Source organism: Kitasatospora sp. NPDC052896, from assembly GCF_044547075.1.
Classification (GTDB): domain Bacteria; phylum Actinomycetota; class Actinomycetes; order Streptomycetales; family Streptomycetaceae; genus Kitasatospora.
The window spans coordinates 172,684-226,410 of the sequence record NZ_JBITZU010000001.1 but is presented as its reverse complement, the minus strand read 5'-3'; the positions used below and the strand labels follow the sequence as shown (position 1 = coordinate 226,410).

Genomic DNA, 53,727 nt, shown 5'->3' with positions numbered 1-53,727 from the left:
AGCGCCGCTGCGCGCGGAGTTCATCGCCTGGTACCGCTCGCCGGAGAACAACCGGGCGCCCGGGATGACCTGCCTGACCGCCTGTGAGCGGTTGACGGCGCCCGGGCGGCGCTGGCAGCAGGCGAGCCAGTTGGGCTCCAAGGGCTGCGGTGCCAACATGCGGGTCGCTCCGCTGGGCCTGGTCGAGGAGTTGACCGACGACCAGCTGGGTGGCGCCGCGCAGTTCCAGTCGGCGCTCACCCACGGCCACCCGACCGCGCTGGCCGCGAGTGAACTGACGGCGCTGGCCGTCCGGTTGCTGGTGCGCGGCGCGGCACCGGCCGAACTCACCGCGCTGCTGCGGGACCACGCGCACGCCCAGCGGACCCGCTACCGGGCCGACTGGCTGGGCGACCTGGCGGCGTCGGCCCAGGACCCCGGCCCGGCGGAGTTCATCGCGCGCGGCTGGGACGAGTGCCTGGCGGCCCTCGACCGGCTGGACGGTGCGCTGGCGGAGGGCGACCGGGAGTCCGACCCCTGCCTGGCCACCGGGGAGGGCTGGATCGCCGAGGAGGCGCTGGCCACCGGGCTGCTCTGCTTCCTGCTCCTGCCGGACGATCCGGTGGCGGCCGTGCGCCGGGGCGCGTACTCGTCCGGGGACTCCGACTCGATCGCCTGCCTGGCCGGCGCCTTCGCGGGCGCGCACGCCGGCGCTGCGGCCTGGCCGGGGGAGTGGGTGGCGCGGATCGAGCACCGGGACGAGCTGCTGGCCTTCGGCGCGCTCTGGGACTGAGCGGACGGACGAGTGCCCGACGCCGGATCCCCCTTGATCGTCGTTCGGCTGCCGACCTTGTCCGGGGCGGGCGCGAGGCGGGCTCAGCGCTTGCGGCCGCGGGTGACCCGGCCCCGCCCGTGCAGGGCGGCCCGGTCGGCGGCGGCGCGGCCGGCGGCCCACCCCTCGCCGTCGCTGACCCGGACCCGCTGGGCGGTGAGCTTGGGGAACATCCGGTCGGTGGCGGAGTCCACCGCCTCCTCGCGGGCGGCCAGTGCGGGCAGCAGCCGCTCGTCCGGCACCAGCTGCTCGGCGCTGCCGTCCGGACGCAGGTGCCGGCCGGCCGCGGCGTCGCTGGTGGCCTGCTCGGTGGCGGCGGTCAGCCGTTCGCGGATCCGGGCCGCGTAGGAGACCAGGAAGGACTGCCGGAACGCCCTGGTCCGGGAGGCGCCGTCCAGGTGCTGCCGGCTGCCCGCCCGCTGCATCGCACTGGTCGCCTGGACCAGTAGCGAGGTGTAGAGCAGCTCCACCGCGTCCAGGTCCGGGTCGAAGCCGACCACCGTGCAGAAGGCGAACTCCTTCGCCCAGACCACCCGGCAGCGGTTCGCCGCCGCGACCGCGTCCAGCAGCATCGCCTTCGGGCCCTCGTACGGGTTCTCCACCCCGATCCGCAGCGCCGCCGGGCCGTCGGTGCCGGTGTGCCCGGCGGCCAGCAGCGCCTCGTCGATGCTGTGCTGCGCCATCAGCTGCTGGGCCTTGGCGGTCAGCGCCTCGGCCTCCTCCGGGAACTCGGTGGACTCCGCCTTCGCCAGCAGGGCCCGGATCCGGCCCAGCATCCGCGGCTCTCCGGGCACCGATCGCAACGCCCGGTGCTCCACCGGACGGGCGCCCGGCGCCGGGCCGACCGGCGCGATCGCCGGCAGCCGTCCGAGCAGCCGCAGCAGCTCCAGCACGGCACCGGCCAACGCGAAGCGGTCCAGCCGGTGCCGCTCGCCGAAGCCGGGCAGGAAGGCGTCGTCGGCCGGCCACCAGGCCTCGGCCGCCAGCTCGCGCAGCTGCTCCTGCCAGCGGCGGTCCAGCGCGGCGGGGGAGTAGCCGCGGGCCTCGGCGGCGACCAGGTCGACCAGCAGCGCCAGGTGGACCGGGGCCAGGTCGCGCCGGGTCAGCCGGGCGAGGTCGGCCGGGCGCCAGCCGCGCTCCCAGAGCAGCCGCAGCGAACGGCCGGTCCGCACCAGCACGGCCCGGCTCAGCTCCGGCCACCGTTCGGCCGAGGCGGCGAGCAGCGAGGCCGCGTCGTCCACCGCCTCCTCCAGCCGCCGGTCGGGCGCGCCCAGCACCGCGTCGACCGCGCGTTCCAGCAACTCGGTGGTCTCGGCGCCGTTCGGCCGCCGCTGTTCCCTGCTCACCCCGCCATGATGCCGGAGCCGCCGACCGGGGATGATGGCTCAACGGGCCGGAACCCTGTGCCGACCCCGGTTCGTCCTGCACAGTGGAAGCGCCAGTCGACGGCGGACGGGACCCCAGGGGTCGCTGCCGCACGGGAGGGAGACCGGATGGGTGACGTGCAGCCGTGGCCGGGAGCGCAGCCGCAGCCACAACCGTACGCCGCGGGGTGGCAGCCGGCCGCGGGCCCGCAGTCGGCGATGCGCGCCGCGCACACCGACCGGGACCGCACGGTGGACGTCCTGAAGGCGGCGTACGCCGAGGGTCGGCTCTCCGCCGAGGAGTACTCGCAGCGCTTCGAGGTCGCCAACCGCGCCCAGACGTACGGCCAGCTGGCCCAACTGGTGGCCGACCTGCCGAGCGGCCCGCTGGTGGCCCCGCAGGGGGCGGTCGTCCCGCCGACCTTCCTCTCCCCGACCGCCTTCGCACCGCCGCGCAACAACAGCATGGCGATCGCCTCGCTGGTGCTCGGCGTGCTCAGCGTGCCGACCCTCGGGGCGCTCGCGCTGCCGGCCGTGGCCACCGGACACCTGGCCCGTCGGCAGATGAAGCAGACCGCGGAGCGCGGCGAGGGGATGGCCACCGCGGGCCTGGTGATCGGCTACACCTGGGTGGCCGGCTGGTCACTGCTGATCCTCCTCGGCATGCTGCTCTTCGTTTCGGGGCACTGAGTCCGCGGGCTGTCGGGGCACTGAGTCGGCGGGCCGCCGAATCGCCGCGCGGGGCCTCCTGTGCTATAAGCGGCCGGGCGTCGGGCCCCGGCGGTGCTCCGCCCCCGGGCCGACCGCCAGCAGCGCCACGACCTGCGGCGGTGCATTTGTTTTGACCGCGCTCGATGCGCTAGGTACGCTCTGACCTTGTGCCTGGGGTGTCCCCGGGTCCTTGTGCGTGCATGCACACCGGCCGCCGCGCCAAACCGGAGCGCCCTCGTTCCCACGAGAGCGCGCCGCTCGCGCGAGCGCCGTCGCGGCACATCAGCACCATGGATTCCGCGCGTTCTCCTGTTCCGCTCCCGGGCGGTAGGAGCCCAACACACCCGACCTCGTGGGTCGGCGTGAGCTGGGAACACCGCAGGTTAGTTCCACCAAGCCTTGGCACACAGAAAACGGAGAAACGGTGCCTACGATCCAGCAGCTGGTCCGAAAGGGCCGGCAGGACAAGGTCGAGAAGAACAAGACTCCCGCGCTGAAGGGCTCGCCCCAGCGTCGCGGGGTCTGCACGCGTGTGTACACGACCACCCCGAAGAAGCCGAACTCGGCGCTTCGTAAGGTCGCCCGTGTGCGCCTCACCAGCGGGATCGAGGTCACCGCTTACATCCCGGGCGAGGGCCACAACCTGCAGGAGCACTCCATCGTGCTGGTGCGCGGTGGTCGTGTGAAGGACCTTCCTGGTGTCCGCTACAAGATCATCCGCGGTTCGCTCGACACCCAGGGTGTCAAGAACCGCAAGCAGGCCCGCAGCCGCTACGGCGCCAAGAAGGAGAAGTAAGAATGCCTCGTAAGGGCCCCGCCCCGAAGCGCCCGGTCATCATCGACCCGGTTTACGGCTCCCCGCTGGTGACGTCGCTGGTCAACAAGATCCTGCTGCACGGCAAGCGCTCCACCGCCGAGCGGATCGTCTACGGCGCCCTCGAGGGCGTCCGTGAGAAGACCGGTTCCGACCCCGTCGTGACCCTCAAGCGCGCGCTCGAGAACGTCAAGCCGGCCCTCGAGGTCAAGTCCCGCCGTGTCGGTGGCGCGACCTACCAGGTTCCGGTCGAGGTCCGTCCGGGCCGCGCCAGCACCCTGGCGCTGCGCTGGATGGTCGGTTACTCCCGCGCCCGTCGCGAGAAGACCATGACCGAGCGTCTGATGAACGAGATCCTCGACGCCTCCAACGGCCTCGGCGCTTCCGTGAAGCGTCGCGAGGACACCCACAAGATGGCCGAGTCCAACAAGGCCTTCGCGCACTACCGCTGGTAGTCCGTACCCCGTCACTAGACAGAGAGAGAACGAGCCACCATGGCTGCAACCTCCCTTGACCTCGCCAAGGTCCGCAACATCGGGATCATGGCGCACATCGACGCGGGCAAGACCACCACCACCGAGCGGATCCTGTTCTACACCGGTGTCTCGTACAAGATCGGTGAGGTCCACGATGGCGCTGCCACCATGGACTGGATGGAGCAGGAGCAGGAGCGCGGCATCACGATCACGTCGGCCGCGACGACCTGCCACTGGACGCTTGACGGCGTCGACAACACGATCAACATCATCGACACCCCGGGTCACGTCGACTTCACCGTCGAGGTGGAGCGTTCGCTCCGCGTGCTCGACGGCGCCGTGACGGTGTTCGACGGTGTTGCCGGTGTCGAGCCCCAGTCCGAGACCGTGTGGCGGCAGGCTGACCGCTACGGCGTCCCGCGGATCTGCTTCATCAACAAGCTGGACCGCACGGGCGCGGACTTCTTCTTCTGCGTGCAGACCATCGTGGACCGCCTCGGCGCGACCCCGCTGGTGATGCAGCTCCCGATCGGTGCCGAGTCCGACTTCGTCGGCGTTGTCGACCTGGTCCGGATGAAGGCCCTGGTCTGGTCGCCCGAGGCGACCAAGGGCGAGATGTACGACGTCGTCGACATCCCGGCCGAGCTGGAGGAGAAGGCTGCCGAGTACCGCGAGCAGCTGATCGACATCGTGTCGAACGTCAGCGACGAGGTGATGGAGGCCGCCCTGGAGGGCACCGACATCCCCGAGGAGCTGCTGATCGCCGCGATCCGCAAGGGCACGCTGAACTCGGACTTCACGCCGATCTTCTGTGGCACCGCGTTCAAGAACAAGGGCGTTCAGCCCCTGCTCGACGCGGTCATCAACTACCTGCCGTCGCCGCTGGACATCGAGTCCATCAAGGGTCACAAGCCCGGCGACGAGTCGGTGGAGATCGCCCGCAAGGCCTCGGACGACGAGCCGCTGTCGGCGCTGGCGTTCAAGATCATGTCCGACCCGCACCTGGGCAAGCTCACCTTCGTCCGGGTGTACTCCGGTCGCCTGGAGTCCGGCACCTCGGTGCTGAACTCCGTCAAGGGCAAGAAGGAGCGCATCGGCAAGATCTACCGGATGCACGCCAACAAGCGTGAGGAGATCGAGTCGGTCGGCGCCGGCGACATCATCGCCGTCATGGGTCTGAAGCAGACCACCACCGGCGAGACCCTCAGCGACGAGAAGAACCCGGTCATCCTGGAGTCCATGGACTTCCCGGCCCCGGTCATCCGCGTCGCGATCGAGCCCAAGTCCAAGGGCGACCAGGAGAAGCTGGGTGTCGCCATCCAGCGTCTCGCCGAGGAGGACCCGTCCTTCCAGGTCAACACGGACGAGGAGACCGGCCAGACCATCATCGCGGGTATGGGCGAGCTGCACCTCGAGGTGCTGGTCGACCGTATGAAGCGTGAGTTCAAGGTCGAGGCCAACGTCGGCAAGCCGCAGGTCGCGTACCGCGAGACGATCCGCAAGGCCGTCGAGCGGATCGACTACACGCACAAGAAGCAGACCGGTGGCTCCGGCCAGTTCGCCAAGATCCAGATCGCGATCGAGCCTCTGGAGAGCGGCGAGGGCTACGAGTTCGTCAACAAGGTCACCGGTGGCCGCGTGCCGAAGGAGTACATCCCCTCGGTCGACGCCGGTTGCCAGGAGGCCATGGAGTTCGGTGTGCTCGCCGGCTACCCGCTCCAGGGTGTCCGCGTGACGCTGCTCGACGGTGCCTCGCACGACGTCGACTCCTCCGAGCTCGCGTTCAAGATCGCCGGTTCGATGGCCTTCAAGGAAGGCGCCAGGAAGGCCGGTCCGGCCCTGCTGGAGCCGATGATGGCCGTCGAGGTCACCACGCCCGAGGACTACATGGGCGACGTGATCGGCGACATCAACTCCCGCCGTGGCCAGATCCAGGCCATGGAGGAGCGTCACGGCGCCCGCGTCGTGAAGGCGCTGGTGCCGCTCTCCGAGATGTTCGGCTACGTCGGTGACCTGCGCAGCAAGACCTCTGGTCGCGCGAGCTACTCGATGCAGTTCGACTCGTACGCCGAGGTTCCGCGGAACGTGGCGGACGACATCATCGCCAAGGCCAAGGGCGAGTAAGTCCCGCATATCGGGACGATTCACAACCCTTAGGCTGTATGGAGGCAAACCCGGCGGGGTCACACCCGACCCCGCCGGTGCCTCCGGCCCCCACCCGCGGGACGGCATGGGCGCGAACCAGCGCCCGTACCCAAACCCGATCAAAGACCAACTGACGTCGTACGGCGTACAGAACTGTCCTCAGGAGGACTGCAGTGGCGAAGGCGAAGTTCGAGCGGACGAAGCCCCACGTCAACATCGGCACCATCGGTCACATCGACCACGGTAAGACGACCCTTACCGCGGCGATCACCCGTGTGCTGCACGACGCTTACCCGGACCTGAACCCCTTCACGCCGTTCGACCAGATCGACAAGGCGCCGGAGGAGCGGCAGCGCGGTATCACCATCTCCATCGCGCACGTCGAGTACCAGACCGAGGCGCGTCACTACGCCCACGTTGACTGCCCGGGTCACGCGGACTACATCAAGAACATGATCACCGGTGCGGCCCAGATGGACGGTGCGATCCTCGTCGTCGCCGCCACCGACGGCCCGATGCCGCAGACCAAGGAGCACGTCCTCCTGGCCCGCCAGGTCGGCGTTCCCTACATCGTCGTCGCCCTGAACAAGGCCGACATGGTGGACGACGAGGAGATCCTGGAGCTCGTCGAGCTCGAGGTCCGTGAGCTCCTCTCCGAGTACGAGTTCCCGGGCGACGACCTGCCGGTCGTCCGCGTCTCCGCGCTGAAGGCGCTGGAGGGCGACAAGGAGTGGGGCGAGAAGCTCCTCGGCCTGATGGCCGCGGTCGACGAGGCCATCCCGACCCCGGCTCGCGCCGTGGACCAGCCGTTCCTGATGCCGATCGAGGACGTCTTCACGATCACCGGTCGTGGCACCGTCGTCACCGGTCGTATCGAGCGTGGCATCCTCAAGGTCAACGAGACTGTCGACATCATCGGCATCAAGGAGACCAAGACCACCACCACGGTCACCGGCATCGAGATGTTCCGCAAGCTGCTCGACGAGGGCCAGGCCGGTGAGAACGTCGGTCTGCTGCTCCGTGGCATCAAGCGCGAGGACGTCGAGCGCGGCCAGGTCATCATCAAGCCGGGTTCGGTCACCCCGCACACCGACTTCGAGGCCCAGGCCTACATCCTGTCGAAGGACGAGGGTGGCCGCCACACCCCGTTCTTCAACAACTACCGCCCGCAGTTCTACTTCCGTACCACGGACGTGACCGGCGTCGTGACCCTCCCCGAGGGCACCGAGATGGTCATGCCGGGCGACAACACCGGTATGACGGTCGCGCTGATCCAGCCGATCGCCATGGAGGAGGGCCTGAAGTTCGCCATCCGTGAGGGTGGCCGTACCGTCGGCGCCGGCCAGGTCACCAAGATCATCAAGTAATTGTTGATCTGACCTGCCTGTACCGCAGGCTGTCAGCGCGAAGGGCCCCGGCCCCCGTCCGCACGGACGGGAGTCGGGGCCCTTCGCCGTGCCCGGGGCCGGGCGTGAGACCGGTCACGGTGGGGCGCCGGCGGCGGCCGTGCGGGGCGCTGCCGGTGGAACGTCCGCCGGTGCCACCGCGGGCGCGGGGCGGCGGAGTTGAGCGCCTGTCGGGCCCGCGCCGGCCGGGCGCCCGGCCGCTGGTGCGCGCCGGGGCGGCCGGTGCCGATTGGCGTCCTGGCCTCGTGGTATGGCAAGATAGTCAAGTTGCTCGGTTGAGTGCCGATGCTGCGCGCCTCCCGCCGGGAGGACCGGAAGCGAGTCCCATGTACTCGTCGTTCCCGTGATGGCCGTTCATGTGTTCACGTGCTGTGTGTGAATGCAGTGGTGTGTAAGCGACACCGCGGCAGCTGCGGGGCGGACGTACGGGAATCTTCTGGGAAGCGTGGGCGGGGCCTCGATCCGGCACCCGTGGGTGCAAGACCGACCCGGATCCCAGGAGAGGGTTCTTTCCCTTTTCTTAGGCGCGAGCGCGACACGCCCGAGCGCGGGGACCGGCGGGAAACCACCCAGGGTTGCCGCCGGACCAGTCCACCCGGACGAATCCGGCCGCAGAGGCAACAAGACGACTAAGGACTACGAGTAGCCATGGCGGGACAGAAGATCCGCATCCGGCTCAAGGCCTACGACCACGAGGTCATCGACTCCTCGGCGAAGAAGATCGTCGAGACGGTGATCCGTACTGGTGCGCAGGTCGCGGGCCCGGTGCCGCTGCCCACTGAGAAGAACGTTTACTGCGTCATCCGCTCGCCGCACAAGTACAAGGACTCGCGCGAGCACTTCGAGATGCGCACTCACAAGCGTCTGATCGACATCCTCGACCCGACCCCGAAGACCGTTGACTCGCTGATGCGCCTCGACCTTCCGGCCGGCGTCGACATCGAGATCAAGCTCTGAGAGGCGCGACGAAGATGGCAAAGCAGATTAAGGGCATCCTGGGCGAGAAGCTCGGCATGACCCAGGTCTGGGACGAGAACAACCGGATCGTTCCGGTGACCGTCGTCAAGGCCGGGCCGAATGTCGTGACCCAGGTCCACACCGCTGACAGCGCTGCCGGCTACGACGCCGTGCAGATCGGCTTCGGCGAGATCGACCCCCGCAAGGTGAACAAGCCCCTCGCGGGCCACTTCGCCAAGGCCGGTGTCACCCCGCGCCGCCACCTGGTGGAGCTGCGTACCTCGGACGCGTCCGAGTACACGCTGGGCCAGGAGCTCACCGCCGAGCTGTTCGAGGCGGGTGTCAAGGTCGACGTGACCGGCACCTCCAAGGGCAAGGGCTTCGCCGGTGTCATGAAGCGTCACAACTTCAAGGGCCTCGGCGCCGGTCACGGCACCCAGCGCAAGCACCGTTCGCCCGGTTCGATCGGTGGCTGCGCCACCCCGGGCCGCGTGTTCAAGGGCCTGCGCATGGCCGGTCGGATGGGTCACGAGCGTGTGACCACCCAGAACCTGACCGTGCACGCGGTCGACGCGGAGAAGGGCCTGCTCCTGATCAAGGGCGCTGTCCCGGGTCCGAACGGCGGCCTCGTCCTCGTCCGCACCGCGGCGAAGGGGCTGTGAGGAAATGAGCACCATTGACATCCTGTCGCCGGCTGGCGACAAGACCGGCAGCATCGAGCTGCCGGCCGAGATCTTCGACGCGAAGGTCAGCGTTCCGCTGATGCACCAGGTCGTCGTGGCGCAGCTCGCTGCGGCCCGTCAGGGCACCCACAAGACCAAGACTCGCGGCGAGGTTCGCGGTGGCGGCAAGAAGCCGTACCGTCAGAAGGGCACCGGCCGCGCCCGTCAGGGCTCGACCCGTGCGCCGCAGTTCGCCGGCGGTGGCGTCGTGCACGGTCCCGTGCCGCGCGACTACTCGCAGCGGACCCCGAAGAAGATGATCGCCGCCGCGCTCCGCGGTGCGCTCACCGACCGGGCCCGCCACAACCGCATCCACGTCATCACCGACGTGACCGCGACCGAGGCGCCGTCGACCAAGGCCGCCAAGGGCCTGTTCGGCAAGATCACCGACCGCAAGAACGTCCTCCTGGTCGTCGAGCGTGCGGACGAGCTGGGCTACAAGTCCGCTCGCAACCTGCCGAACGTGCACATCCTGGACGCCGGTCAGCTGAACACCTACGACGTGCTCGTCTCCGACGATGTGGTCTTCACCCAGGCCGCCTTCGAGCGTTTCGTGGCCGGTCCGGCCGCGTCCGCCAAGGCCGTTGCCGCTGAGGGCGAGCTCGAAGGGAGCGCCGCCTGATGAGCGACGTTACGAGCAAGACGTTCACGGACCCCCGTGACGTCCTGGTGAAGCCGGTTATCTCCGAGAAGAGCTACGCGCTCCTCGACGAGAACAAGTACACGTTCATCGTGTCGCCGGGCGCCAACAAGACCCAGATCAAGCAGGCCGTCGAGGCGGTCTTCTCGGTCAAGGTCGAGGCTGTCAACACGATCAACCGCCAGGGCAAGCGCAAGCGCTCCCGCACCGGTTTCGGCAAGCGCAAGGACACCAAGCGCGCCATCGTGACGCTGGCCGAGGGCAACCGCATCGACATCTTCGGTGGTCCGGTCTCCTGAACCAGGAGATCGTGATCGTCGATTAGGACGAGGACGAGAGAGCCAAATGGGCATCCGCAAGTACAAGCCGACTACGCCGGGCCGTCGTGGCTCCAGCGTGGCCGACTTCGTAGAAATCACGCGGTCCACGCCGGAGAAGTCGCTGGTTCGCCCCCTGCACAGCAAGGGCGGCCGTAACAACGCCGGTCGTATCACCGCTCGCCACCAGGGTGGCGGTCACAAGCGCGCCTACCGCGTGATCGACTTCCGTCGTCACGACAAGGACGGCGTGCCGGCCAAGGTCGCGCACATCGAGTACGACCCCAACCGCACCGCGCGCATCGCGCTCCTGCACTACGCGGACGGCGAGAAGCGCTACATCATCGCCCCCCGCGGCGTTGCGCAGGGTGACCGGATCGAGAACGGCCCCGCGGCCGACATCAAGCCGGGCAACAACCTGCCGCTGCGCAACATCCCGGTCGGTACCACCATCCACGCGGTGGAGCTGCGTCCCGGTGGCGGTGCCAAGATGGCCCGCTCCGCCGGTTCCGGCATCCAGCTGCTCGCCCGTGAGGGTCGCATGGCGCACCTGCGCATGCCCTCCGGTGAGATCCGCCTGGTCGACGTGCGCTGCCGCGCCACCGTCGGTGAGGTCGGCAACGCCGAGCAGTCGAACATCAACTGGGGCAAGGCCGGCCGTATGCGCTGGAAGGGCGTTCGCCCGACCGTGCGTGGTGTGGCCATGAACCCGATCGACCACCCGCACGGTGGTGGTGAGGGTAAGACCTCTGGTGGTCGCCACCCGGTTTCGCCGTGGGGCCAGAAGGAGGGTCGCACCCGTAAGCCCGGCAAGGCTTCGGACGCCCTCATCGTGCGCCGCCGCAAGACCAACAAGAAGCGCTAGGAGCAGGTCAGATGCCGCGCAGTCTCAAGAAGGGCCCCTTCATCGACGGCCACCTCATCAAGAAGGTGGACGCGCAGAACGAGGCGGGTACCCAGAACGTCATCAAGACCTGGTCCCGTCGCTCCGTGATCAGCCCGAGCATGCTCGGTCACACGATCGCGGTTCACGATGGTCGCAAGCACGTCCCGGTGTTCGTCACCGAGTCGATGGTCGGCCACAAGCTGGGCGAGTTCGCTCCGACCCGCACCTTCCGCGGCCACGTCAAGGACGACCGCAAGTCGAAGCGTCGCTAGTCGCCTGAGCTTCACCGCCAGAACGACTCAATGACTTACTCCATTAAGGGGACAACCATGGAAGCCAGGGCCCAAGCGCGGTACATCCGCGTCACGCCCATGAAGGCCCGCCGCGTGGTGGACCTCATCCGTGGCCTGAACGCCACGGAGGCCCAGGCCGTCCTGCGTTTCGCTCCGCAGGCCGCCACCGTGCCGGTCGGCAAGGTGCTCGACAGCGCCATTGCCAACGCCGCGCACAACTACAACCACAACAACGTGGACGACCTCTACATCTCTGAGGCGTACGTTGACGAGGGCCCGACCCTGAAGCGGTTCCGGCCGCGCGCCCAGGGCCGCGCCTACCGGATCCGCAAGCGGACCAGCCACATCACCGTGGTCGTCAGCAGCAAGGAAGGGACCCGGTAATGGGCCAGAAGGTTAACCCGCACGGGTTCCGCCTCGGCATCAGCACGGACTTCAAGTCCCGCTGGTACGCCGACAAGCTGTACAAGGACTACGTCAAGGAAGACGTCGCCATTCGTCGCATGATGACGAAGGGCATGGAGCGGGCCGGCATCTCCAAGGTGGAGATCGAGCGCACCCGCGACCGCGTCCGCGTTGACATCCACACCGCCCGCCCCGGCATCGTGATCGGTCGCCGTGGCACCGAGGCCGACCGCATCCGCGGCGACCTCGAGAAGCTGACCGGCAAGCAGGTCCAGCTGAACATCCTCGAGGTCAAGAACCCCGAGCTGGACGCCCAGCTCGTGGCTCAGGGCGTCGCGGAGCAGCTGTCCTCCCGCGTGTCGTTCCGCCGTGCCATGCGCAAGAGCATGCAGGGCACCATGAAGTCCGGCGCCAAGGGCATCAAGGTCCAGTGCTCCGGTCGTCTCGGCGGCGCCGAGATGAGCCGTTCGGAGTTCTACCGCGAGGGTCGTGTGCCGCTGCACACGCTGCGCGCGAACGTCGACTACGGCTTCTTCGAGGCCAAGACGACCTTCGGCCGGATCGGCGTGAAGGTCTGGATCTACAAGGGCGACGTCAAGAACATCGCCGAGGTCCGCGCTGAGAACGCTGCTGCCCGCTCGGGCAACCGTCCGGCCCGCAACGACGCCCGCCCCGCGCGTGGCGGCGAGCGCGGTGGCCGTGGCGGCGAGCGTGGTGGCGCCCGTGGCGGTCGTCGTCCCGCGAACACCGAGGCCCCCGCGGCCGCGGTGAGCGAGGCGCCGGCTGCCGAGAGCACCGGAACGGAGGCCTGACCTCATGCTGATCCCTCGTAGGGTCAAGCACCGCAAGCAGCACCACCCGAAGCGCCGCGGCGCTGCGAAGGGTGGCACCGAGCTCGCGTTCGGCGAGTACGGCATCCAGGCCGTGACCCCGGCCTACGTGACCAACCGGCAGATCGAGTCCGCTCGTATCGCGATCACGCGTCACATCCGTCGTGGTGGCAAGGTCTGGATCAACATCTACCCGGACCGCCCGCTCACCAAGAAGCCGGCCGAGACCCGCATGGGTTCCGGTAAGGGTTCGCCGGAGTGGTGGATCGCGAACGTGCACCCGGGTCGGGTCATGTTCGAGCTGTCGTACCCCAACGAGAAGGTGGCTCGTGAGGCGCTCACCCGCGCTGCTCACAAGCTCCCGATGAAGTGCCGGATTGTCCGGCGCGAGGCAGGTGAGAGCTGATGTCGGCCGGCACCAAGGCTGCTGAGCTGCGCGAGCTGGACAACGAGGCCCTCGTTGCCAAGCTCCGCGAGGCCAAGGAGGAGCTGTTCAACCTCCGCTTCCAGGCGGCGACCGGACAGCTCGACAACCACGGACGGCTTCGGCTGGTCCGTAAGGACATCGCGCGGATCTACACCCTGATGCGCGAGCGCGAGCTGGGCATCGAGACGGTGGAGAACGCCTGATGACTGAGAACACCAACGAGACGCGCGGTTTCCGCAAGACCCGTGAGGGTCTCGTCGTCAGCGACAAGATGGACAAGACCGTCGTCGTCGCCGTCGAGGACCGCGTCAAGCACGCTCTGTACGGCAAGGTCATCCGCCGTACGAACAAGCTGAAGGCGCACGACGAGCAGAACGCGTGCGGCGTGGGCGACCGGGTCCTCCTCGCGGAGACCCGCCCGCTGTCCGCGACGAAGCGCTGGCGCGTCGTCGAGATCCTCGAGAAGGCCAAGTAACGAAGCCGATGAGGTACGGCCGTATGTGCATCAGGTCCCCGCACGTCACTGTGCGAGACGCTGGTGTGAGCAGCGGCCGGCCCGTCGACTCTCGTTGACGATCAGGAGAAAGCTGTGATCCAGCAGGAGTCGCGACTGCGCGTCGCCGACAACACGGGTGCCAAGGAGATTCTCTGCATCCGCGTTCTCGGTGGCTCCGGTCGCCGCTACGCCGGTATCGGGGACGTCATCGTCGCCACCGTCAAGGACGCGATCCCCGGTGGCTCGGTGAAGAAGGGTGACGTCGTCAAGTGCGTCATCGTTCGTACCGTGAAGGAGCGCCGTCGTCCGGACGGTTCCTACATCCGGTTCGACGAGAACGCCGCCGTCGTCCTCAAGAACACCGAGGGTGACCCCCGTGGTACCCGCATCTTCGGCCCGGTGGGCCGCGAGCTGCGTGACAAGAAGTTCATGAAGATCATCTCGCTGGCGCCGGAGGTGCTCTAACCCATGGCGAACAGCATGAAGATCAAGAAGGGTGACCTGGTTCAGGTCATCACCGGCAAGGACAAGGGCAAGCAGGGCAAGGTCATCCAGGCCCTGCCGGCCGAGAACAAGGTCCTCGTCGAGGGTGTGAACCGGGTCAAGAAGCACACCAAGCCCGGCCAGGGCACCGCCGGTGGCATCGTCACCGTCGAGGCCCCGGTGCACGTCTCCAACGTGCAGCTGGTCGTGGAGAAGGACGGCAAGAAGGTCGTCACTCGCGTTGGTTACCGCTTCGACGACGAGGGCAACAAGATCCGCGTTGCCAAGCGAACCGGTGAGGACATCTGATGTCTGAGACGACTGTTGAGAAGGTGGCCCCCCGCCTCAAGGAGCGTTACAACTCCGAGGTGAAGGGTCAGCTGCAGGAGCAGTTCAAGTACGAGAACGTCATGCTGATCCCCGGCCTGGTCAAGGTCGTGGTCAACATGGGTGTCGGCGAGGCTGCCCGTGACAGCAAGCTGATCGAGGGCGCGATCCGCGACCTGACCGCGATCACCGGTCAGAAGCCGGCCGTGACCAAGGCCCGTAAGTCCATCGCGCAGTTCAAGCTGCGCGAGGGCCAGCCGATCGGCACCCACGTCACCCTCCGTGGTGACCGCATGTGGGAGTTCGTGGACCGTCTGGTGTCGCTGGCGCTGCCGCGTATCCGTGACTTCCGCGGCCTCTCGCCGAAGCAGTTCGACGGCCGTGGCAACTACACCTTCGGTCTGACCGAGCAGGTTATGTTCCACGAGATCGACCAGGACAAGGTCGACCGTCAGCGCGGTATGGACATCACCGTCGTGACCACCGCTCAGACCGACGACGAGGGCCGGGCGCTGCTGCGCGCTCTGGGCTTCCCGTTCAAGGAGGCGTGAGCCAATGGCGAAGAAGTCCCTCATCGCGAAGTCCGAGCGCAAGCCGAAGTTCGCTGTCCGCGGTTACACCCGCTGCCAGCGCTGCGGCCGTCCGCACTCGGTGTACCGCAAGTTCGGCCTGTGCCGTGTCTGCCTCCGTGAGATGGCGCACCGCGGCGAGCTGCCGGGCGTGACCAAGAGCTCCTGGTAGTTCAGGACCCTGGTTACCGCATAGGCGAAGCAGGCGTGCCCGACCCCACATCACCCAGATTTGGGTACCCGTACGGACTCCCGTAAGGTAGTGGGGTCGGGCCCCCTGCCGCGGCATCTCCATGGATGCTCGCGGCCCGTCTTCGGACGGGCTCGCACCCAGTCTTACTAACGCCGCAGGTCCCCTGCGTCTGTGCCCCTGTCGCACTCCCCGGAGTGCGGTGGGGGGACCTGGCGCGGAGAAACCACGGCGAGAGAGGCCTGAGGCCATCATGACCATGACCGACCCCATCGCAGACATGCTCACGCGTCTGCGTAACGCGAACTCGGCGTACCACGACTCCGTGGCGATGCCGGCTAGCAAGATCAAGGCGCACGTCGCCGAGATCCTGCAGCAGGAGGGGTACATCTCCTCCTGGAAGGTTGAGGAGCCCACTGAGGGCGAGGTCGGCAAGAAGCTGACCATCGAGCTCAAGTTCGGCCCCAACCGTGAGCGCTCCATTGCTGGCATCAAGCGCATCAGCAAGCCGGGCCTGCGGGTCTACGCAAAGTCCACCAACCTGCCGAAGGTGCTCGGCGGCCTGGGCGTGGCGATCATCTCCACGTCTTCCGGCCTCCTCACCGACAAGCAGGCCGCCAAGAAGGGCGTAGGCGGAGAAGTTCTCGCCTACGTCTGGTAATTCGGGAAACGGAGGTACAGCAATGTCGCGTATTGGACGGCTGCCCATCCCGGTTCCCGCCGGCGTGGACGTCACCATCGATGGCCAGACGGTCTCGGTGAAGGGCCCCAAGGGCACCCTCACCCACGTCGTCGCCGCGCCGATCGAGATCAGCAAGGACGAGACCGGCACCCTGGTCGTCTCGCGCCCGAACGACGAGCGTCAGTCGAAGGCCCTGCACGGCCTGAGCCGCACGCTGGTGGCGAACATGATCACCGGCGTGACCGCGGGCTACCGCAAGTCGCTGGAGATCAGCGGTGTTGGTTACCGCGTCGCGGCGAAGGGCTCCGACATGGAGTTCTCGCTCGGCTACAGCCACCCGATCCTGGTCGAGGCGCAGGACGGCATCTCCTTCGTCGTCGAGTCGCCCACCAAGTTCCACGTGGACGGCATCGACAAGCAGAAGGTCGGCGAGGTCGCCGCGAAGATCCGCAAGCTGCGGAAGCCCGACCCGTACAAGGCCAAGGGCGTGAAGTACGCGGGCGAGGTCATCCGCCGCAAGGTCGGAAAGAGTGGTAAGTAAGCCATGAGTGTCTCTGTCAAGATCGGCAAGGGCAACGGCTACAAGAACGCCGCCCGCAAGCGCCGCGCGATCCGCGTTCGCAAGCGCGTCGTCGGCACCGAGGTGCGTCCGCGCCTCGTTGTGACGCGCTCGAACCGTCACATGGTCGCCCAGGTCATCGACGACGCCAAGGGTCACACCCTGGCGTCGGCGTCCACCCTCGACGTGTCCATCAAGGGCGCCGAGGGCGACAAGACCGAGCTGGCCAAGAAGGTCGGGAGCCTGGTCGCCGAGCGCGCCAAGGCTGCCGGCATCGAGTCGGTCGTCTTCGACCGCGCGGGCAACCGCTACGCCGGGCGCATCGCCGCCCTGGCGGACGCGGCCCGCGAGGCCGGGCTCGACTTCTAAGCCGCTCGTCGGCTCAGTCGACGGACGTAATCGAGAGAGGTAATTCCAATGGCTGGACCCCAGCGCCGCGGTAGCGGCGCCGGCGGCGGCACCGGTGGCGAGCGGCGCGACCGTAAGCGTGACGACCGGGGCAACGCCCCCGCCGTCGAGAAGACCGCTTACGTCGAGCGTGTCGTTGCGATCAACCGTGTCGCCAAGGTTGTCAAGGGTGGTCGTCGTTTCAGCTTCACCGCGCTGGTCGTGGTGGGCGACGGTGACGGCACCGTGGGTGTCGGGTACGGCAAGGCGAAGGAGGTTCCGGCCGCCATCGCCAAGGGTGTTGAGGAGGCCAAGAAGAACTTCTTCAAGGTCCCCCGTATCCAGGGCACCATTCCGCACCCGATCCAGGGCGAGAAGGCCGCCGGCGTCGTGCTGCTGAAGCCGGCGTCCCCCGGTACCGGTGTTATCGCCGGTGGCCCGGTGCGTGCCGTCCTGGAGTGCGCCGGCGTTCACGACATCCTGTCGAAGTCGCTCGGCTCGGACAACGCGATCAACATCGTGCACGCCACCGTGGTGGCTCTGAAGGGCCTCGTTCGCCCCGAGGAGATCGCCGCCCGTCGTGGCCTGCCGCTCGAGGATGTGGCTCCGGCTGCCCTGCTGCGCGCTCGCGCCGCCGGCACCGCCGCCGCGGCTGGGGCTGGTGTCTGATGGCTCGCCTGAAGATCACCCAGACCAAGTCCTACATCGGCAGCAAGCAGAACCACCGCGAGACGCTGCGCTCGCTGGGTCTGAAGCGCATGCACGATGTGGTCGTCAAGGAGGACCGTCCCGAGATCCGCGGGATGGCCCAGACCGTGCGTCACCTCGTCACGGTCGAGGAGGTGGACTGAGATGGCTGACTCGCCGATCAAGATCCACAACCTGCGTCCCGCCCCGGGTGCCAAGACCGAGAAGACCCGTGTGGGTCGCGGTGAAGGCTCCAAGGGTAAGACCGCCGGTCGTGGTACCAAGGGCACCAAGGCCCGCTACCAGGTTCCGCAGCGCTTCGAGGGTGGCCAGATGCCGCTCCACATGCGCCTGCCGAAGCTGAAGGGCTTCAAGAACCCCTTCAAGGTGACCTTCCAGGTCGTCAACCTCGACAAGCTGGCCGAGCTCTACCCGCAGGGTGGCGAGGTCACGGTCGAGGGTCTCGTCGAGAAGGGCGCGGTTCGCAAGAACTCGCTCGTCAAGGTGCTCGGCACCGGCGAGATCTCCGTCGCGCTGCAGGTCTCGGTGGACGCCGTCTCCGGCTCCGCCGCCGAGAAGATCAAGGCCGCCGGCGGCACCGTCACCGAGCTCATCTGACTCGGCTGACACCAGCGTTCGGGCCCCGTACCTCTTTCGAGAGGTACGGGGCCCGGTCGTTTTCTCCGTGGAGAACCACGGATCACCGACCGATCACGGGCTCATCACGGGTGAAATCCGGGCATCCGGGGCCGCCGACGGCCCGGGAACGGCGCACACGCTTCATGCGAGTGGCCACACACTGTTAGAGTCCGTGGAGTTCCCTTGTAGGCTGCGACAGGCTGCCCTGTCGTCTGCCCGACGGGCGAACCGCTCCAAGACCCCCCATCAGGACCGACCCTCCCGCCGACGACGCGTGGGAGGCGCAGGAGGCACCGTGCTCAGTGCGTTCGCGCGGGCGTTCAAGACGCCCGACCTGCGCAAGAAGCTGCTGTTCACGCTGGGCATCATGGTGCTGTTCCGGATGGGTGCGCACATTCCCATCCCGGGCGTCAACTTCGTCGCCGTGAACAACTGCGTGAAGCAGGCCAACAACGGCCTCTTCGGCCTCGTCAACCTCTTCAGCGGCGGCGCGCTGCTGCAGTTGACGATCTTCGCGCTCGGCATCATGCCTTACATCACCGCCAGCATCATCCTGCAGCTGCTGACCGTCGTGATCCCGCGACTCGAGGCGCTGAAGAAGGAGGGCCAGGCCGGTACCACGAAGATCACCCAGTACACCCGGTACCTGACCATCGCGCTGGCGATCCTGCAGGGCACCGGCATCGTGGCCACCGCCTCGAACGGCGCGCTGTTCGGCAGCTGCCCGTACAGCAACGAGGTCGTGCCGGACACCTCGATCTTCCGGATCATGGTCATGGTCACCACGATGACCGCCGGGACCACGATGATCATGTGGCTGGGCGAGCTGATCACCGACCGCGGGATCGGCAACGGCATGTCGATCCTGATCTTCACCTCGATCGCCTCCAGCTTCCCGAGCAACCTCTGGGCGATCAAGAAGGCCGGCAAGATCGGCGGCGGCTGGGTCGACTTCTTCGCCGTCCTGGCGGTCGGCATCGTGGTGGTGGTCCTGGTCATCTTCGTCGAGCAGGCCCAGCGCCGGATCCCGGTGCAGTACGCCAAGCGCATGATCGGCCGGCGGGCCTTCGGCGGGACCTCCACCTACATCCCGCTCAAGGTCAACCAGGCGGGTGTCATCCCGGTCATCTTCGCCTCCTCGCTGCTGTACATCCCGGCCCTGGTGGCCCAGCTGACGAGCAGCAAGGCGGGGTGGGCGATCTGGATCAACAACAACTTCACCAAGGGTGACCACCCCGTCTACATGGTCGCGTACTTCGTACTGATCGTGTTCTTCGCCTTCTTCTACGTCGCGATCTCCTTCAACCCCGAAGAAGTTGCCGACAACATGAAGAAGTATGGTGGCTTCATCCCGGGTATCCGCGCCGGTCGACCGACCGCCGAGTACCTGAACTACGTGCTGACCCGCATCACGTGGCCGGGTTCGCTGTACCTGGGCCTCATCGCGCTGATCCCGATGATCGGCCTGGTAGCCCTCAACCAGAGCACCACCATCCCGTTCGGTGGCACCAGCATCCTGATCATCGTCGGTGTCGGACTCGAAACTGTGAAGCAGATCGAGAGCCAGCTCCAGCAGCGTAATTACGAAGGGTTCCTCCGCTGATGCGTATCGTCCTCGTCGGACCTCCCGGGGCCGGGAAGGGTACTCAGGCGCACGTTCTGGCCAAGACCCTGTCCATCCCCCACATCTCCACTGGCGACCTGTTCCGGGCCAACATCAGCCAGGGCACCCCGCTCGGGCTCGAGGCCAAGGGCTACATGGACGCCGGCGAGCTGGTGCCGGACGAGGTGACCATCGGGATGGCCAAGGACCGGCTGGCGCAGCCGGACGCCGCCCACGGCTTCCTGCTGGACGGTTTCCCGCGGAACCTGGTCCAGGCGAAGGCGCTGGACGCCTTCCTGGCCGACAGCGGGATCGCGCTCACCGCCGTGCTGGACCTGGAGGTCCCCGAGGACGAGGTGGTCAAGCGGATCGCCGGCCGCCGGCTCTGCCGCAACGACGGCAGCCACGTCTTCCACGTGGTCTACAACCCGCCGGCCGTCGAGGGCGTCTGCGACGAGTGCGGTGGCGAGCTCTACCAGCGCTCGGACGACACCGAGGACGCGGTGCGGACCCGGCTGAAGGTCTACCACAGCGAGACCGAGCCGATCATCGGCTACTACGTCGAGCAGGGGCTGGTCACCACCATCCCGGCGCTCGGCAAGGTGGACGAGGTGACCCAGCGCGCGGTGGACGCGCTGAACAAGCGCACCGAGGACTGAGCGCACTCCGCGTGCCGCACGGCCGCGGCGCCCCGCACCGGGGCGCCGCGGCCGTGCGGCGTCGTACGGTGGTTTCAGCGAAGGGCCGGCCGGCAAGGACCGGGCGGCACACGGACGAAAGGCTTGGCCAGATGGTGGAGATCAAGACCCCCGAGCAGATCGCGAAGATGCGGGTGGCCGGGCTGGTCGTCGCGGAGGCGCTCAAGGCCTGCCGTGAGGCGGTCGCCCCGGGCGTGAGCACCCAGGAGCTCAACGACATTGCGGCGAAGGTGATCGCCGATCACGGCGCCACCTCCAACTTCCGCGCCCACCACGGTGGTCTGTGGTTCCCCGGGGTGATCTGCGCGTCGGTCAACAACGAGGTGGTGCACGGCATCCCGGGCGACCGGGTGCTGCTGGAGGGCGACGTCATCTCGATCGACTGCGGTGCGATCGTGGACGGCTGGCACGGCGACGCGGCGATCACCGTGCCGGTCGGCGAGGTCCGCCCGGAGGTCGCGATGCTCAGCAAGGTCACCGAGGGCTCGATGTGGGCCGGCATCGCCCAGATGAAGAAGGGCAACCGGCTGGTCGACGTCTCCAAGGCGATCGAGGGCTTCATCCGCCGCCAGCCGCTGCCGCCCAAGGGCAAGTGGGGCATCACCGAGGGCTACGGCGGCCACGGCATCGGCACCGCGATGCACATGGAGCCGCACGTGCTGAACTACGTCGAGCGCGGGCGCGGCAAGGGCCCCAAGCTGATCCCCGGCACCGTGCTGGCGATCGAGCCGATGGTCTCGTTGGGCACGCCGCACACCAGCGTGCTGGAGGACGACTGGACGGTCGTCACCAACGACGGGACCTGGGCCGCGCACTGGGAGCACTCGGTCGCCGTCACCGAACAGGGCCCGCTGGTGCTGACCGCCTTCGACGGGGGCAAGGCCCAGCTGGCGGCGCTGGGCGTGACGGCCGCGCCGGACCCGCTCGGCTGAACCGGTATCGTTGCCCCCCGAGGGACGAATCGGACATAGAGGAGAGAACGGGTGCTCAAGGGGTTCCGCGACTTCATGATGCGCGGCAACGTCGTCGACATGGCGGTCGGTGTCGTCATCGGTGCGGCCTTCACCGGGGTGGTGAACGGCTTCGTGAAGGCGTTCCTGACCCCGCTGGTGGGCCTGGTGGTCGGGGCGGCCGGCGACTTCAGCGCCGACCAGTTCACCGTGCACCACGTCACGTTCCCCTACGGGCAGTTCCTCAACGACCTGATCGCCTTCCTGCTGACCGCCGCGGTGCTGTACTTCTGCGTGGTGCTGCCGGTCACCAAGGCCAGTGCCCGGTACCTGCCGAAGAAGGCGAAGGTCGTCAGGCGTCCGTGCCCGGAGTGCCTCACCGAGATCCCGGAGGCCGCCAGTCGCTGCCCGGCCTGCACCGCGGTGCTCGTCCAGGACCGGATCGGCGCGCAGCGCTGAGCCCGGCTCGGTGCGCCCGGCCCCCCGGTTTGGTGTGGGGCTGGTGCCTAACGTACGATGGACCGTCGGCTCACTCGTAGCGTGCTTCGGCACGCCCTCTTCCCGCTGGGTTGGGGTGGACCCAGGTTCGCACGAGCGTGCCGCATACGGTAGCCGGTCCCGGAAGGTGGATCTCGTAGTTCATGGCAAAGAAGCAAGGCGCCATTGAGATCGAGGGCACCGTGATCGAGTCTCTTCCGAACGCCATGTTCAAGGTCGAGCTTCAGAACGGTCACAAGGTCCTCGCGCACATCAGCGGCAAGATGCGGATGCACTACATCCGTATCCTCCCGGACGACCGGGTGGTCGTTGAGCTCAGCCCCTACGACCTGACTCGTGGTCGGATCGTCTACCGCTACAAGTAGTTCCACCGTCAGATCTAGACCCGGAGAACCTGAACCATGAAGGTCAAGCCGAGCGTCAAGAAGATCTGCGACAAGTGCAAGGTGATCCGCCGCCACGGCCGGGTCATGGTGATCTGCGACAACCTGCGCCACAAGCAGCGCCAGGGCTGATCTCTCCGCATTTCTCGTAGTACTTCGCGCGACGCGCACAACGTCATACACGGGCCGCCCGATCCTGCCGCACGGCAGGACTGCCACCCCCGGTCAGAGGCCGGGGCTCTCATCTCTCCGAGGTCCGCAGGGCCGGGAGATGCTTCCGAGTAGGCGACTCGTAAGACCTCTGAAGAACCACAGGAGCCATGAATGGCACGCCTCGCCGGCGTTGATCTCCCCCGCGAGAAGCGGATCGAGATCGCCCTCACGTACGTCTACGGCATCGGTCGTACCCGCGCCCAGCAGTCGCTGGCCGAGACGGGCGTGAACCCCGACATCCGCGTTCGCGACATCTCCGAGGAAGACCTCGTCAAGCTGGCGCAGTGGATCGACGCCAACTACACGGTCGAGGGTGACCTCCGCCGTGAGGTGGCCGCCGACATCCGCCGCAAGGTCGAGATCGGCTGCTACGAGGGTCTGCGTCACCGCCGTGGCCTGCCCGTCCGCGGTCAGCGCACCCACACCAACGCGCGTACCCGCAAGGGCCCGCGTCGCGCGATTGCCGGCAAGAAGAAGCCGGGCAAGAAGTAGTCCGCCCGTTAACCGGACATCCCTCCGGCCCGCGGGTTAGCGGACCGACCACCTCAGTAGGAGAAACAGACTTATGCCCCCCAAGGGTCGTCAGGCTGCCGGCGCGAAGAAGATCCGCCGCAAGGAAAAGAAGAACGTCGCTCACGGCCACGCGCACATCAAGAGCACGTTCAACAACACGATCGTCTCGATCACCGACCCCGCGGGCAACGTGATCTCCTGGGCCTCCGCCGGTCACGTCGGCTTCAAGGGCTCGCGCAAGTCCACCCCGTTCGCCGCGCAGATGGCCGCCGAGGCCGCTGCCCGTCGCGCGCAGGAGCACGGCATGCGCAAGGTCGACGTCTTCGTGAAGGGTCCGGGCTCCGGCCGCGAGACCGCGATCCGCTCGCTCCAGGCCACCGGCCTGGAGGTGGGCTCGATCCAGGACGTCACCCCCACCCCGCACAACGGCTGCCGTCCGCCGAAGCGTCGCCGCGTCTGACGCGCTGGGCGTTTCCGCAGTGCTTTGAACCTGCTACGGGGTCCCGTTTCCCACGGGACCCCGTACGCTTGGTCCTGTCGGCATCAAATAGTGGGTGCCGAAGACAACTGGAGGATCCAGAACCATGCTGATCGCTCAGCGTCCTTCGCTGACCGAAGAGGTTGTCGACGAATACCGCTCGCGGTTCGTCATCGAGCCGCTGGAGCCGGGCTTCGGCTACACCCTCGGCAACTCTCTCCGCCGCACGCTGCTCTCCTCGATCCCGGGTGCCGCTGTCACCAGCATCCGCATCGACGGCGTCCTGCACGAGTTCACCACCGTGCCGGGCGTCAAGGAGGACGTCACCGACCTCATCCTCAACATCAAGCAGCTGGTCGTCTCCTCGGAGCACGACGAGCCGGTCGTGATGTACCTGCGCAAGCAGGGCCCGGGTGTGGTCACCGCCGCCGACATCGCGCCGCCGGCCGGTGTCGAGGTGCACAACCCCGAGCTGGTCCTCGCCACGCTGAACGGCAAGGGCAAGCTGGAGATGGAGCTGACCGTCGAGCGCGGTCGCGGCTACGTCTCCGCCGTGCAGAACAAGGCCTCCGGCCAGGAGATCGGCCGGATCCCGGTCGACTCGATCTACAGCCCGGTGCTGAAGGTCACCTACAAGGTCGAGGCCACCCGTGTCGAGCAGCGGACCGACTTCGACAAGCTGATCGTCGACGTCGAGACCAAGCCCGCCATGCGTCCGCGGGACGCCATGGCCTCGGCCGGCAAGACCCTGGTGGAGCTGTTCGGTCTCGCCCGCGAGCTGAACATCGACGCCGAGGGCATCGACATGGGCCCGTCCCCCACGGACGCCGCCCTGGCCGCCGACCTGGCGCTGCCGATCGAGGAGCTGGAGCTCACCGTTCGGTCGTACAACTGCCTCAAGCGCGAGGGCATCCACACCGTGGGTGAGCTCGTCGCCCGCTCCGAGGCCGACCTGCTCGACATCCGCAACTTCGGTGCGAAGTCGATCGACGAGGTCAAGGCGAAGCTGGCCGGCATGGGCCTGGCCCTCAAGGACAGCCCGCCCGGGTTCGACCCGACCGCTGCCGCCGACGCCTTCGGCGCCGACGACCTGGACGACGCGGGTTACGCGGAGACCGAGCAGTACTAAGAGTTTGTGGTGGGGGCGACTCCTCGTGGGTCGCCCCCGCTTCAATGCAGAAATGCACCGAAAAGTCGTCCGGGCAACCGTGCCCGGCCGCCCGCCGCGGTACCTGATACGGCCGTGGTCGGAGATTCAAGGAGTCATCCATGCCGCGTCCCACCAAGGGTGCCCGCCTCGGCGGCGGCCCGCACCACGAGCCGCTGCTGCTCGCCGGTCTGGCCCGTGAGCTGTTCCAGTACGGCCGCATCACCACCACCGAGGCCAAGGCCCGCCGCCTGCGCCCGCTGGCGGAGAAGCTGATCACCAAGGCCAAGAAGGGCGACATCCACAACCGTCGCCTGGTCCGCAAGACCATCACCGACGTCTCGGTGCTGCACACCCTCTTCACCGAGATCGCGCCGCGCTACGAGAACCGCCCGGGTGGCTACACCCGCATCACCAAGATCGGCACCCGTCGCGGCGACAACGCCCCGATGGCCGTGATCGAGCTGGTCGAGGCGCTGACCGTCGCGCAGACCGCCGTCGGCGAGGCCGAGGCCGCCACCAAGCGCGCCTCGAAGGAGGCCGCCGAGAGCGCTGCCGCCGAGGCCCCCAAGGCTGACGAGACCGCCGAGGTCGAGAACGCCTGACACCTTTAGGTGCAGCTCGGGCCCGCTTCCCTCCGGGGGGCGGGCCCGTTCCTCATTGCCCGGAGATACCCCCGGAGTCAACGATTCCCTGGAGTCAACGCACGTGCTGAAGGATTGCGAGCAGCCGCCGCAGCCGCAGGAGGGCCCCGCCGACGGGACCGTCCGGATCCGGCTCGACCTGGCCTACCACGGAGCCGACTTCTCCGGCTGGGCCCGCCAGCCCGGCCGGCGGACCGTGCAGGGCGAGATCGAGGACGCGCTGCGGATCGTCACCCGCAGCGAGCAGGGCTACGACCTCACGGTGGCCGGCCGGACCGACGCCGGGGTGCACGCCCGCGGCCAGGTGGCGCACGTGGACCTGCCGGTCGAGCTGTGGGCCGCGCACGGCGAGAAGCTGCTGCGCCGGCTGGCCGGCCGACTGCCCGGCGACGTCCGGGTCTACCGGATGACCGAGGCGCCGGCGGGCTTCGACGCCCGGTTCGCCGCGATCTGGCGCCGGTACGCCTACCGGGTGGCCGACCACCCGGGCGGGGTGGACCCGCTGCTCCGCGGCCACGTGCTCTGGCACGACCGGCCGCTGGACATCGAGAAGATGAACGAGGCGGCCCGGCTGCTGCTCGGCGAGCACGACTTCGCCGCGTACTGCAAGAAGCGCGAGGGCGCCACCACCATCCGCACCCTGCTCGACCTGCACTGGGAGCGGGTCGCCGCGGACCACCACACCGCGGGGGTGGCCGGGCCGCTGGCGGTGGCCACGGTCCGCGCGGACGCCTTCTGCCACAACATGGTGCGGGCCCTGGTCGGCGCGATGCTGCTGGTCGGCGACGGCCACCGGCCGGTGGAGTTCCCCGGGCAGGTGCTGGCCGGCCGGGTGCGCAACAGCGCCGTCAACGTGGTCCGGCCGTACGGGCTGACGCTGGAGGAGGTCGGCTACCCGCCGGACGACCAGCTGGCCGAGCGCAACCGGGCGGCCCGTCGGATGCGCACGCTGCCGGGCCAGTCGTAATCCGTTTGGGCCTGATGGCGCGGGCGTAGCACAATTCCGAGCCATGGGACACGTCGAGATTTCACATCTGGAGTACTACCTGCCGGACGGGCGGGTGCTTTTCGACGACGCGTCCTTCCGGGTCGGCGAGGGCGCCGCGGTCGCGCTGGTCGGCGCCAACGGCGCGGGCAAGACCACCCTGCTGCGCATGATCGCCGGCGACACCCAGCCGCACGGCGGCACCGTGACGGTCAGCGGCGGCCTGGGCGTGATGCGCCAGTTCGTCGGGACCACCGGCCGGGAGGACCAGAAGGCGACGCCCGGCGCGCTGCCCGCCGACGCCTCGGTCCGCGACCTGCTGGTCTCCGTCGCGCCGGCCCGGATCGCCACCGCGGCCCGCGCGGTGGACGCCGCCGAGCTGGCCATGCTGGCCCAGGACGACGAGAAGACCCAGATGGCCTACGCCCAGGCGCTCGCCGACTGGGCCGACGCCGGCGGCTACGAGTACGAGACGATCTGGGACGTCTGCGCCACGGCCGCGCTCGGGATGCCCTTCGACCGGGCCCAGTGGCGCGGGCTGAACACCCTCTCCGGCGGCGAGCAGAAGCGCCTGGTGCTGGAGGCGCTGCTGCGCGGCCCGGAGGAGGTCCTGCTGCTGGACGAGCCGGACAACTACCTGGACGTCCCGGGCAAGCGCTGGCTGGAGGAGGCCATCAAGGCCACCCCGAAGACCGTGCTCTTCATCTCGCACGACCGTGAGCTGCTCTCCCGGACCGCCGAGAAGATCATCAGTGTCGAGACCGGTGTCACCGGCAGCAGCGTCTGGGTGCACGGCAACGGCTTCGACTCGTTCCACGCCGCCCGCAAGGAGCGCTTCGAGCGCTTCGAGGAGCTCGGCCGCCGCTGGGACGAGGAGCACGCCAAGCTGAAGAAGCTGGTGGTCACCCTGCGCCAGGCGGCCGCGGTCAGCCACGACATGGCCTCCCGCTACGCCGCCGCGCAGACCCGGCTGAAGAAGTTCGAGGAGGCGGGCCGTCCGGAGGCACCGCCGCGCGAGCAGAACATCACCATGCGGCTCAAGGGCGGCCGGACCGGCGTGCGGGCGGTCACCCTGGAGAAGCTGGAGCTCAGCGGGCTGATGCAGCCCTTCGACCTGGAGGTCTACTACGGCGAGCGGGTGGCCGTGCTGGGCTCCAACGGCTCCGGCAAGTCGCACTTCCTGCGGCTGCTGGCCGGTGACGAGTCGGTCGCGCACACCGGCAGCTGGAAGCTGGGCGCCCGGGTGGTGCCCGGCCACTTCCGGCAGACCCACGCGCACCCCGAGCTGTTCGGCCGGACCGTCCGCTCGATCATCGAGGAGGAGCACGCCCTCGACCGCAAGGCCGCGATGGGCGCGCTGCGCCGCTACGAGCTGGACCGGCAGGAGGAGCAGCGCTTCGAGTCGCTCTCCGGCGGCCAGCAGGCCAGGCTGATGATCCTCAAACTGGAGCTGTCCGGCACCACCGCGCTGCTGCTCGACGAGCCCACCGACAACCTGGACCTGGAGAGCGCCGAGGCGCTGCAGGAGGGGCTGGAGGCCTTCGAGGGCACGGTGCTCTGCGTGACCCACGACCGCTGGTTCGCCCGCACCTTCGACCGCTTCCTGGTCTTCGGCGCGGACGGCCGGGTCTACGAGTCGCCCGAGCCGGTCTGGGACGAGAAGCGGGTCCAGCGTGACCGCTGACCGGTTTGACGGCGACCGTTTTTGACCCGTACGGACCTGCCCGGTAGGCTGGGCACTTGTTGTGCGTATTGGCTCGCTCCATCTCACGTGAGAGGTCGGTACGCCGGAGATACCAGGCCGATGACCAGCGGCTCCTCTTGAATTGCGTCCAAGCGGATCCAGGCTGATCTCCTCGTCCGGGTGCTCCTGTCAGGACTCACTCACTGAAAAGCGAAGGCTACGACCGTGCGTACGTACAGCCCCAAGCCCGGCGACGTCCAGCGTCAGTGGCACGTCATCGACGCGACCGACGTCGTGCTCGGCCGCCTGGCCTCCCAGGCCGCCAACCTCCTCCGGGGCAAGCACAAGGCGATCTACGCGCCGCACGTTGACACTGGTGACTTCGTCATCATCATCAACGCGGACAAGGTGCACCTTTCGGGTAACAAGAAGACCCAGAAGCTGGCCTACCGCCACAGCGGTTTCCCGGGCGGTCTCCGCTCGGTCCGCTACGACGACCTCCTGGACAAGAACCCGGAGAAGGCCGTCGAGAAGGCCATCAAGGGCATGATCCCGAAGAACAGCCTGGGCCGCCAGATGCTCTCGAAGCTGAAGGTCTACTCGGGCGACCAGCACCCGCACGCTGCCCAGCAGCCGGTGCCGTTCGAGATCTCCCAGGTCGCGCAGTAATTCCGGCCACCCAACCCCATCACTGAACAGAGCTGAGGAACACCGTGGCCGAGACTGCCATTGAGACCACCCTTGAGGTCGACTTCGACGAGGACGTGACCGAGTACACGTCCGAGGGCGAGACCTCCGAGTACACCAGCGAGTCGCTGGCCGGCCGCTTCGGCGAGGCCGTCCCCGGCGCCGGCCTCGGCCGTCGCAAGGAGGCGATCGCCCGCGTGCGGATCGTCCCGGGCACCGGCAAGTGGAAGATCAACGGCCGCACCCTGGAGAACTACTTCCCCAACAAGGTGCACCAGCAGACCGTGAACGAGCCCTTCAAGCTCCTCGAGCTGGACGGCCGTTACGACGTCGTGGCCCGCATCGCGGGTGGCGGCGTGTCGGGTCAGGCCTACGCGCTGCGCCTCGGCGTGGCCCGCGCCCTGAACGAGGCCGACGTGGACAACAACCGCGGCGCCCTCAAGAAGGCCGGCTTCCTGACCCGTGACGCCCGCGCCGTCGAGCGCAAGAAGGCCGGTCTGAAGAAGGCCCGCAAGGCCCCGCAGTACAGCAAGCGCTAGTCGCGCCCCGGGGTGCGTACCGCCCTTGGTGCGCACCCCGCAGGTGGGACTCGTACGCCCCGGAGCACTTCGTGTGCCCCGGGGCGTCGTGCTCCCTGGACCGGTCAGGCGGCCAGGGAGTCCTCCCCGCCGACCAGGGCGGACCACAACGCCCTGCCCGGTGACGAGCAACGAAGGACGGGACAGTGGCACGACTCTTCGGTACGGACGGCGTCCGCGGTGTGGCCAATGAGGGCCTGACCGCGGAACTGGCTCTCGGTCTCTCCACGGCGGCCGCCCACGTGCTGGGCGACGCCGGCGCGTTCGCCGGCCATCGGCCGGTCGCGGTGGTCGGACGCGACCCGCGGGCCTCCGGCGAGTTCCTGGAGGCCGCGGTGATCGCCGGGCTGGCCGGCGCCGGCGTGGACGTCCTGCGGGTCGGGGTGCTGCCCACCCCGGCGGTCGCGTACCTCACCGGCGCGCTCGGTGCCGACTTCGGCGTGATGCTCTCGGCGAGCCACAACGCCATGCCCGACAACGGGATCAAGTTCCTGGCCCGCGGCGGCCACAAGCTGGACGACGCGGTCGAGGACGCCATCGAGGCGCACTACCGGCGCTACGCGAACGGCACCGCGGCGGACTGGAAGCGGCCCACCGGCGCGGCGGTCGGCCGGGTGCACGAGTACACCGAGGGCTTCGACAAGTACGTCGCCCACCTGGTCGCGGTGCTGCCGAACCGGCTGGACGGGATCAAGGTCGTCATCGACGGCGCGCACGGCGCGGCGGCCCGGGTCGCCCCGGAGGCCTTCGCCCGGGCCGGCGCCGAGGTGGTCTACACCCTGGGTGCCGAGCCGACCGGCCTGAACATCAACGACGGCGTCGGTTCGACCCACCTGGACCAGCTGCGGGCCGCGATGCTGGAGCACCGGGCGGACTTCGGCGTGGCGCTGGACGGCGACGCGGACCGCTGCCTGGCCGCCGACGCCGAGGGCAACGAGGTGGACGGCGACCAGATCCTGGCCATCCTGGCGGTCGCCATGCGCGAGGCCGGCACGCTGCGCCGCAACACCGCGGTCGCCACCGTGATGTCCAACCTGGGCTTCAAGCTGGCGATGGAGCGCGAGGGCATCGAGCTGGTGCAGACCGCGGTCGGCGACCGCTACGTGCTGGAGGCGATGAAGGCGGAGGGCTACGCGCTCGGCGGCGAGCAGTCCGGCCACGTCATCCTGCTGGACCACGCGACCACCGGCGACGGCACGCTGACCGGTCTGATGCTCGGCGCCCGACTGGCCGCCACCAAGCAGCCGCTGGCCGACCTCGCCGCGGTGATGACCCGGCTGCCGCAGGTGCTGGTCAACGTCAAGGGTGTGGACCGCACCCGGGTCGCCGGCTGCGCCGAGCTGACCGCCGCCGTCTCCGAGGCGGAGGCCGAACTCGGCGCCACCGGACGGGTGTTGCTGCGTCCGTCCGGCACCGAGCCGCTGGTCCGGGTGATGGTCGAGGCCGCTGACCAGGCGCAGGCGAAGGCGGTCGCCGAGCGCCTGGCCGAGGCCGTCCGCACGTACCTGGGCTGAGACCCGCTCAGAGCTTCCGCAGAAGGGCGCGACGGACCTTGTGGTCGGCGCCCTTCTGCAGGATCAGGGTGGCCCGGCCGCGGGTGGGCAGCACGTTCTCCAGCAGGTTGGGCTTGTTGATGGTGCGCCAGACCTGCCGGCCGTACTCCATCGCCTCCTCCTCCGGCACCTCGGTGAACCGGCGGAAGTAGGAGCTGGGGTCCAGGAAGGCGGTGTCCCGCAGCTTCTTGAAGCGGGAGAGGTACCAGCTCTCGATGTCGTCGGTGCGGGCGTCGACGTAGATCGAGAAGTCGAAGTAGTCGGCCACCGCGAGGCGGGTGCGGCCGTCGGTGCCGGGCAGCGCCGGCTGCAGCACGTTCAGGCCCTCGACGATCAGGATGTCCGGCCGCTGCACGGTCAGCCGCCGGTCCGGCACGATGTCGTAGACCAGGTGCGAGTAGACCGGGGCGCTGACCTCCTGCTTGCCGGCCTTGACGTCGGCCACGAAGCGCATCAGCGCGCGCCGGTCGTAGGACTCCGGGAAGCCCTTGCGGGCCATCAGGCCGCGGCGGCGCAGCTCGGCGTTGGGGAGCAGGAAACCGTCGGTGGTGACCAGCTCGACCCGGGGGTGCTCGGGCCAGCGCGCCAGAAGGGCCTGCAACAGGCGGGCGGTGGTGGACTTGCCGACCGCCACCGAGCCGGCCACGCCGATGATGAACGGGGTGCGGGTGCGCTCGGTGTCCGGGGTGTCCAGGAAGGTGCCGAGGGCGCCGCGCAGCTCGTGGGTGGCGTGGATGTAGAGGTTGAGCAGCCGGGAGAGCGGCAGGTAGACGTCGCGCACCTCGTCGAGGTCGAGCGCGGTGCCGAGACCGCGCAGCCGCTCCACCTCCTCCGCGCTGAGCGGCAGCGGAGTACGGTCGCGCAGGGCGCTCCACTCGGACCGGTCCAGGTCGACGTACGGAGACGGCGACGGTCCGGGCGTGGCGGCGCCCCGGGTACAGAGTTCGGTCAGCACATGGTCCATTGTGGGCCGTCGCGGCAGGGGCGGATGGTGTGGCGTCGGTCACGCACGGTGCCCCGGTGCGCGTTCTTCGAAAACAAGCCGCCCTTATGCTGACACATATGTGCGGAATCGTTGGTTATGTGGGCGCGCAGCCCGCGCTCGACGTAGTGATCGCCGGCCTGCAGCGGCTGGAGTACCGAGGATACGACTCGGCCGGCGTGGCCATCCAGACGGCGGACTCCTCAGGGCAGTGGAGTCTCGCCACCGACAAGCGGGCCGGGAAGCTCGCCAACCTTCAGAAGTCGCTCGCCGAGACCCCTCTCCCCGGCGGCACCACCGGCATCGGGCACACCCGTTGGGCCACCCACGGCGGCCCCACCGACGCCAACGCCCACCCCCACCTGGACGACGCCGACCGGGTGGCCGTGGTCCACAACGGCATCATCGAGAACTTCGCCCAGCTCCGGGCCGAGATCGCCGAGCGCGGCCACACGCTGCGCTCGGAGACCGACACCGAGGTGGTCGCCCACCTGCTGGCCGAGGCGTACCAGGGCGACCTGGCCGAGGCCATGCGGGCGGTCTGCCGCCAGCTGGACGGCGCCTTCACGCTGGTCGCGGTGCACGCCGACGCGCCCGGCGTGGTGGTCGGGGCGCGCCGCAACTCGCCGCTGGTGGTCGGCCGCGGGGCCGGCGAGAACTTCCTCGCCTCGGACGTCGCCGCGTTCATCGCGCACACCCGGGAGGCCGTCGAGCTGGGCCAGGACCAGGTGGTGGAGCTGCGCGCGGACGCCGTCACCGTGACCGACTTCCATGGCCGGCCGGCCGCCGTCCGCGAGTACCACGTGGACTGGGACGCCTCGGCCGCCGAGAAGGGCGGCTACGACTACTTCATGCTCAAGGAGATCGCCGAGCAGCCGAAGGCGGTCTCCGACACCCTGCTCGGCCGGATCGGCACCGACGGGCGACTGACCCTGGACGAGGTGCGGATCCCGGACTCGGTGCTGCGCGAGGTCGACAAGATCGTCGTGGTGGCCTGCGGCACCGCGTTCCACGCCGGCATGATCGCCAAGTACGCGATCGAGCACTGGACCCGGATCCCGTGCGAGGTCGAGGTCGCCTCGGAGTTCCGCTACCGCGACCCGATCCTGGACGACCGCACGCTGGTGATCGCGATCTCGCAGTCGGGCGAGACCATGGACACCCTGATGGCGCTGCGGCACGCCCGGGAGCAGGGCGCGCGGGTGCTGGCGATCTGCAACACCAACGGCTCGACCATCCCGCGCGAGTCGGACGCGGTGCTGTACACCCACGCCGGGCCGGAGGTCGCGGTCGCCTCGACCAAGGCGTTCCTCACCCAGCTGGTCGCCTGCTACCTGGTCGCGCTCTACCTCGGCCAGGTGCGCGGCACCAAGTGGGGCGACGAGATCCTCGCCGTCATCCAGCAGCTGGCCGACGCGCCGCGCCAGGTCGAGCAGGTGCTGGAGACCATGGAGCCGGTGCGCGAGCTGGCCCGTTCGCTGGCCGGCGCCCGCTCGGTGCTCTTCCTCGGCCGGCACGTCGGGTTCCCGGTGGCGTTGGAGGGCGCGCTCAAGCTCAAGGAGCTGGCGTACATGCACGCCGAGGGCTTCGCGGCGGGCGAGCTGAAGCACGGTCCGATCGCGCTGATCGAGGAGGGTCTGCCGGTGGTGGTGGTCGTGCCCTCGCCGCGCGGGCGGTCGCTGCTGCACGACAAGATCGTCTCCAACATCCAGGAGATCCGGGCCCGTGGCGCCCGCACCATCGTGATCGCGGAGGAGGGCGACGAGGCGGTGGTCCCGTACGCCGACCACCTGATCCGGATCCCGGTGACGCCGACGCTGCTCCAGCCGCTGGTGTCCACCGTGCCGCTGCAGGTCTTCGCCTGCGAGCTGGCCACCGCCAAGGGGCACGAGGTGGACCAGCCGCGCAACCTGGCGAAGTCGGTCACCGTGGAGTAGGAGGTTCCCGGTCCCCTGCGGCCCGGCCGCGGGGGACCGGTATATCGTCGGCGCCATGATCATCGGAGTGGGTATCGACGTCGCCTCCATCGACCGCTTCGCCGCCACGCTGGAACGGACCCCGGCGTTGGCCGACCGCCTCTTCACCCCGGACGAGCTGTTGCTGCCCTCGGGCGAGCGGCGCGGGATCGCCTCGCTGGCGGCGCGGTTCGCCGCCAAGGAGGCGGTGGCCAAGGCGCTGGGCGCGCCGGGCGGGCTGGAGTGGCACGACGCCGAGGTGCAGGTGGATCCGGCCGGCCGACCGCACCTGTCGATCCGCGGCACGGTGGCGGCCTGCGCCGAGCGGCTCGGGGTGTCGTCCTGGCACCTTTCGCTGAGTCACGACGCCGGGGTGGCCTCGGCGATGGTGATCGCCGAAGGCTAGCCGTCCTCGCGCGGGGTAGCGTCGAGGTATGCGTGAGGCACACACCGTCGAAGAGGTTCGCGCCGCCGAGGCGCTGTTGGCCGGGCAGCCGCTGATGGACCGCGCGGTGGCCGGTCTCGCCGCCAGCTGCGCCAAGTTGCTGACGGAGCGACGTGGCCGGGTCTACGGGAGCCGGGTGCTGGTGCTGGCCGGCAGTGGGGACAACGGCGGGGACGCGCTCTTCGCCGGTGCCCGGCTGGCCCGGCGCGGAGCCGCCGTCAGCGCCGTGCTGCTCAGCCCCGACAAGGCGCACCCGGCGGCGCTGGCCGCGCTGCGGGCCACTGGCAGTCAGGTGACCACCGATCAGGAAGTCGGCCTGGCCGACTTCCGCCGCGCCGATCTCGTTCTCGACGGCATCGTCGGCATCGGCGGACGCGGCGGCCTGCGTCCCGCGGCGCAACCCTACGCGTCCGCCGAACGGACCGGGCTGCTGGTCGCGGTGGACCTGCCGAGCGGGGTGGACGCCGACACCGGCGAGGTCCCGGGCGCGGCGCTGCGGGCCGACCTGACGGTGACCATGGGGACGTACAAGCCCGGGCTGCTGGTGGACCCGGGCGCGGGTTACGCCGGGGTGGTGCAGCTCGTCCCGATCGGGATGACCGCGCCGCCGGCCGCCGTCCAGGCCCTGCAGCACGCCGACGTGGCCGCGCTGCTGCCACGGCCCGGCGCGGAGAGCGACAAGTACCGGCGCGGTGTGCTCGGGCTGCTCGCGGGCTCCGAGCGCTACCCGGGCGCGGCCCTGCTCGCGGTGGCCGGCGCGCTGCACGGCGGCGCCGGCGCCGTCCGCTACCAGGGCCGGCCGGGCGAGGAGGTGGTGCGGCACCACCCCGAGGTGCTGCTGACCCCCGGCCGGGTGCAGGCCTGGGTGGTCGGCCCGGGCTCCGGCGACGACGCCCCCGGCGCGCTGACCGACGTGCTGGCCTCCGAGGTGCCGGTCCTGGTGGACGCGGACGGGCTGACCGAGCTGGCCCGGCGCGGACCCGGCACGCTGGTCGGCCGCAGCGCGCCGACCCTGCTCACCCCGCACACCGGCGAGGCGGCCCGGCTGCTGGGCGGCGCGGTGACCGCGGAGCAGGTCGCGGCGGCCCGGCTGCGGTACGCCCGCGAGCTGGCCGCCCGTTACGGTGCGACGGTGCTGCTGAAGGGCTCGACCACGGTGGTGGCCCGCCCGGACGGGGCCGTCCGGGTGAACTCGACCGGCACCGGCTGGCTCGCCACCGCGGGCAGCGGGGACGTGCTCGCCGGCCTGGCCGGCGCGCTGCTGGCGGCCGGCCTGGACCCCTGGGACGCCGCACCGGCCGCCGCCCACCTGCACGGACTGGCCGGCCGGCTGGCCGCGGCGGGCGAGAGCGGTGGCCAGCCGGGCCGGGCCGCGCCCGTCCGGCACCGTCCGGCCCTGCCATCGGGCGGCGGCGTCGGGGTCTTCGCCGGCTCGGGTCCGGCCCGCCGCGTGGTCGCCGACCCGTGGGAACCGGAGCGGAGCGGCGAGCAGTCCTACCCGCCGAGCGCGCCGCCGTGGGGCGGTGCCCCCATCACGGCCGGCGAGGTCGCCGCGGCGCTGCCCGCCGCCTGGCGCGGAGTGGTCGAGGGTGGTGGGAGGCGAAGCACCGCAGGTCTGGGAGACTGATCGGGATGACGACTGCGAACACTGCCACCGTCCTGCTCACCGAGGGCCGACGCGCCGAGGCGACCATTGACCTGGCCGCGCTCCGCGGCAACCTGGCCGCGCTCCGCGAGCGGGTCTCCGGCGCTGCCGTGATGGCCGTGGTGAAGGCCGACGGCTACGGCCACGGCGGGATCCGCTGCGCGCTGGAGGCGGTGGCCGCGGGCGTCCGCTGGCTCGGCACCGCCACTCCCGAGGAGGCGCTGGCGCTGCGCGCGGCCGGCATCGGCCCGGACCAGGCGCGCGTGCTCTGCTGGCTGTGGACGCCGGGTGGCCCGTTCGCCGAGGCGCTGCGGGCCGGCGTGGACGTCTCGGTCAGCGGCCGGTGGGCACTGGACGAGCTGCTGGCCGCGGTGCGGGCCACCGGGGTACCCGGCCGGATCCACCTCAAGGCGGACACCGGGCTGGGCCGCAACGGCTGCCAGCCGCACGACTGGCCCGAGTTGGTGGACGCCGCGCTGCGCGCGCAGGCCGCCGGGATGGTCGAGGTGGTCGGCGTCTGGTCGCACTTCGCCGCCGCCGACGAGCCCGGCCACCCGTCCATCCGGCAGCAGCAGGACGCCTTCGCGGCCGCGCTGGAGTACGCGGAGCGGGCCGGGGTCCGGCCCGAGGTGCGGCACATCGCCAACTCGCCGGCCACCCTGCTGCTCCCCGAGACGCACTACGACCTGGTCCGCACCGGTCTGGCCATGTACGGGGTGTCGCCGGTCCCCGAGGTGGGCGCGCCGGCCGACTTCGGGCTGCGCCCGGTGATGTCGCTCAGCGCCCGGCTCGCGCTGGTCAAGACCGTCCCCGGCGGACACGGCGTCAGCTACGGCCACCACTACACCACCCCGGGCCCGACCACCCTCGGGCTGGTCCCGGTCGGCTACGCGGACGGCCTGCCCCGGCATGCCAGCGACGCCGGTCCGGTGCTGGTCGGTGGCAAGTGGCGGACGGCCGCCGGCCGGATCGCGATGGACCAGTTCGTGGTGGACCTCGGCGGCGACACCCCCGAGACCGGCGAGGAGGTGCTGCTCTTCGGCACCGGCGAGCAGGGCGAGCCGACCGCGGAGGACTGGGCCCGGGCGGCCGGCACGATCGCGTACGAGATCGTCACCCGGATCGGCCCGCGGGTCCCGCGCCGCTACGTCGGCGGGGCCACCGGATGACCGAGCCGGCCGACGCGGTCGGCGGCAACCCGGTCCGGGCGCTCGCCCGGGCGGCCGAGCAGGCCACCAGCGGGGTGAGCCGGGCCGGGCTGATCGGCATCTCGCTCGGTGTGCTGGCCGCGGGTGCCGCCGCCGGGGTGGCCATCGAACGGCTGACGGTCGGTCGGGCCACCCGCCGCGCGGCCCGCGCCGCGCTGGACGCGGAGGCGCCGTTCGGCTCGCTGCGCGGCCGGGCCCGGACCGTCCCGGCGCCCGACGCCACCGGCCTGTACGTCGAGGTCGACGAGCCGGGGCAGGACGGTTCGGAGTCGGCCACGGCCGCGCCGCTGACCGTGGTCTTCTGCCACGGCTACTGCCTCAACCAGGACTCCTGGCACTTCCAGCGCGCCGCGTTCCGTGCGGCCGGCCTGCGGCTGGTCTTCTGGGACCAGCGCAGCCACGGCCGCTCCGAGCGCTCCCGCTCCCACCTCGCGGGCGAGCCGGCCAGCATCGACCAGCTGGGCGCCGACCTCAAGGCGGTGCTGGACGCGGTGGCGCCGACCGGGCCGCTGGTGCTGGTGGGCCACTCGATGGGCGGCATGACCGTGATGGCGCTGGCCGACCAGCACCCCGAGCTGTTCCGGGCCGACCCGGGCGGCCGGGTGGTGGGCGTCGCGCTGCTCGGCACCCTGGCGGGCGGCTGGGACGCGGCGACCTTCGGGCTGCCGCCGGCCGGGGCGCGGCTCTGGCGGCGGGTCGGGCCGGGAGTGGTGAAGCTGTTGGGCAGCCAGACCGGCCTGGTGGAGGCGGCCCGGCGGGTCGGCTCGGACTTCGCCGGGGTGCTCTACCGCCGGTTCTCGTTCGGCTCCGAGGCCGTCGATCCGGCGGTGGTCCGGTTCGCCGAGCAGCTGCTGGACAGCACGCCGATCGACGTGGTCGCGGAGTTCTACCCGGTCTTCGCCGGGCACGAGAAGACCGCCGCGCTGCGGGCGCTGGCCGGCCTGCCGGCGCTGGTACTGGCCGGGACGAAGGACCTGCTGACCCCGCCGGTCTACAGCGAGGCGATCGCCCGCGAGCTGCCGGGAGCCGAGCTGGTGCTGCTGCCCGACACCGGCCACCTGGTGATGCTGGAAACGCCCGAACGGGTGAACGGCGAGCTGGCCGCGCTGCTCCGGCGGGCCGCCGAGCGGGCGGCCCTCCCGGTTCCACCGGCCGTCCGCGACCTGCCGATCGGCGACTGACCGCCGCCCGTCCCGTCCTCGCCCGGACGGGTCGACGTTCCACGCCCCCGATGTGGCACCGTTGGGCTCGGACCGACCGATCCCGGACAGAGGAACCATGGGCGCGTACACGACTCTCACCGTCCCCACCGCCGAGCGGATGAACCGGTTGGGCGGCCGGCTGGCGGGGCTGTTGCGCCCCGGCGACCTGGTGCTGCTCTCCGGCGAGCTCGGCGCCGGCAAGACCACGCTGACCCGTGGCCTGGGGGAGGGACTGGGCGTGCGCGGCCCGGTCACCTCGCCGACCTTCGTGATCGCCCGGGTGCACCCCTCGCTGGTCGGTGGCCCGGCCCTGGTGCACGTGGACGCCTACCGGCTCGGCGGCGGGTTGGACGAGATGGAGGACCTCGACCTGGACGTCTCGCTGCCGGAGTCGGTGGTGGTGGTCGAGTGGGGAGAGGGCAAGGTCGAGCAGCTCGCCGAGGAGCGGCTGGAGGTGCGGATCGAGCGGGCCGTCGGGGACGACGCGAGCGACCCGGCCGAGGACGCCGGCGACCCCCGCCGGGTCACCCTGACCGGGCTGGGCAGCCGCTGGGACGGGGTGGACCTGGCCGCGCTGGAACGCGACTGAGGTGCGGTTCACCCCTGGGTGCGGTTTCCCGACAGTGTGTCGGCAAGATGTTGCGGCCGGAGCGGTGCGCGTGATGGGATGGTCTTTGCAGTTAGGTGTGCCTAACTAGGGAGGCGCCATGTCGAGCACCGCCAGCTCCGAAGCGACCGTCAAGCGCGGTCCCGAGCCGACTGCCGGTGTCGGCATGCGCGAACTGCTGGCCGCCAACGCGGCGGCCGCCGCGGTCTGCACCCCGCCGAAGCCGGCCCCGGCCCAGCAGGGGAAGCCCGAGGCGAAGGCTCAGGGGACGACGGTGACCCGGGTGCCGGTCGGGGCGAAGTCCCAGAGCGACTGAGCGTCCTGCCGGGTCTCCCGGATGCCGCCGGTCCTGGCCGTCGGGTCGGCGGCCGGGGTCGAGCCGTCCACGGCCGCGCTGAAGCCGATCACCACGCCGCCCAGCTGGGTGAACCGGACCACGTGTTCGACCTGCCGGCCGTCGCCGCCGGTGGTCGCCGCCGACCGGCTGAACACCGCGTAGGTCCCCGGGGCCGGGTCCACCGAGCCGCGCTGGACCGTGAAGGCGGCCTGGACCTGTGGGTTCTTCTTCGGGTCGACCAGCCACACGGCCTTCGAACCCACCGAGTAGACCACCCGGCGCCCGGTGCCCGAGCCGGCCGGCAGCGCGGGGACGGCGGCCGGGGAGGCGGCGGCACCGGGGGAGGGGGTGGCCGAGTCCGGTGCGAGGTTGCTCACCCGGCTCTGCGACTGGTCGGTGACGGCCCGGTTCTGCGCGCCGTCGGCCTGCGCGGCGAGCAGGCCGACCACGCCGAGCGCGCCCAGGGTCAGCCCGGTGACCACGACTCCAGGACCCAGCCTTGCCATGAGTGCTCCCGCCATCCGTAGGGCCGTCGGGCTCATCGTGCCAGGTTCCCCGGCCCGTTCCCTGCCGTCGGGAACGTGTGTTCCGTACCGGGACAAAAGGCCGACCCGGCCGACCCTCTAACCTGGACCCGTGCTGCTGCTCGCGTTCGACACCGCTACCCCCGCCGTCACCGCCGCCGTCCACGACGGCACGGCCGTCCTGGCGCAGGCCTTCCAGATCGATGCCCGGCGCCACGGCGAACTGCTGCTGCCCGCGATCGGCCGGGTGCTCGCCGAGGCCGGGGTGGACAAGCGCCGGCTGACCGCGCTGGCGGTCGGCGTCGGCCCGGGCCCGTACACCGGGCTGCGGGTCGGCCTGGTCACCGCCGCCGCGCTCGGCCACGCGCTCGGCCTGCCGGTGCACGGCGTCTGCACGCTGGACGCGATCGCCCACCAGGCCCGGGCCGAGGGCGTGACCGGCCCGTTCACGGTCGCCACCGACGCCCGGCGCAAGGAGGTCTACTGGGCCTCGTACGACGCCGAGGGGCGCCGCGTCGAGGGTCCGGCGGTGGACCGCCCGGGCGAGCTGGCCGTCCGGCCGGGCGCGGTCGGGGCCGGCGCGCTGCTCTACCCCGGGACCTTCCCGGAGGCGCGCGGCCCGGAGCACGTCTCGGCCGGCGCGCTGGCCGACTTCGCGGTCACCGAGCTGGCCGCCGGCCGCGAGCTGCTGCCGCCCCGCCCGCTCTACCTGCGCCGGCCCGACGCCCAGGTTCCGGCCGGCTACAAGGCGGTGCTCCCGGCGTGACCGCGGTGAGCCCGCCCACCGCGCTGCGCCCGATGCGCTGGTGGGACATCGAGCCGCTGATGGTCCTGGAGCGGCGGCTCTTCCCGGAGGACGCCTGGTCCCCGGGCATGTTCTGGTCCGAACTCGCCGAGGCCCATCCGGGCGGCAGCCGGTACTACACGGTCGCCACCGGTCCGGCCGGCCGGATCGTCGGCTACGCCGGCCTGATGGCGATCGGCGTCGAGAGCGACGTGCAGACCATCGCCGTCGACGAGACCCACCAGGGCCGTGGCCTCGGCGCGCTGCTGCTGGCCGACCTGGTCGCCGAGTCGGCCCGGCGCGGCTGCGCGGAGCTGTTGCTGGAGGTCCGGATCGACAACATCCGGGCCCAGCGGCTCTACGAGCGCTTCGGCTTCGAACCGATCGGCATCCGGCGCGGCTACTACCAGCCGGCGAACGTGGACGCCCTGGTGATGCGCCTCGACCACCCCGACCCGAACCGGCACGACCCGAACCGGCACGACCTGAAGCCGGACGACCTTGAGCAGCCCGACACGAAGGAAACCCCGCATGGCTGACGAACCGCTCGTCCTGGGCATCGAGACCTCCTGCGACGAGACCGGCGTCGGCATCGTGCGCGGCACCACGCTGCTGGCCGACGCGGTGGCGTCCAGCGTCAACGACCACGCGCGCTTCGGCGGGGTCGTCCCGGAGATCGCGAGCCGGGCGCACCTGGAGGCGATGGTCCCGACCATCCAGCGGGCCCTGGACACCGCCGGGATCAAGGGCAGCGATCTGGACGGCATCGCCGTCACGGCCGGCCCCGGCCTGGCCGGCGCGCTGCTGGTCGGCGTCTCGGCGGCCAAGGCGTACGCCTGGGCGCTGGACAAGCCGCTGTACGGGGTCAACCACCTCGCCTCGCACATCTGCGTGGACCAGCTGGAGCACGGCCGGCTGCCCGAGCCGACGATGGCGCTGCTGGTCTCCGGCGGCCACTCCTCGCTGCTGCTGACCACCGACATCACCAGCGACGTCCGCCCGCTCGGCGCGACCATCGACGACGCGGCCGGCGAGGCCTTCGACAAGGTGGCCCGGGTGCTCGGGCTGGGCTTCCCCGGTGGCCCGGTGGTGGACCGGATGGCCCGCGAGGGCGACCCGAAGGCGATCGCCTTCCCGCGCGGGCTGACCGGCCCGCGCGACCCGGAGTACGACTTCTCCTTCTCCGGTCTGAAGACCGCGGTGGCCCGCTGGGTGGAGGCGAGGCGCCGGGCCGGTGAGCCGGTCCCGGTGGCGGACGTGGCGGCCTCGTTCCAGGAGGCGGTCACCGACGTGCTGACCCGCAAGGCGATCAGGGCCTGCCGGGACAACGACGTCGACCACCTGATGATCGGCGGTGGGGTCGCGGCCAACTCCCGACTGCGGGCGATGGCCCAACAGCGCTGCGAGAAGGCCGGCATCCGGCTGCGGGTGCCGCGCCCGGGCCTGTGCACCGACAACGGCGCGATGGTGGCCGCGCTGGGCGCCGAGATGGTCCGCCGGGACCGCTCGCCCTCCGCGATCGAGCTCTCGGCCGACTCCTCGCTCCCGGTCACCGAGGTGTCGGTACCCGCGGTCTCCGATCCGCACGGGGACGTGCACGGCCAGGCCTACCGCGAGTTGGGCGGCGGGGCATGACCCTGGCGGCGATGTGGGAGGCCAGGGCGGCGGACGGCCGCGGCGCCGAGCTGCTGGCCTGGGCCGAGGCGACGGCGCTGGCGGCGCTGGCCGGCGCCGAGCGGGCCGAGCTGTTCAGCGCTCCGGGCGAGCGGGTGCTGCTGATCGGCTGGTGGCCCGAGGGCGTGGAGCCGGGCGCGGTGCCGGAGCCGCCGGCCGGGCTGCTGGCCCGGCCGCCGCATCGCTGGTCCTTCGTAAGTGAGAAAATCGTACAAGCGCGGTAGCGTTCCTCCCCAGAATCTGTTCGAAACAGGGGCTTGGGGAGCACGTGGTGGCGAGGCGGGGCGGGAGCCGGCGAAAGGTTTCTGCGTTGGGGGTGCTGGCGATCCTCGCGGCAGTGTGCGGCTGTGGCGGCAGTGGTGGGGGCACGACGAGCACCGGCGCCGCGCCGCCCCCGGCCCCGTCCGCCGTGCCGTCCAGCCCGGCCGCCCCGGCCTCGGGCACGCCCACCGCGGCCGCTGCCGCGGCCTGGACGAAGTGGAACCTCCAGCCGCTGCCGCCGGCCCCGGCCGCCCCGGTGGACAAGCCGGTCAAGCTGACCGCCGCCGGCCCGGTTCCGGTGATCAGCTCGATCCCCACCACCGACAAGGTGGTCTTCGTGACCCTGGACGACGGCGCGGAGAAGGACCCGAAGTTCGTCGAGATGATGAACGACCTGAAGGTCCCGGTCACCATGTTCCTGATGGACGACGCCATCAGGAACGACTACGGCTACTTCAAGCCGCTCCAGGCGCTCGGCAACCACATCCAGAACCACACGCTGCACCACCCGGCGATGAGCACCAAGTCGCTCGCCCAGCAGAAGACCGAGGTCTGTGGCGACCAGCAGGTGCTCACCCAGCAGTACGGCAGCGCGCCGTTCCTGTTCCGCCCGCCGTACGGCGACGGCGCGCACAGCACCAACCTCAACACCGCCGTGCAGCAGTGCGGCCCGCGCGCCGTCGTGCTCTGGCAGGAGACCATGCAGATACACGACATGCAGTACCAGACGGGGGACCACAAGCTGAGGCCCGGCGACATCATCCTGGCGCACTTCCGCGGCCCGCAGGACCTCAAGGGCGAGACGATGACCCAGATGTTCGGCGAGTTGCTCAGCCGGATCCAGGAGCAGGGCTTCGCCGTGGCCCGCCTGGAGGACTACATACAGGCCCCCACCGGCTGAACCCGGCCGCGCGCCGGCTGACCCAGCATCATCAGCGGCCCGTGGTCGGTCCGGCTGAGGATCACGGTCAGCTCGTTCGGCCCGCTCGGCCGCAGCTGCCGGCGCAGCTCCTCCGGGGTGATCCCGACCCCGCGCTTCTTGATCACGACCGTCCCGACGCCGCGCTCGCGCAGCAGCGCCTTGAGCCGCTTGACGTGGAACGGCAACACGTCGGTCAGCTCGAACGCGTGGGCGTAGGGGGTGGGCACCAGCCGGTCGGAGGTCAGGTAGGCGATCCGCGGGTCGATCAGGGTGCCGTCCACCAGCTCGGCCACCTCGGCCACCAGGTGGGCGCGGATCACCGCGCCGTCCGGCTCGTAGAGGTACTGGCGGACCTGCCCGGCCGCCGGCCAGCGCCCGCCGCCGGGCAGCACCGGCGGGTCGGGCAGTCGGCCGCCGGTCAGGGTGTGCCCGCCGGGCAGCAGGGTGGCCCGGTGCGGTCGGTCGGCGCCGGCGTCGGTGCCGAACCAGAGCACCGCCTCCTTGACGTCGCCGTGGTCGGAGACCCACTCCGCCTCGGCGTCCTCGGGCACCGCCTCGTGCGGGATGCCCGGCGCCACCTTGAGCGCGCCGAACCGGGCCGCCCGCCCGGCGCCGATCGCCCAGCTGAGCGGCGGCCCGTACGCCTCGGGGTCGAACACCCGGCCGTGCGAGGTGCGCCGGGCCGGGTCGGTGAAGACCGCGTCGAAGCCGGTCAGGTCGGTCTCGGTGACGTCGGCGCAGCGCACCTCGATCAGCTCGGCGAGGCCCAGCGCGGCGGCGTTCGCGGCGGCCACCGCGCAGGTCAGCGGGTCCCGGTCGACGGCGACCACGGAGATCCCGGCCCGGGCCAGGGCGATCGCGTCGCCCCCGATGCCGGCGCACAGGTCGGCCAGCCGGCGCACCCCGAGCGCCGCGAACCGGCCGGCCCGCCACTCGGCGACGCTGCGCCGGGTGGACTGCTCGACACCGTTGGGGGTGAAGTACATCCGTTCGGCGTCCGCGCCGAACTTGGCCGCCGCCCGCTGCCGCAGCGCGGCCTGCCCGAGCGCCGCGGTGACCAGCTCCGCCGGGTGGTCGCGGCGCAGCCGGGTGGCCAACGCCAGCTCCTGCCCGGGCGCGTAGTCGCGCAGTTCGGCCAGCAGCAGCTGGCCCTGGTCGGTGAGCAGGCGCTCGAAGTTCTCGGTCTCCACCCGGTCATTGTCCCGGTTCCGCCCCCGCGCCGAGCGGCCCGGCGAAAGACGTCGGGCGCGCCGTTGGCACTCTGGTTGACTGAGTGCTAACCGCCGCCTATGGTCGTTCCTGGCACTCCCCCCAGGGGGAGTGCTAACGCGACCGAACCGGTCTGACCCCCGCGACGGCAGACCGTGGACGTCGCCCACCTACCTGTTAGACAACCCCGTAATCTCCGAAGGGGAGCTCGGACGTGACCACCAGCAGCAAGGTTGCCATCAAGCCGCTTGAGGACCGCATCGTGGTCCAGCCGCTCGACGCCGAGACCACCACGGCCTCCGGCCTGGTTATCCCGGACACCGCCAAGGAGAAGCCCCAGGAGGGCGTCGTCCTGGCCGTCGGCCCGGGCCGCTTCGAGGACGGCCAGCGTCTGCCGCTCGACGTCGCCGTCGGCGACGTCGTCCTGTACTCGAAGTACGGCGGCACCGAGGTGAAGTACCAGGGCGACGAGTACCTCGTCCTCTCGGCTCGCGACGTTCTCGCCATCATCGAGAAGTAAGCAAGCCCCGGCGGGCTGACGGTCCGCCACCTCGCCCCGCCCCGGGACCCGTGACAGGGGCCCGGGGCGCGGTTGTTGGTCCACGTGACGCAGATATCCCGAGGAAACGGAATCATGGCGAAGATCCTGCAGTTCGACGAGGACGCCCGCCGCTCGCTGGAGCGCGGTGTCAACAAGCTGGCCGACACCGTCAAGGTGACCATCGGTCCCAAGGGCCGCAACGTCGTCATCGACAAGAAGTTCGGCGCCCCGACCATCACCAACGACGGTGTCACCATCGCCCGTGAGGTCGAGCTCGACGACCCGTACGAGAACCTCGGCGCGCAGCTCGTCAAGGAGGTCGCCACCAAGACCAACGACGTCGCGGGTGACGGCACCACCACCGCCACCGTGCTGGCCCAGGCCCTGGTCAACGAGGGTCTGCGGAACGTCGCCGCCGGCGCCGGCCCGGCCGCCCTGAAGAAGGGCATCGACAAGGCCGTCGCCGCAGTCACCGAGCACCTGCTCTCGGTCGCCCGCGAGATCGAGGGCAAGGACGACGTCGCCGCCGTCGCCTCCCTCTCCGCCCAGGACCCGCAGGTCGGCGAGCTGATCGCGGAGGCGATCGACAAGGTCGGCAAGGACGGCGTGATCACCGTCGAGGAGTCCAACACCTTCGGCGTGGAGCTGGACTTCACCGAGGGCATGCAGTTCGACAAGGGCTACCTGTCGCCGTACTTCGTCACCGACCAGGAGCGCCAGGAGGCGGTCCTGGAGGACCCGTACATCCTGATCAACCAGGGCAAGATCTCCTCGATCCAGGAGCTGCTCCCGCTGCTGGAGAAGATCCTGCAGGGCGGTGCCTCCAAGCCGCTGCTGATCATCGCCGAGGACGTGGACGGCGAGGCGCTCTCCACCCTCGTGGTGAACAAGATCCGTGGCACCTTCAACGCGGTGGCCGTCAAGGCCCCGGGCTTCGGTGACCGCCGCAAGGCCATCCTCGGCGACCTGGCCACCCTGACCGGTGCCACCGTCATCTCCGAGGAGGTCGGCCTCAAGCTCGACCAGGCCGGCCTGGAGGTGCTCGGCACCGCCCGCCGGGTCACCATCACCAAGGACGAGACCACGGTCGTCGACGGCGCCGGCGCGGCCGACGAGGTCGCCGGCCGGGTGGCCCAGATCAAGGCCGAGATCGCCAACACCGACTCGGACTGGGACCGCGAGAAGCTGCAGGAGCGCCTGGCCAAGCTGGCCGGCGGGGTCTGCGTGATCAAGGTCGGCGCGGCCACCGAGGTCGAGCTCAAGGAGCGCAAGCACCGCCTGGAGGACGCCATCTCGGCGACCCGCGCCGCGGTCGAGGAGGGCATCGTCGCCGGCGGTGGCGCCTCCCTGGTGCACGCCGCCAAGGTGCTGGACGGCGGCCTGGGCCTGGACGGCGACGAGGCGACCGGTGTCGCGGTCGTCCGCAAGGCGCTGGCCGAGCCGCTGCGCTGGATCGCCCAGAACGCTGGCCTGGAGGGCTACGTCATCACCTCCAAGGTCGCCGAGCTGGAGGCCGGCCAGGGTTACAACGCCGCCACCGGTGAGTACGGCGACCTGGTGAAGGCCGGCGTCATCGACCCGGTCAAGGTCACCCGCTCCGCGCTGGAGAACGCCGCCTCGATCGCCTCCCTGCTGCTCACCACCGAGACCCTGGTGGTGGAGAAGAAGGAGGAGGAGGCCGAGGCCGGCCACTCGCACGGCGGCCACGGCCACTCGCACTGACGCGAGCCGGTACCGGTACCGCACCGGGGCCCGGCCGCTCCCGCACCGCGGGGGTGGCCGGGCCCCGGCCGTTTCCCGGCCCCGGAACCGGCGGCGTTTTGCCCCGGCCGGGCGAGGGCCTATAACGGACGCATGATCGAGGCTCGCCATCTCCGGGTCCTGCGCGCCGTCGCCCGGACCGGCTCCTTCTCCGCCGCCGCGCGCGAGCTGGGCTGCACCCAGCCGGCCGTCAGCCAGCAGATGAAGGCGCTGGAGAAGGCGGTCGAGCTGCCGCTGGTGGTCCGCGCGGGCCGCGGGATGCAGCTGAGCGAGGCCGGCGAGGTGCTGCTCAAGCACGCCACCGGGATCCTGGCCGGGCTGAGCGCGGCCGAGGAGGAGGTCGCGGCGATCGCCGGGCTGCGGGCCGGGCGGGTGCGGCTGGTCTCGTTCCCGACCGCGAGTTCCACCCTGGTGCCGCCCGCTGTCGCCCAGCTGCGGGGCGCCCATCCGGGGGTGCGCGTGTCGCTGGTGGAGGCCGAGCCGCCGGAGTCGCTGGCGATGCTGCGCGGCGGCGAGTGCGAGGTCGCGCTGGCCTTCCGCTACTCGGACGGCGTGGCGCCGCCGGCCGTGCCCGCGCACGGCGGCACCCGGGCGGCCCGGGCCGAGGCGGTGCTGGCGGCGGCCGAGACGGCGGCCGCGGGCGACTGGTCCGACCTGGTGGTGCGCCCGTTGCTTGACGATCCGTTGGTGGGGCTGCTGCCGGTCGGGCACCGGCTCGCGGAGCGTGCCGAGGGGCAGCCGGTGAAGCTGGCCGAGCTGGCCGGGGAGCAGTGGATCGCGGGCTGTCCGCAGTGCCGCGGGCACCTGGTGGAGCTCTGTGCCGGGGCCGGGTTCGAGCCCCGGATCGACTTCGCGACCGACGACTACCCGGCGGTGGTCGGCCTGGTGGCGGCCGGCCTGGGGGTGGCGGTGCTGCCGAGGCTGGCGCTGACGGCGGTGCGGCACGACGGGGTGGCGGCGGTGCCGGTGCACGCGGTGCCCGGTGGGCCCGCGGTGCGACAGGTGGTCGCGCTCACCCTGCCGGATCTGGCCGAGGTGCCGGCCGTGGCGCTCATGCTCGACCGGCTCGCCTCGGTGGCGGCCGGCCGTTGAGCCGCTTCGTGGGGTCGCGGCCCGGGCGTCGTTGATGCGCCGCACCACGGAGGCGCACTGAAGAAACGTTTCTGCTTACTGACGGACGCTCAGGGGCGCTTCGACCAGCCGGTTGCGCGAGCGGCCCTGCAGTTCCTCGCGCTCGTCCTCGGTCAGTCCTCCCCAGACGCCGTACGGCTCGCGGACCGCCAGCGCGTGGGCGGCGCACTCGGTGCGGACCGGACAGCGCATGCAGACCTCCTTGGCGCTCTGCTCGCGTGAGCTGCGGGCGGCGCCGCGTTCCCCCTCGGGGTGGAAGAAGAGCGAGCTGTCCACGCCGCGACAGGCGGCGGAGAGCTGCCAGTCCCACAGATCCGCGTTGGGGCCGGGGAGTCGGGAGAAATCTGCCATGGCTCATTCCCTTCGGTGAAGGCGTCCGTTCGGCGAGGCTTCGAGGTGTCGGGATGGACACCTGGAAATATGACTTACGGCGACCCACGGGACAAGTCACCCACACAGTTGCACATCAGTCAATCATCGTACAAAAGCTATTAAAACGGACGATCGGGGCATGAGAATCGGCGGGCGCTGGCGTGGCAATCGGGTGGCGCGGAGTGGTCGGCGCGCCCGGGTTCGAGGCTGTCCGTGGCCGTGCTCCGGCGTGCGCGGCCGGTGACCGGCGCGCGCCGTGAGCACAAAAGAGCGGCGTCTGCCCCGCGATGCGGCTGATCGGTAATGGGACGGCCACGTACAGTGGTGGATATGGCCCTGAGGCCCGTAACTCATTCGAGTGACGGTCGTTGGAAGCGTGGAGGCGGTTGGCGGGTGCCGGACGCCCAGGGTGATCGTCGGGTGACCGGCGGTCCGAACGGGGTCGGCGCCGAAGAGGCCGTGTCGGAGAGATTCGTACCAGCCAGGAGGCTCAACGTGACGCGGATCAGCTGCGGAGGACGGTCATGACATCCGTTCTCGTTTGCGACGATTCACCGCTCGCCCGGGAGGCGCTGCGCCGGGCGGTCGCGACCGTCCCCGGTGTGGACCGGGTGACCACAGCGACAAACGGTGAGGAGGTCCTCCGCCGCTGGGTGGCCGATCGCTCGGATCTCGTCCTGATGGACGTCCGGATGCCCGGACTCGGCGGGGTCGAGACGGTCCGCCGGCTACTGTCGGCCGACCCCGGAGCCCGCATCATCATGCTCACCGTCGCGGAGGACCTCGACGGGGTGGCCCTCGCGGTGGCCGCCGGCGCCCGCGGCTACCTGCACAAGGACGCCTCGCGGGCCGAGCTGCGGGCCACCGTGACCCAGGCGCTGGCCGACCCGACCTGGCGCCTGGCGCCACGTCGGCTGCGCAGCCCGGACATGGGGGCCGCGCCCACCCTGACCGCGCGTGAGATCCAGGTGCTGGAGGGCATGAGCCACGGGCGCAGCAACGCGGAGATCGGTCGCGAGCTCTTCCTCTCCGAGGACACCGTGAAGACCCACGCCCGGCGGCTCTTCAAGAAGCTCGGCGCCTCGGACCGCGCCCACGCGGTCGCGCTCGGCTTCCGCTGGGGCCTGGTCCGCTGAGCCCGTCCGCCGGCCCGGTGGCGCGCTCCGCCCTCCTCGCAACGGAGGGCGGAGCGCGCCCGGATATAGGCCGCCGGGCCCCGGAGGCTGCACCATGGAGGGGTGGAGCATCTCGGGGAGCAGCGGACAGGCACTGCGGCGGATCTCGCAGCCGTGGTCGGCACGACCGAGAACGACGGGGTCGACGGTGACGTGAACGGGGGTGGGGCGGTGCCCGCGGCGGATAACGTTCCGATGCACAACTCCGGGTGCGGTGCGACGCTCGAAGGAACGACCAGGCACCATGGACCGATGCGTGACGACGAGGCCGCCGACCCCGGCCAGGCAGATCCGGGTGGTGCCGTGACGGACGGTGCCTCCGGCGACGAGTCGTCCGATCTTTCGTCCGCCGGCCGGCGCGGCCGCCGGAGCGCGGACCGGGTCGGCACCTCGCCGCTGGTCGCCGAGCTGGTGGCGGCGGCCGTCCGGGGCGAGGGCCCGGCCACCGACGCGCTGCTCGCCTACGTTCACCCGCTGGTGCTGCGGTACTGCCGCGGCCGGCTGGTCCGGCTGCCCGGCGGTGCCCGGCACCACGTGGACGACGTGGCGCAGGAGGTCTGCGTCGCGGTGCTCTGCGCGCTACCGCGCTACCGCGACGAGGGGCGCCCGTTCGAGGCCTTCGTCTACAGCATCGCCGCGCACAAGATCGCCGATCTGCAGCGGGCCGCGATGCGCGGGCCCGGCTCGACCGTGATCCCGCCGGACGACCTGCCGGAGCTGCCGGACGAGGCGCTCGGCCCGGAGGAGCACGCGCTGCTCAGCAGTGACGCGGCCTGGGCCCGGGAGCTGCTCTCCAACCTGCCGGCCCGGCAGCGCGAGCTGGTGCTGCTCCGGGTGGCGGCCGGGCTCTCGGCGGAGGAGACCGGCGAGGTGCTCGGGATGTCGCCGGGGGCGGTCCGGGTGGCCCAGCACAGGGCGCTCAGCCGGCTGCGGGCGCTGGCGGAGGAGTCCGCCTGAGGGGGCCGTCCGAGGGACCCACCCGAGGGGGTGGCCGAGGGAACGGCCGACCACGCTCCGTGCCGGAAGCACACACGTGATCGAGCTGTTGTCAAGGGGGCGCGAGTGGACATTCGCGATGCCAGTACCATGGGGTATCGGCGCCTGGACGGGTTGCCAAAGATCCGCACGTGTGAGCGGCTTTCTCTTGGATGTTCCTCCAAGTGCGGTGGTTCTTGGCGGCCTGACCTGTGCCGGTGAGCGCGCGGGTGCGAGGCGGCCGTACCACGGCAGCCGACCGTTCCGTCGCGCGTGACATGCGCCCCCGACCCTTCACAGGGCGCGCTCAGACCGACCAGGCCGGCCACGGGAAGGTATCCCCCACCATGTCTTACAACGCCGCAGGCGTACCCGAGAAGTTCGCGATGCTCGGGCTCACGTACGACGACGTCCTGCTGCTGCCCGGGGCCTCGTCGGTGCTGCCCAACCAGGTCGACACCAGCTCCCGGGTGTCCCGAAACGTCCGGGTGAACATCCCGCTGCTCTCCGCCGCGATGGACAAGGTCACCGAGGCCCGGATGGCCATCGCGATGGCCCGCCAGGGCGGCGTCGGCGTGCTGCACCGCAACCTGTCCGTCGAGGACCAGGTCAACCAGGTCGACCTGGTCAAGCGCTCCGAGTCCGGCATGGTCACCGACCCGATCACGGTCGGCCCGGAGACCACCCTGGGCGAGGCGGACGCGCTCTGCGCCAAGTTCCGGATCAGCGGCGTGCCGATCGCCGACCCGGACGGCAAGCTGCTGGGCATCGTCACCAACCGTGACATGGCCTTCGAGTCGGACCGCGGCCGCCAGGTCCGCGAGATCATGACCCCGATGCCGCTGATCACCGGCAAGGTCGGGATCTCCGGCGAGGACGCCATGGCGCTGCTCCGCCGCCACAAGATCGAGAAGCTGCCGCTGGTCGACGACGAGGGCCGGATCAAGGGCCTGATCACCGTCAAGGACTTCGTCAAGGCCGAGAAGTACCCGAACGCGGCCAAGGACGCCGAGGGCCGGCTGCTGGTCGGCGCGGCCGTCGGTGCCAGCTCGGAGGCGTTCGACCGGGCCCAGGCGCTGGTCGAGGCGGGCGTCGACTTCCTGGTGGTGGACACCTCGCACGGCCACAGCCACAACGCGCTGGACTGGATCGCCAAGATCAGGTCGGCCGTCGCGGTCGACGTGGTCGGCGGCAACGTGGCGACCCGGGACGGCGCCCAGGCGCTGATCGACGCCGGCGTGGACGGCGTCAAGGTCGGCGTCGGCCCCGGCTCGATCTGCACCACCCGGGTGGTCGCCGGCATCGGCGTGCCGCAGGTGACCGCGATCTACGAGGCGGCGCTGGCCTGCCGCGCGGCCGGCGTGCCGGTGATCGGCGACGGTGGCCTGCAGTACTCCGGCGACATCGGCAAGGCGCTGGCCGCCGGCGCCGACACCGTGATGCTGGGCAGCCTGCTGGCCGGCTGCGAGGAGTCCCCGGGCGAGCTGCTGTTCATCAACGGCAAGCAGTTCAAGTCGTACCGCGGCATGGGCTCGCTGGGCGCCATGCAGTCCCGCGGACAGGGCCGGTCGTACTCCAAGGACCGCTACTTCCAGGCCGAGGTGGCCTCGGACGACAAGCTGGTGCCCGAGGGCATCGAGGGCCAGGTGCCCTACCGCGGTCCGCTCTCCGCGGTGCTGCACCAGCTGGTCGGCGGCCTGCGGCAGACCATGGGCTACGTGGGCGCGGCCACCGTCGCCGAGATGGAGAGCAAGGGCCGGTTCTGCCGGATCACCTCCGCGGGCCTCAAGGAGAGCCACCCGCACGACATCCAGATGACGGTCGAGGCGCCGAACTACACCGCGCGCTGACGAAGATCCTTCGAAGGCCCGCCACCGGTGGTGGCGGGCCTTCGTGCGCGTGGGCGGCGGGCGTCCGGGATACTGGGGGGCGATTGTGAGCAGCAAGCAGAGAGGCTCGAAGTGACTGAGATCGAGATCGGGCGAGGCAAGCGCGGCCGCCGGGCGTACTCCTTCGACGACATCGCCGTCGTCCCCAGCCGCCGGACCCGGGACCCGAAGGAGGTCTCGATCGCCTGGCAGATCGACGCCTACCGGTTCGAGCTGCCCTTCCTGGCAGCTCCGATGGACAGCGTGGTCTCGCCCGCACAGGCCATCGCGATCGGCCGGCTCGGCGGCCTCGGGGTGCTCAACCTGGAGGGTCTGTGGACCCGCTACGAGGACCCGCAGCCACTGCTGGACGAGATCGCCGCGATCAGTGACGCGGCCCAGGCGACCCGCCGGCTGCAGGAGATCTACGCCGCGCCGATCCAGGCCGAGCTGATCGGCCAGCGGATCAGGGAGGTGCGCGAGTCGGGCGTCGTCACGGCCGCCGCGCTCTCCCCGCAGCGCACCGCCGAGTTCTCCAAGGCGGTCGTGGACGCCGGTGTGGACGTCTTCGTGATCCGCGGCACCACGGTCTCCGCCGAGCACGTCTCCGGCGCGGCCGAGCCGCTCAACCTGAAGCAGTTCATCTACGAGCTGGACGTCCCGGTGATCGTCGGTGGTTGCGCCACCTACACCGCGGCCCTGCACCTGATGCGCACCGGCGCGGCCGGTGTGCTGGTCGGCTTCGGTGGCGGCGCCGCCCACACCACCCGCAACGTGCTGGGCATCCAGGTGCCGATGGCCACCGCGGTGGCCGACGTCGCGGCGGCCCGCCGGGACTACATGGACGAGTCCGGCGGCCGCTACGTGCACGTGATCGCCGACGGCGGCGTGGGCTACAGCGGCGACATCGCCAAGGCGGTGGCCTGCGGCGCGGACGCGGTGATGATCGGTGCCGCGCTGGCCCGGGCCACCGATGCCCCCGGCAAGGGCTTCCACTGGGGCATGGAGGCGGTGCACGAGGAGCTGCCGCGCGGGAAGCGGGTCGACCTGGGCACGGTCGGCACCACCGAGGAGATCCTGACCGGTCCCTCGCACACCCCGGACGGCACGATGAACCTGTTCGGCGCGCTGCGCCGGGCGATGGCCACCACCGGCTACTCCGAGCTGAAGGAGTTCCAGCGGGTCGAGGTGACGGTCAGCCACCGCTGATCCGTCGTCAGAACGCTTGCCCGCGTGTGGCCCCCGCCGTCCGGCGGGGGCCACACGCGTTCCGGAGAGTGGCGGATTCCGATCGGGATGCGGGAAAATCCAG

66 protein-coding genes (1 of these 66 only partly in view) are annotated in these 53,727 nt (G+C 70.6%); 61 read left to right on the top strand and 5 right to left on the bottom strand.

The window, feature by feature from the left end:
• Window positions 1–772, top strand: the 3' portion of a protein-coding gene (locus tag ACIGXM_RS01045) for an ADP-ribosylglycohydrolase family protein (RefSeq protein WP_396555480.1). 236 nt of this gene lie to the left of the window's left edge; only the last 772 of its 1,008 coding nucleotides appear in the window; its start codon lies beyond the left edge, outside the window; it ends in the stop codon at window positions 770–772.
• Between the two features lie 83 nt (window positions 773–855).
• Here the strand turns inward: ACIGXM_RS01045 and ACIGXM_RS01040 are convergent, their stop codons facing one another.
• Window positions 856–2,157, bottom strand: a complete 1,302-nt coding sequence (locus tag ACIGXM_RS01040) for a DUF2786 domain-containing protein (protein WP_396555478.1) — start codon at window positions 2,155–2,157, stop codon at window positions 856–858.
• A gap of 147 nt (window positions 2,158–2,304) precedes the next feature.
• Between ACIGXM_RS01040 and ACIGXM_RS01035 the strand changes: the two genes are divergently transcribed.
• The 41 genes from ACIGXM_RS01035 (at window position 2,305) to glmM (ending at window position 30,798) form a co-directional block, all read left to right on the top strand.
• On the top strand, window positions 2,305–2,865 hold the full coding sequence (locus ACIGXM_RS01035; RefSeq protein WP_396555476.1) for a DUF1707 and DUF4190 domain-containing protein: 561 nt from the start codon (window positions 2,305–2,307) through the stop codon (window positions 2,863–2,865).
• Window positions 2,866–3,310: 445 nt separating this feature from the next.
• Window positions 3,311–3,682: a 30S ribosomal protein S12 gene (rpsL, locus tag ACIGXM_RS01030; RefSeq protein WP_014144289.1), complete on the top strand. Its 372-nt coding sequence runs from the start codon at window positions 3,311–3,313 to the stop codon at window positions 3,680–3,682.
• A gap of 2 nt (window positions 3,683–3,684) precedes the next feature.
• On the top strand, window positions 3,685–4,155 hold the full coding sequence (gene rpsG, locus ACIGXM_RS01025; protein ID WP_035848142.1) for a 30S ribosomal protein S7: 471 nt from the start codon (window positions 3,685–3,687) through the stop codon (window positions 4,153–4,155).
• 39 nt (window positions 4,156–4,194) lie between these two features.
• Window positions 4,195–6,300 carry an elongation factor G gene (gene fusA, locus ACIGXM_RS01020; RefSeq protein ID WP_396555474.1) on the top strand — a complete coding sequence of 702 codons (2,106 nt, stop codon included), beginning with the start codon at window positions 4,195–4,197 and terminating at the stop codon, window positions 6,298–6,300.
• Window positions 6,301–6,494: 194 nt separating this feature from the next.
• A complete protein-coding gene (tuf, locus tag ACIGXM_RS01015) occupies window positions 6,495–7,688 on the top strand; it encodes an elongation factor Tu (protein WP_396555472.1) in 1,194 nt (397 codons plus the stop codon).
• Between the two features lie 687 nt (window positions 7,689–8,375).
• Window positions 8,376–8,684, top strand: coding sequence for a 30S ribosomal protein S10 (gene rpsJ, locus ACIGXM_RS01010; RefSeq protein WP_012785157.1), 309 nt, complete (start codon window positions 8,376–8,378; stop codon window positions 8,682–8,684).
• A 14-nt stretch (window positions 8,685–8,698) separates the two neighbouring features.
• The gene (rplC, locus tag ACIGXM_RS01005; protein ID WP_396555470.1) at window positions 8,699–9,346 is read left to right on the top strand and encodes a 50S ribosomal protein L3; all 648 of its coding nucleotides are present in this window, start codon (window positions 8,699–8,701) and stop codon (window positions 9,344–9,346) included.
• Between the two features lie 4 nt (window positions 9,347–9,350).
• Window positions 9,351–10,028, top strand: coding sequence for a 50S ribosomal protein L4 (gene rplD, locus ACIGXM_RS01000; protein ID WP_396555468.1), 678 nt, complete (start codon window positions 9,351–9,353; stop codon window positions 10,026–10,028).
• Complete coding sequence (gene rplW / locus ACIGXM_RS00995; protein ID WP_396555466.1) at window positions 10,028–10,345, top strand: 50S ribosomal protein L23; 318 nt, start codon at window positions 10,028–10,030, stop codon at window positions 10,343–10,345. The genes rplD and rplW overlap by 1 nt, the downstream gene beginning before the upstream one ends.
• A gap of 46 nt (window positions 10,346–10,391) precedes the next feature.
• A complete protein-coding gene (gene rplB, locus ACIGXM_RS00990) occupies window positions 10,392–11,228 on the top strand; it encodes a 50S ribosomal protein L2 (protein WP_396555464.1) in 837 nt (278 codons plus the stop codon).
• 11 nt (window positions 11,229–11,239) lie between these two features.
• Window positions 11,240–11,521, top strand: a complete 282-nt coding sequence (gene rpsS, locus ACIGXM_RS00985) for a 30S ribosomal protein S19 (protein WP_035848164.1) — start codon at window positions 11,240–11,242, stop codon at window positions 11,519–11,521.
• Window positions 11,522–11,578: 57 nt separating this feature from the next.
• Complete coding sequence (gene rplV, locus ACIGXM_RS00980; protein ID WP_396555462.1) at window positions 11,579–11,926, top strand: 50S ribosomal protein L22; 348 nt, start codon at window positions 11,579–11,581, stop codon at window positions 11,924–11,926.
• Complete coding sequence (gene rpsC / locus ACIGXM_RS00975) at window positions 11,926–12,759, top strand: 30S ribosomal protein S3 (RefSeq protein WP_388004786.1); 834 nt, start codon at window positions 11,926–11,928, stop codon at window positions 12,757–12,759. The genes rplV and rpsC overlap by 1 nt, the downstream gene beginning before the upstream one ends.
• A 4-nt stretch (window positions 12,760–12,763) precedes the next feature.
• Entirely contained in the window at window positions 12,764–13,183 is a 420-nt protein-coding gene (gene rplP, locus ACIGXM_RS00970; RefSeq protein ID WP_033824227.1) for a 50S ribosomal protein L16, read from the top strand.
• Window positions 13,183–13,407: a 50S ribosomal protein L29 gene (rpmC, locus tag ACIGXM_RS00965; protein WP_101381388.1), complete on the top strand. Its 225-nt coding sequence runs from the start codon at window positions 13,183–13,185 to the stop codon at window positions 13,405–13,407. The genes rplP and rpmC overlap by 1 nt, the downstream gene beginning before the upstream one ends.
• Entirely contained in the window at window positions 13,407–13,679 is a 273-nt protein-coding gene (rpsQ, locus tag ACIGXM_RS00960; RefSeq protein ID WP_030280777.1) for a 30S ribosomal protein S17, read from the top strand. The genes rpmC and rpsQ overlap by 1 nt, the downstream gene beginning before the upstream one ends.
• Window positions 13,680–13,793: 114 nt before the next feature.
• Window positions 13,794–14,165 (top strand): 50S ribosomal protein L14, encoded by a 372-nt coding sequence (gene rplN / locus ACIGXM_RS00955; RefSeq protein ID WP_145790774.1) that lies wholly within the window; start codon window positions 13,794–13,796, stop codon window positions 14,163–14,165.
• A 15-nt stretch (window positions 14,166–14,180) separates the two neighbouring features.
• On the top strand, window positions 14,181–14,492 hold the full coding sequence (rplX, locus tag ACIGXM_RS00950) for a 50S ribosomal protein L24 (protein ID WP_396557308.1): 312 nt from the start codon (window positions 14,181–14,183) through the stop codon (window positions 14,490–14,492).
• On the top strand, window positions 14,492–15,061 hold the full coding sequence (rplE, locus tag ACIGXM_RS00945; protein WP_396555458.1) for a 50S ribosomal protein L5: 570 nt from the start codon (window positions 14,492–14,494) through the stop codon (window positions 15,059–15,061). Before rplX ends, rplE begins: the two co-directional genes overlap by 1 nt.
• 4 nt (window positions 15,062–15,065) lie before the next feature.
• The gene (locus ACIGXM_RS00940) at window positions 15,066–15,251 is read left to right on the top strand and encodes a type Z 30S ribosomal protein S14 (RefSeq protein WP_104816571.1); all 186 of its coding nucleotides are present in this window, start codon (window positions 15,066–15,068) and stop codon (window positions 15,249–15,251) included.
• A gap of 271 nt (window positions 15,252–15,522) precedes the next feature.
• Window positions 15,523–15,930, top strand: a complete 408-nt coding sequence (gene rpsH / locus ACIGXM_RS00935) for a 30S ribosomal protein S8 (protein ID WP_396555455.1) — start codon at window positions 15,523–15,525, stop codon at window positions 15,928–15,930.
• 22 nt (window positions 15,931–15,952) lie between these two features.
• Complete coding sequence (rplF, locus tag ACIGXM_RS00930) at window positions 15,953–16,492, top strand: 50S ribosomal protein L6 (RefSeq protein ID WP_396555453.1); 540 nt, start codon at window positions 15,953–15,955, stop codon at window positions 16,490–16,492.
• 3 nt (window positions 16,493–16,495) lie between these two features.
• Entirely contained in the window at window positions 16,496–16,879 is a 384-nt protein-coding gene (gene rplR / locus ACIGXM_RS00925) for a 50S ribosomal protein L18 (RefSeq protein ID WP_396555451.1), read from the top strand.
• A gap of 48 nt (window positions 16,880–16,927) precedes the next feature.
• A complete protein-coding gene (rpsE, locus tag ACIGXM_RS00920; RefSeq protein WP_396555449.1) occupies window positions 16,928–17,566 on the top strand; it encodes a 30S ribosomal protein S5 in 639 nt (212 codons plus the stop codon).
• On the top strand, window positions 17,566–17,748 hold the full coding sequence (gene rpmD / locus ACIGXM_RS00915; RefSeq protein ID WP_030300409.1) for a 50S ribosomal protein L30: 183 nt from the start codon (window positions 17,566–17,568) through the stop codon (window positions 17,746–17,748). Before rpsE ends, rpmD begins: the two co-directional genes overlap by 1 nt.
• Before the next feature lies 1 nt (window position 17,749).
• A complete protein-coding gene (gene rplO / locus ACIGXM_RS00910) occupies window positions 17,750–18,202 on the top strand; it encodes a 50S ribosomal protein L15 (protein ID WP_396555447.1) in 453 nt (150 codons plus the stop codon).
• A gap of 316 nt (window positions 18,203–18,518) precedes the next feature.
• Complete coding sequence (gene secY, locus ACIGXM_RS00905) at window positions 18,519–19,826, top strand: preprotein translocase subunit SecY (protein ID WP_396555445.1); 1,308 nt, start codon at window positions 18,519–18,521, stop codon at window positions 19,824–19,826.
• Complete coding sequence (locus ACIGXM_RS00900) at window positions 19,826–20,485, top strand: adenylate kinase (protein ID WP_396555443.1); 660 nt, start codon at window positions 19,826–19,828, stop codon at window positions 20,483–20,485. The genes secY and ACIGXM_RS00900 overlap by 1 nt, the downstream gene beginning before the upstream one ends.
• 131 nt (window positions 20,486–20,616) lie before the next feature.
• On the top strand, window positions 20,617–21,456 hold the full coding sequence (map, locus tag ACIGXM_RS00895) for a type I methionyl aminopeptidase (RefSeq protein ID WP_396555441.1): 840 nt from the start codon (window positions 20,617–20,619) through the stop codon (window positions 21,454–21,456).
• Between the two features lie 51 nt (window positions 21,457–21,507).
• Window positions 21,508–21,933, top strand: a complete 426-nt coding sequence (gene mscL, locus ACIGXM_RS00890; protein ID WP_396555440.1) for a large conductance mechanosensitive channel protein MscL — start codon at window positions 21,508–21,510, stop codon at window positions 21,931–21,933.
• 182 nt (window positions 21,934–22,115) lie between these two features.
• Window positions 22,116–22,337 carry a translation initiation factor IF-1 gene (gene infA, locus ACIGXM_RS00885; RefSeq protein ID WP_003956442.1) on the top strand — a complete coding sequence of 74 codons (222 nt, stop codon included), beginning with the start codon at window positions 22,116–22,118 and terminating at the stop codon, window positions 22,335–22,337.
• Between the two features lie 36 nt (window positions 22,338–22,373).
• Window positions 22,374–22,487 carry a 50S ribosomal protein L36 gene (gene rpmJ, locus ACIGXM_RS00880; RefSeq protein WP_003956441.1) on the top strand — a complete coding sequence of 38 codons (114 nt, stop codon included), beginning with the start codon at window positions 22,374–22,376 and terminating at the stop codon, window positions 22,485–22,487.
• Between the two features lie 192 nt (window positions 22,488–22,679).
• A complete protein-coding gene (gene rpsM / locus ACIGXM_RS00875; protein ID WP_035800870.1) occupies window positions 22,680–23,060 on the top strand; it encodes a 30S ribosomal protein S13 in 381 nt (126 codons plus the stop codon).
• Between the two features lie 73 nt (window positions 23,061–23,133).
• Window positions 23,134–23,541, top strand: coding sequence for a 30S ribosomal protein S11 (gene rpsK, locus ACIGXM_RS00870; RefSeq protein WP_030232513.1), 408 nt, complete (start codon window positions 23,134–23,136; stop codon window positions 23,539–23,541).
• Window positions 23,542–23,665: 124 nt separating this feature from the next.
• Window positions 23,666–24,688, top strand: a complete 1,023-nt coding sequence (locus ACIGXM_RS00865; protein WP_035848201.1) for a DNA-directed RNA polymerase subunit alpha — start codon at window positions 23,666–23,668, stop codon at window positions 24,686–24,688.
• Window positions 24,689–24,828: 140 nt separating this feature from the next.
• Window positions 24,829–25,311, top strand: a complete 483-nt coding sequence (gene rplQ / locus ACIGXM_RS00860) for a 50S ribosomal protein L17 (protein WP_396555437.1) — start codon at window positions 24,829–24,831, stop codon at window positions 25,309–25,311.
• Window positions 25,312–25,417: 106 nt separating this feature from the next.
• Window positions 25,418–26,317, top strand: a complete 900-nt coding sequence (gene truA, locus ACIGXM_RS00855) for a tRNA pseudouridine(38-40) synthase TruA (RefSeq protein WP_396557306.1) — start codon at window positions 25,418–25,420, stop codon at window positions 26,315–26,317.
• A 43-nt stretch (window positions 26,318–26,360) separates the two neighbouring features.
• Complete coding sequence (locus ACIGXM_RS00850; RefSeq protein ID WP_396555435.1) at window positions 26,361–28,019, top strand: ABC-F family ATP-binding cassette domain-containing protein; 1,659 nt, start codon at window positions 26,361–26,363, stop codon at window positions 28,017–28,019.
• A gap of 225 nt (window positions 28,020–28,244) precedes the next feature.
• The gene (gene rplM, locus ACIGXM_RS00845) at window positions 28,245–28,688 is read left to right on the top strand and encodes a 50S ribosomal protein L13 (protein WP_396555433.1); all 444 of its coding nucleotides are present in this window, start codon (window positions 28,245–28,247) and stop codon (window positions 28,686–28,688) included.
• Between the two features lie 44 nt (window positions 28,689–28,732).
• A complete protein-coding gene (gene rpsI, locus ACIGXM_RS00840) occupies window positions 28,733–29,245 on the top strand; it encodes a 30S ribosomal protein S9 (protein ID WP_396555431.1) in 513 nt (170 codons plus the stop codon).
• Between the two features lie 185 nt (window positions 29,246–29,430).
• Window positions 29,431–30,798, top strand: coding sequence for a phosphoglucosamine mutase (glmM, locus tag ACIGXM_RS00835; RefSeq protein WP_396555429.1), 1,368 nt, complete (start codon window positions 29,431–29,433; stop codon window positions 30,796–30,798).
• 7 nt (window positions 30,799–30,805) lie between these two features.
• Here the strand turns inward: glmM and coaA are convergent, their stop codons facing one another.
• The gene (coaA, locus tag ACIGXM_RS00830; protein WP_396555427.1) at window positions 30,806–31,801 is read right to left on the bottom strand and encodes a type I pantothenate kinase; all 996 of its coding nucleotides are present in this window, start codon (window positions 31,799–31,801) and stop codon (window positions 30,806–30,808) included.
• 98 nt (window positions 31,802–31,899) lie between these two features.
• On the opposite strand from coaA, the gene glmS reads away from it, so the two are divergent.
• From glmS to ACIGXM_RS00795, 7 genes are all read left to right on the top strand, one after another.
• Window positions 31,900–33,756, top strand: coding sequence for a glutamine--fructose-6-phosphate transaminase (isomerizing) (gene glmS, locus ACIGXM_RS00825; RefSeq protein ID WP_396555425.1), 1,857 nt, complete (start codon window positions 31,900–31,902; stop codon window positions 33,754–33,756).
• Window positions 33,757–33,811: 55 nt separating this feature from the next.
• Window positions 33,812–34,180 carry a holo-ACP synthase gene (locus ACIGXM_RS00820; protein ID WP_396555423.1) on the top strand — a complete coding sequence of 123 codons (369 nt, stop codon included), beginning with the start codon at window positions 33,812–33,814 and terminating at the stop codon, window positions 34,178–34,180.
• A 28-nt stretch (window positions 34,181–34,208) separates the two neighbouring features.
• On the top strand, window positions 34,209–35,846 hold the full coding sequence (locus tag ACIGXM_RS00815) for an NAD(P)H-hydrate dehydratase (protein WP_396555421.1): 1,638 nt from the start codon (window positions 34,209–34,211) through the stop codon (window positions 35,844–35,846).
• A gap of 5 nt (window positions 35,847–35,851) precedes the next feature.
• Entirely contained in the window at window positions 35,852–37,033 is a 1,182-nt protein-coding gene (gene alr / locus ACIGXM_RS00810; RefSeq protein WP_396555419.1) for an alanine racemase, read from the top strand.
• On the top strand, window positions 37,030–38,253 hold the full coding sequence (locus ACIGXM_RS00805) for an alpha/beta fold hydrolase (RefSeq protein WP_396555417.1): 1,224 nt from the start codon (window positions 37,030–37,032) through the stop codon (window positions 38,251–38,253). Before alr ends, ACIGXM_RS00805 begins: the two co-directional genes overlap by 4 nt.
• A 97-nt stretch (window positions 38,254–38,350) precedes the next feature.
• Complete coding sequence (gene tsaE, locus ACIGXM_RS00800) at window positions 38,351–38,863, top strand: tRNA (adenosine(37)-N6)-threonylcarbamoyltransferase complex ATPase subunit type 1 TsaE (RefSeq protein WP_396555415.1); 513 nt, start codon at window positions 38,351–38,353, stop codon at window positions 38,861–38,863.
• 118 nt (window positions 38,864–38,981) lie between these two features.
• Entirely contained in the window at window positions 38,982–39,197 is a 216-nt protein-coding gene (locus ACIGXM_RS00795; RefSeq protein ID WP_396555413.1) for a hypothetical protein, read from the top strand.
• Here the strand turns inward: ACIGXM_RS00795 and ACIGXM_RS00790 are convergent.
• Window positions 39,143–39,724, bottom strand: a complete 582-nt coding sequence (locus tag ACIGXM_RS00790; protein ID WP_396555411.1) for a hypothetical protein — start codon at window positions 39,722–39,724, stop codon at window positions 39,143–39,145. The genes ACIGXM_RS00795 and ACIGXM_RS00790 overlap by 55 nt on opposite strands.
• A 130-nt stretch (window positions 39,725–39,854) precedes the next feature.
• Between ACIGXM_RS00790 and tsaB the strand changes: the two genes are divergently transcribed.
• The 5 genes from tsaB to ACIGXM_RS00765 all read left to right on the top strand — a co-directional run bounded on the left by tsaB (window position 39,855) and on the right by ACIGXM_RS00765 (window position 43,362).
• Window positions 39,855–40,508, top strand: coding sequence for a tRNA (adenosine(37)-N6)-threonylcarbamoyltransferase complex dimerization subunit type 1 TsaB (tsaB, locus tag ACIGXM_RS00785; protein ID WP_396555410.1), 654 nt, complete (start codon window positions 39,855–39,857; stop codon window positions 40,506–40,508).
• 32 nt (window positions 40,509–40,540) lie between these two features.
• A complete protein-coding gene (gene rimI / locus ACIGXM_RS00780) occupies window positions 40,541–41,065 on the top strand; it encodes a ribosomal protein S18-alanine N-acetyltransferase (RefSeq protein WP_396557304.1) in 525 nt (174 codons plus the stop codon).
• Window positions 41,058–42,161 (top strand): tRNA (adenosine(37)-N6)-threonylcarbamoyltransferase complex transferase subunit TsaD, encoded by a 1,104-nt coding sequence (gene tsaD, locus ACIGXM_RS00775; RefSeq protein ID WP_396555408.1) that lies wholly within the window; start codon window positions 41,058–41,060, stop codon window positions 42,159–42,161. Before rimI ends, tsaD begins: the two co-directional genes overlap by 8 nt.
• Before the next feature lie 11 nt (window positions 42,162–42,172).
• Window positions 42,173–42,424 (top strand): hypothetical protein, encoded by a 252-nt coding sequence (locus ACIGXM_RS00770; protein ID WP_396555406.1) that lies wholly within the window; start codon window positions 42,173–42,175, stop codon window positions 42,422–42,424.
• Window positions 42,425–42,516: 92 nt separating this feature from the next.
• Window positions 42,517–43,362 (top strand): polysaccharide deacetylase family protein, encoded by an 846-nt coding sequence (locus ACIGXM_RS00765; RefSeq protein WP_396557302.1) that lies wholly within the window; start codon window positions 42,517–42,519, stop codon window positions 43,360–43,362.
• Here the strand turns inward: ACIGXM_RS00765 and ACIGXM_RS00760 are convergent.
• Entirely contained in the window at window positions 43,338–44,573 is a 1,236-nt protein-coding gene (locus ACIGXM_RS00760; protein WP_396555404.1) for an SAM-dependent methyltransferase, read from the bottom strand. The two genes, ACIGXM_RS00765 and ACIGXM_RS00760, sit on opposite strands and share 25 nt — an antisense overlap.
• Window positions 44,574–44,806: 233 nt before the next feature.
• Between ACIGXM_RS00760 and groES the strand changes: the two genes are divergently transcribed.
• From groES to ACIGXM_RS00745, 3 genes are all read left to right on the top strand, one after another.
• Complete coding sequence (gene groES / locus ACIGXM_RS00755) at window positions 44,807–45,112, top strand: co-chaperone GroES (protein WP_396555403.1); 306 nt, start codon at window positions 44,807–44,809, stop codon at window positions 45,110–45,112.
• Between the two features lie 114 nt (window positions 45,113–45,226).
• Window positions 45,227–46,855, top strand: a complete 1,629-nt coding sequence (gene groL / locus ACIGXM_RS00750) for a chaperonin GroEL (protein WP_396555402.1) — start codon at window positions 45,227–45,229, stop codon at window positions 46,853–46,855.
• Between the two features lie 132 nt (window positions 46,856–46,987).
• A complete protein-coding gene (locus ACIGXM_RS00745) occupies window positions 46,988–47,986 on the top strand; it encodes a LysR family transcriptional regulator (protein WP_396555401.1) in 999 nt (332 codons plus the stop codon).
• Window positions 47,987–48,061: 75 nt separating this feature from the next.
• On the opposite strand, the gene ACIGXM_RS00740 is transcribed toward ACIGXM_RS00745, so the two are convergent.
• Window positions 48,062–48,376, bottom strand: coding sequence for a WhiB family transcriptional regulator (locus ACIGXM_RS00740; RefSeq protein ID WP_396555399.1), 315 nt, complete (start codon window positions 48,374–48,376; stop codon window positions 48,062–48,064).
• A 545-nt stretch (window positions 48,377–48,921) separates the two neighbouring features.
• Between ACIGXM_RS00740 and ACIGXM_RS00735 the strand changes: the two genes are divergently transcribed.
• The 4 genes from ACIGXM_RS00735 (at window position 48,922) to ACIGXM_RS00720 (ending at window position 53,624) form a co-directional block, all read left to right on the top strand.
• Window positions 48,922–49,533, top strand: a complete 612-nt coding sequence (locus tag ACIGXM_RS00735) for a response regulator transcription factor (RefSeq protein ID WP_014136228.1) — start codon at window positions 48,922–48,924, stop codon at window positions 49,531–49,533.
• 291 nt (window positions 49,534–49,824) lie between these two features.
• Window positions 49,825–50,529 carry an RNA polymerase sigma factor ShbA gene (shbA, locus tag ACIGXM_RS00730; protein WP_396555397.1) on the top strand — a complete coding sequence of 235 codons (705 nt, stop codon included), beginning with the start codon at window positions 49,825–49,827 and terminating at the stop codon, window positions 50,527–50,529.
• A 365-nt stretch (window positions 50,530–50,894) separates the two neighbouring features.
• Entirely contained in the window at window positions 50,895–52,397 is a 1,503-nt protein-coding gene (guaB, locus tag ACIGXM_RS00725) for an IMP dehydrogenase (RefSeq protein ID WP_396555395.1), read from the top strand.
• A gap of 111 nt (window positions 52,398–52,508) precedes the next feature.
• Complete coding sequence (locus ACIGXM_RS00720) at window positions 52,509–53,624, top strand: GuaB3 family IMP dehydrogenase-related protein (RefSeq protein ID WP_396555393.1); 1,116 nt, start codon at window positions 52,509–52,511, stop codon at window positions 53,622–53,624.
• Window positions 53,625–53,727 lie beyond the last annotated feature (103 nt).

Excerpts from the sequence above, each read along its gene's own strand:
- rpmD (WP_030300409.1), top strand. The coding sequence starts at position 17,566 with ATGGCTCGCCTGAAGATCACCCAGACCAAGTCCTACATCGGCAGCAAG.
- ACIGXM_RS00790 (WP_396555411.1), bottom strand. The coding sequence starts at position 39,724 with ATGGCAAGGCTGGGTCCTGGAGTCGTGGTCACCGGGCTGACCCTGGGC.
- ACIGXM_RS00815 (WP_396555421.1), top strand. The coding sequence starts at position 34,209 with ATGCGTGAGGCACACACCGTCGAAGAGGTTCGCGCCGCCGAGGCGCTG.
- guaB (WP_396555395.1), top strand. The coding sequence starts at position 50,895 with ATGTCTTACAACGCCGCAGGCGTACCCGAGAAGTTCGCGATGCTCGGG.
- rpsM (WP_035800870.1), top strand. The coding sequence starts at position 22,680 with ATGGCACGCCTCGCCGGCGTTGATCTCCCCCGCGAGAAGCGGATCGAG.
- coaA (WP_396555427.1), bottom strand. The coding sequence starts at position 31,801 with ATGGACCATGTGCTGACCGAACTCTGTACCCGGGGCGCCGCCACGCCC.
- rplX (WP_396557308.1), top strand. The coding sequence starts at position 14,181 with ATGAAGATCAAGAAGGGTGACCTGGTTCAGGTCATCACCGGCAAGGAC.
- fusA (WP_396555474.1), top strand. The coding sequence starts at position 4,195 with ATGGCTGCAACCTCCCTTGACCTCGCCAAGGTCCGCAACATCGGGATC.
- alr (WP_396555419.1), top strand. The coding sequence starts at position 35,852 with ATGACGACTGCGAACACTGCCACCGTCCTGCTCACCGAGGGCCGACGC.
- rplB (WP_396555464.1), top strand. The coding sequence starts at position 10,392 with ATGGGCATCCGCAAGTACAAGCCGACTACGCCGGGCCGTCGTGGCTCC.
- rplR (WP_396555451.1), top strand. The coding sequence starts at position 16,496 with ATGAGTGTCTCTGTCAAGATCGGCAAGGGCAACGGCTACAAGAACGCC.
- ACIGXM_RS00770 (WP_396555406.1), top strand. The coding sequence starts at position 42,173 with ATGTGGGAGGCCAGGGCGGCGGACGGCCGCGGCGCCGAGCTGCTGGCC.
- rpsC (WP_388004786.1), top strand. The coding sequence starts at position 11,926 with ATGGGCCAGAAGGTTAACCCGCACGGGTTCCGCCTCGGCATCAGCACG.
- ACIGXM_RS00940 (WP_104816571.1), top strand. The coding sequence starts at position 15,066 with ATGGCGAAGAAGTCCCTCATCGCGAAGTCCGAGCGCAAGCCGAAGTTC.
- rimI (WP_396557304.1), top strand. The coding sequence starts at position 40,541 with ATGCGCTGGTGGGACATCGAGCCGCTGATGGTCCTGGAGCGGCGGCTC.
- rplV (WP_396555462.1), top strand. The coding sequence starts at position 11,579 with ATGGAAGCCAGGGCCCAAGCGCGGTACATCCGCGTCACGCCCATGAAG.
- ACIGXM_RS00805 (WP_396555417.1), top strand. The coding sequence starts at position 37,030 with ATGACCGAGCCGGCCGACGCGGTCGGCGGCAACCCGGTCCGGGCGCTC.
- rpsQ (WP_030280777.1), top strand. The coding sequence starts at position 13,407 with ATGACTGAGAACACCAACGAGACGCGCGGTTTCCGCAAGACCCGTGAG.
- ACIGXM_RS00795 (WP_396555413.1), top strand. The coding sequence starts at position 38,982 with ATGTCGAGCACCGCCAGCTCCGAAGCGACCGTCAAGCGCGGTCCCGAG.
- rplO (WP_396555447.1), top strand. The coding sequence starts at position 17,750 with ATGGCTGACTCGCCGATCAAGATCCACAACCTGCGTCCCGCCCCGGGT.
- rpsE (WP_396555449.1), top strand. The coding sequence starts at position 16,928 with ATGGCTGGACCCCAGCGCCGCGGTAGCGGCGCCGGCGGCGGCACCGGT.
- rpmC (WP_101381388.1), top strand. The coding sequence starts at position 13,183 with ATGTCGGCCGGCACCAAGGCTGCTGAGCTGCGCGAGCTGGACAACGAG.
- ACIGXM_RS00900 (WP_396555443.1), top strand. The coding sequence starts at position 19,826 with ATGCGTATCGTCCTCGTCGGACCTCCCGGGGCCGGGAAGGGTACTCAG.
- rpmJ (WP_003956441.1), top strand. The coding sequence starts at position 22,374 with ATGAAGGTCAAGCCGAGCGTCAAGAAGATCTGCGACAAGTGCAAGGTG.
- rplE (WP_396555458.1), top strand. The coding sequence starts at position 14,492 with ATGTCTGAGACGACTGTTGAGAAGGTGGCCCCCCGCCTCAAGGAGCGT.
- rplC (WP_396555470.1), top strand. The coding sequence starts at position 8,699 with ATGGCAAAGCAGATTAAGGGCATCCTGGGCGAGAAGCTCGGCATGACC.
- tsaD (WP_396555408.1), top strand. The coding sequence starts at position 41,058 with ATGGCTGACGAACCGCTCGTCCTGGGCATCGAGACCTCCTGCGACGAG.
- ACIGXM_RS00740 (WP_396555399.1), bottom strand. The coding sequence starts at position 48,376 with ATGGCAGATTTCTCCCGACTCCCCGGCCCCAACGCGGATCTGTGGGAC.
- ACIGXM_RS01035 (WP_396555476.1), top strand. The coding sequence starts at position 2,305 with ATGGGTGACGTGCAGCCGTGGCCGGGAGCGCAGCCGCAGCCACAACCG.
- rpsG (WP_035848142.1), top strand. The coding sequence starts at position 3,685 with ATGCCTCGTAAGGGCCCCGCCCCGAAGCGCCCGGTCATCATCGACCCG.
- rpsH (WP_396555455.1), top strand. The coding sequence starts at position 15,523 with ATGACCATGACCGACCCCATCGCAGACATGCTCACGCGTCTGCGTAAC.
- rplD (WP_396555468.1), top strand. The coding sequence starts at position 9,351 with ATGAGCACCATTGACATCCTGTCGCCGGCTGGCGACAAGACCGGCAGC.
- ACIGXM_RS00865 (WP_035848201.1), top strand. The coding sequence starts at position 23,666 with ATGCTGATCGCTCAGCGTCCTTCGCTGACCGAAGAGGTTGTCGACGAA.
- rpsJ (WP_012785157.1), top strand. The coding sequence starts at position 8,376 with ATGGCGGGACAGAAGATCCGCATCCGGCTCAAGGCCTACGACCACGAG.
- infA (WP_003956442.1), top strand. The coding sequence starts at position 22,116 with ATGGCAAAGAAGCAAGGCGCCATTGAGATCGAGGGCACCGTGATCGAG.
- tsaE (WP_396555415.1), top strand. The coding sequence starts at position 38,351 with ATGGGCGCGTACACGACTCTCACCGTCCCCACCGCCGAGCGGATGAAC.
- map (WP_396555441.1), top strand. The coding sequence starts at position 20,617 with ATGGTGGAGATCAAGACCCCCGAGCAGATCGCGAAGATGCGGGTGGCC.
- rplQ (WP_396555437.1), top strand. The coding sequence starts at position 24,829 with ATGCCGCGTCCCACCAAGGGTGCCCGCCTCGGCGGCGGCCCGCACCAC.
- rpsS (WP_035848164.1), top strand. The coding sequence starts at position 11,240 with ATGCCGCGCAGTCTCAAGAAGGGCCCCTTCATCGACGGCCACCTCATC.
- ACIGXM_RS00735 (WP_014136228.1), top strand. The coding sequence starts at position 48,922 with ATGACATCCGTTCTCGTTTGCGACGATTCACCGCTCGCCCGGGAGGCG.
- ACIGXM_RS00820 (WP_396555423.1), top strand. The coding sequence starts at position 33,812 with ATGATCATCGGAGTGGGTATCGACGTCGCCTCCATCGACCGCTTCGCC.
- rplF (WP_396555453.1), top strand. The coding sequence starts at position 15,953 with ATGTCGCGTATTGGACGGCTGCCCATCCCGGTTCCCGCCGGCGTGGAC.
- rpsK (WP_030232513.1), top strand. The coding sequence starts at position 23,134 with ATGCCCCCCAAGGGTCGTCAGGCTGCCGGCGCGAAGAAGATCCGCCGC.
- groL (WP_396555402.1), top strand. The coding sequence starts at position 45,227 with ATGGCGAAGATCCTGCAGTTCGACGAGGACGCCCGCCGCTCGCTGGAG.
- shbA (WP_396555397.1), top strand. The coding sequence starts at position 49,825 with ATGCGTGACGACGAGGCCGCCGACCCCGGCCAGGCAGATCCGGGTGGT.
- glmS (WP_396555425.1), top strand. The coding sequence starts at position 31,900 with ATGTGCGGAATCGTTGGTTATGTGGGCGCGCAGCCCGCGCTCGACGTA.
- rplP (WP_033824227.1), top strand. The coding sequence starts at position 12,764 with ATGCTGATCCCTCGTAGGGTCAAGCACCGCAAGCAGCACCACCCGAAG.
- ACIGXM_RS00745 (WP_396555401.1), top strand. The coding sequence starts at position 46,988 with ATGATCGAGGCTCGCCATCTCCGGGTCCTGCGCGCCGTCGCCCGGACC.
- ACIGXM_RS00850 (WP_396555435.1), top strand. The coding sequence starts at position 26,361 with ATGGGACACGTCGAGATTTCACATCTGGAGTACTACCTGCCGGACGGG.
- rplW (WP_396555466.1), top strand. The coding sequence starts at position 10,028 with ATGAGCGACGTTACGAGCAAGACGTTCACGGACCCCCGTGACGTCCTG.